This window comes from Clostridium sp. MCC328 (assembly GCF_018785465.1).
Lineage (GTDB): Bacteria > Bacillota > Clostridia > Lachnospirales > Lachnospiraceae > Pilosibacter > Pilosibacter fragilis.
Window position 1 is genome coordinate 115,343 of the sequence record NZ_WQPW01000037.1, and the last position, 56,107, is coordinate 171,449.

At 49.7% G+C, this 56,107-nt stretch carries 53 protein-coding genes (1 of these 53 only partly in view); 47 read left to right on the forward strand and 6 right to left on the reverse strand.

Going from position 1 to position 56,107, the window contains the following annotated elements; translation table 11 throughout:
* The 12 genes from GPK83_RS07130 to GPK83_RS07185 form a co-directional block, all read left to right on the forward strand.
* A protein-coding gene (locus GPK83_RS07130; protein ID WP_215704390.1) for a DUF4405 domain-containing protein crosses the window boundary here: on the forward strand, positions 1-565 show its 3' portion. Its footprint begins 98 nt before the window's first position; the window shows 565 of its 663 coding nt (coding positions 99-663); its start codon lies off the left edge, out of view; the stop codon is at positions 563-565.
* Position 566: 1 nt separating this feature from the next.
* Positions 567-1,256: a flavodoxin gene (locus tag GPK83_RS07135; protein ID WP_215704391.1), complete on the forward strand. Its 690-nt coding sequence runs from the start codon at positions 567-569 to the stop codon at positions 1,254-1,256.
* Positions 1,257-1,517: 261 nt separating this feature from the next.
* On the forward strand, positions 1,518-2,684 hold the full coding sequence (locus GPK83_RS07140; protein ID WP_252196260.1) for an alpha/beta fold hydrolase: 1,167 nt from the start codon (positions 1,518-1,520) through the stop codon (positions 2,682-2,684).
* A 24-nt stretch (positions 2,685-2,708) separates the two neighbouring features.
* Positions 2,709-2,981: a hypothetical protein gene (locus GPK83_RS07145; protein ID WP_215704392.1), complete on the forward strand. Its 273-nt coding sequence runs from the start codon at positions 2,709-2,711 to the stop codon at positions 2,979-2,981.
* A 324-nt stretch (positions 2,982-3,305) separates the two neighbouring features.
* Positions 3,306-4,925: a cobyrinate a,c-diamide synthase gene (locus tag GPK83_RS07150; RefSeq protein WP_252196261.1), complete on the forward strand. Its 1,620-nt coding sequence runs from the start codon at positions 3,306-3,308 to the stop codon at positions 4,923-4,925.
* 239 nt (positions 4,926-5,164) lie between these two features.
* Entirely contained in the window at positions 5,165-6,331 is a 1,167-nt protein-coding gene (locus tag GPK83_RS07155; protein ID WP_215704393.1) for a nicotinate-nucleotide--dimethylbenzimidazole phosphoribosyltransferase, read from the forward strand.
* Positions 6,328-7,083 (forward strand): adenosylcobinamide-GDP ribazoletransferase, encoded by a 756-nt coding sequence (gene cobS / locus GPK83_RS07160; protein ID WP_215704394.1) that lies wholly within the window; start codon positions 6,328-6,330, stop codon positions 7,081-7,083. Before GPK83_RS07155 ends, cobS begins: the two co-directional genes overlap by 4 nt.
* Positions 7,080-7,706 (forward strand): histidine phosphatase family protein, encoded by a 627-nt coding sequence (locus GPK83_RS07165; protein WP_215704395.1) that lies wholly within the window; start codon positions 7,080-7,082, stop codon positions 7,704-7,706. Before cobS ends, GPK83_RS07165 begins: the two co-directional genes overlap by 4 nt.
* A 46-nt stretch (positions 7,707-7,752) precedes the next feature.
* The gene (locus tag GPK83_RS07170) at positions 7,753-8,043 is read left to right on the forward strand and encodes a hypothetical protein (RefSeq protein WP_021904962.1); all 291 of its coding nucleotides are present in this window, start codon (positions 7,753-7,755) and stop codon (positions 8,041-8,043) included.
* Positions 8,044-8,171: 128 nt separating this feature from the next.
* Positions 8,172-9,158 (forward strand): adenosylcobinamide-phosphate synthase CbiB, encoded by a 987-nt coding sequence (gene cbiB, locus GPK83_RS07175; RefSeq protein WP_215704396.1) that lies wholly within the window; start codon positions 8,172-8,174, stop codon positions 9,156-9,158.
* Positions 9,159-9,263: 105 nt separating this feature from the next.
* Positions 9,264-10,820, forward strand: a complete 1,557-nt coding sequence (locus GPK83_RS07180) for a cobyric acid synthase (RefSeq protein WP_215704397.1) — start codon at positions 9,264-9,266, stop codon at positions 10,818-10,820.
* Positions 10,817-11,500: a precorrin-8X methylmutase gene (locus GPK83_RS07185; RefSeq protein WP_252196262.1), complete on the forward strand. Its 684-nt coding sequence runs from the start codon at positions 10,817-10,819 to the stop codon at positions 11,498-11,500. Before GPK83_RS07180 ends, GPK83_RS07185 begins: the two co-directional genes overlap by 4 nt.
* A 93-nt stretch (positions 11,501-11,593) precedes the next feature.
* On the opposite strand, the gene GPK83_RS07190 is transcribed toward GPK83_RS07185, so the two are convergent.
* The 3 genes from GPK83_RS07190 to GPK83_RS07200 all read right to left on the reverse strand — a co-directional run bounded on the left by GPK83_RS07190 (position 11,594) and on the right by GPK83_RS07200 (position 15,012).
* Complete coding sequence (locus tag GPK83_RS07190; protein ID WP_215704398.1) at positions 11,594-13,333, reverse strand: NFACT RNA binding domain-containing protein; 1,740 nt, start codon at positions 13,331-13,333, stop codon at positions 11,594-11,596.
* 149 nt (positions 13,334-13,482) lie between these two features.
* Positions 13,483-14,052, reverse strand: coding sequence for a citrate lyase holo-[acyl-carrier protein] synthase (citX, locus tag GPK83_RS07195; RefSeq protein WP_215704399.1), 570 nt, complete (start codon positions 14,050-14,052; stop codon positions 13,483-13,485).
* Positions 14,053-14,097: 45 nt separating this feature from the next.
* Positions 14,098-15,012, reverse strand: coding sequence for a LysR family transcriptional regulator (locus tag GPK83_RS07200; protein WP_215704400.1), 915 nt, complete (start codon positions 15,010-15,012; stop codon positions 14,098-14,100).
* Positions 15,013-15,363: 351 nt separating this feature from the next.
* Here GPK83_RS07200 and citD point away from each other — a divergent pair, with 351 nt between their 5' ends.
* The 15 genes from citD (at position 15,364) to GPK83_RS07275 (ending at position 27,465) form a co-directional block, all read left to right on the forward strand.
* Entirely contained in the window at positions 15,364-15,663 is a 300-nt protein-coding gene (gene citD, locus GPK83_RS07205) for a citrate lyase acyl carrier protein (RefSeq protein WP_015554593.1), read from the forward strand.
* Positions 15,663-16,562 (forward strand): aldolase/citrate lyase family protein, encoded by a 900-nt coding sequence (locus GPK83_RS07210; protein ID WP_021904969.1) that lies wholly within the window; start codon positions 15,663-15,665, stop codon positions 16,560-16,562. Before citD ends, GPK83_RS07210 begins: the two co-directional genes overlap by 1 nt.
* A 1-nt stretch (position 16,563) precedes the next feature.
* Positions 16,564-18,135: a citrate lyase subunit alpha gene (citF, locus tag GPK83_RS07215; protein WP_215704401.1), complete on the forward strand. Its 1,572-nt coding sequence runs from the start codon at positions 16,564-16,566 to the stop codon at positions 18,133-18,135.
* 127 nt (positions 18,136-18,262) lie between these two features.
* Complete coding sequence (locus GPK83_RS07220) at positions 18,263-19,663, forward strand: citrate:proton symporter (RefSeq protein WP_215704402.1); 1,401 nt, start codon at positions 18,263-18,265, stop codon at positions 19,661-19,663.
* A 230-nt stretch (positions 19,664-19,893) separates the two neighbouring features.
* The gene (locus GPK83_RS07225; protein WP_117553060.1) at positions 19,894-20,772 is read left to right on the forward strand and encodes a YicC/YloC family endoribonuclease; all 879 of its coding nucleotides are present in this window, start codon (positions 19,894-19,896) and stop codon (positions 20,770-20,772) included.
* Between the two features lie 16 nt (positions 20,773-20,788).
* On the forward strand, positions 20,789-21,415 hold the full coding sequence (gene gmk / locus GPK83_RS07230) for a guanylate kinase (RefSeq protein ID WP_117469648.1): 627 nt from the start codon (positions 20,789-20,791) through the stop codon (positions 21,413-21,415).
* Positions 21,416-21,505: 90 nt separating this feature from the next.
* On the forward strand, positions 21,506-21,823 hold the full coding sequence (gene rpoZ, locus GPK83_RS07235) for a DNA-directed RNA polymerase subunit omega (protein ID WP_015554588.1): 318 nt from the start codon (positions 21,506-21,508) through the stop codon (positions 21,821-21,823).
* A 174-nt stretch (positions 21,824-21,997) separates the two neighbouring features.
* Complete coding sequence (gene rimO / locus GPK83_RS07240) at positions 21,998-23,335, forward strand: 30S ribosomal protein S12 methylthiotransferase RimO (protein ID WP_021904974.1); 1,338 nt, start codon at positions 21,998-22,000, stop codon at positions 23,333-23,335.
* Positions 23,319-23,861, forward strand: coding sequence for a CDP-diacylglycerol--glycerol-3-phosphate 3-phosphatidyltransferase (pgsA, locus tag GPK83_RS07245; protein WP_215704403.1), 543 nt, complete (start codon positions 23,319-23,321; stop codon positions 23,859-23,861). The genes rimO and pgsA overlap by 17 nt, the downstream gene beginning before the upstream one ends.
* A complete protein-coding gene (locus tag GPK83_RS07250) occupies positions 23,861-24,598 on the forward strand; it encodes a nicotinamide-nucleotide amidohydrolase family protein (protein ID WP_215704404.1) in 738 nt (245 codons plus the stop codon). The genes pgsA and GPK83_RS07250 overlap by 1 nt, the downstream gene beginning before the upstream one ends.
* Positions 24,599-24,651: 53 nt before the next feature.
* A complete protein-coding gene (locus GPK83_RS07255) occupies positions 24,652-24,972 on the forward strand; it encodes a hypothetical protein (protein WP_215704405.1) in 321 nt (106 codons plus the stop codon).
* The gene (locus GPK83_RS07260) at positions 24,969-26,048 is read left to right on the forward strand and encodes a hypothetical protein (RefSeq protein ID WP_215704406.1); all 1,080 of its coding nucleotides are present in this window, start codon (positions 24,969-24,971) and stop codon (positions 26,046-26,048) included. The genes GPK83_RS07255 and GPK83_RS07260 overlap by 4 nt, the downstream gene beginning before the upstream one ends.
* 11 nt (positions 26,049-26,059) lie before the next feature.
* A complete protein-coding gene (locus tag GPK83_RS07265; RefSeq protein WP_015554583.1) occupies positions 26,060-26,461 on the forward strand; it encodes a GerW family sporulation protein in 402 nt (133 codons plus the stop codon).
* Between the two features lie 262 nt (positions 26,462-26,723).
* Positions 26,724-26,861 (forward strand): hypothetical protein, encoded by a 138-nt coding sequence (locus GPK83_RS07270; RefSeq protein ID WP_021904979.1) that lies wholly within the window; start codon positions 26,724-26,726, stop codon positions 26,859-26,861.
* Positions 26,862-27,207: 346 nt separating this feature from the next.
* Positions 27,208-27,465 (forward strand): hypothetical protein, encoded by a 258-nt coding sequence (locus GPK83_RS07275; RefSeq protein ID WP_215704407.1) that lies wholly within the window; start codon positions 27,208-27,210, stop codon positions 27,463-27,465.
* A gap of 248 nt (positions 27,466-27,713) precedes the next feature.
* On the opposite strand, the gene rpmB is transcribed toward GPK83_RS07275, so the two are convergent.
* Positions 27,714-27,899, reverse strand: a complete 186-nt coding sequence (gene rpmB, locus GPK83_RS07280; RefSeq protein WP_015554580.1) for a 50S ribosomal protein L28 — start codon at positions 27,897-27,899, stop codon at positions 27,714-27,716.
* 304 nt (positions 27,900-28,203) lie between these two features.
* On the opposite strand from rpmB, the gene GPK83_RS07285 reads away from it, so the two are divergent.
* The 18 genes from GPK83_RS07285 to GPK83_RS07370 all read left to right on the forward strand — a co-directional run bounded on the left by GPK83_RS07285 (position 28,204) and on the right by GPK83_RS07370 (position 52,006).
* Positions 28,204-28,560, forward strand: coding sequence for an Asp23/Gls24 family envelope stress response protein (locus tag GPK83_RS07285; protein WP_015554579.1), 357 nt, complete (start codon positions 28,204-28,206; stop codon positions 28,558-28,560).
* Between the two features lie 16 nt (positions 28,561-28,576).
* Positions 28,577-30,286, forward strand: a complete 1,710-nt coding sequence (locus tag GPK83_RS07290; protein WP_015554578.1) for a DAK2 domain-containing protein — start codon at positions 28,577-28,579, stop codon at positions 30,284-30,286.
* Positions 30,287-30,470: 184 nt separating this feature from the next.
* Complete coding sequence (gene recG, locus GPK83_RS07295; protein ID WP_015554577.1) at positions 30,471-32,525, forward strand: ATP-dependent DNA helicase RecG; 2,055 nt, start codon at positions 30,471-30,473, stop codon at positions 32,523-32,525.
* 145 nt (positions 32,526-32,670) lie between these two features.
* Complete coding sequence (locus GPK83_RS07300; RefSeq protein ID WP_215704408.1) at positions 32,671-33,171, forward strand: HD domain-containing protein; 501 nt, start codon at positions 32,671-32,673, stop codon at positions 33,169-33,171.
* 193 nt (positions 33,172-33,364) lie between these two features.
* Positions 33,365-33,931, forward strand: coding sequence for a GNAT family N-acetyltransferase (locus tag GPK83_RS07305; protein WP_120040751.1), 567 nt, complete (start codon positions 33,365-33,367; stop codon positions 33,929-33,931).
* A 232-nt stretch (positions 33,932-34,163) separates the two neighbouring features.
* Positions 34,164-35,111: a DUF4340 domain-containing protein gene (locus GPK83_RS07310; RefSeq protein WP_015554574.1), complete on the forward strand. Its 948-nt coding sequence runs from the start codon at positions 34,164-34,166 to the stop codon at positions 35,109-35,111.
* A gap of 129 nt (positions 35,112-35,240) precedes the next feature.
* Positions 35,241-35,783, forward strand: coding sequence for a chromate transporter (locus GPK83_RS07315; RefSeq protein WP_117470240.1), 543 nt, complete (start codon positions 35,241-35,243; stop codon positions 35,781-35,783).
* Entirely contained in the window at positions 35,783-36,367 is a 585-nt protein-coding gene (locus tag GPK83_RS07320; protein WP_117470314.1) for a chromate transporter, read from the forward strand. Before GPK83_RS07315 ends, GPK83_RS07320 begins: the two co-directional genes overlap by 1 nt.
* Before the next feature lie 235 nt (positions 36,368-36,602).
* Positions 36,603-38,396: an ABC transporter ATP-binding protein gene (locus GPK83_RS07325; protein WP_117503893.1), complete on the forward strand. Its 1,794-nt coding sequence runs from the start codon at positions 36,603-36,605 to the stop codon at positions 38,394-38,396.
* On the forward strand, positions 38,393-40,195 hold the full coding sequence (locus GPK83_RS07330) for an ABC transporter ATP-binding protein (protein WP_117503895.1): 1,803 nt from the start codon (positions 38,393-38,395) through the stop codon (positions 40,193-40,195). The genes GPK83_RS07325 and GPK83_RS07330 overlap by 4 nt, the downstream gene beginning before the upstream one ends.
* 424 nt (positions 40,196-40,619) lie before the next feature.
* Positions 40,620-42,539 carry a DNA gyrase subunit B gene (locus GPK83_RS07335; RefSeq protein ID WP_117553055.1) on the forward strand — a complete coding sequence of 640 codons (1,920 nt, stop codon included), beginning with the start codon at positions 40,620-40,622 and terminating at the stop codon, positions 42,537-42,539.
* 14 nt (positions 42,540-42,553) lie between these two features.
* On the forward strand, positions 42,554-44,800 hold the full coding sequence (locus tag GPK83_RS07340; protein ID WP_215704409.1) for a DNA topoisomerase (ATP-hydrolyzing): 2,247 nt from the start codon (positions 42,554-42,556) through the stop codon (positions 44,798-44,800).
* An 86-nt stretch (positions 44,801-44,886) separates the two neighbouring features.
* The gene (gene deoD / locus GPK83_RS07345) at positions 44,887-45,600 is read left to right on the forward strand and encodes a purine-nucleoside phosphorylase (RefSeq protein WP_215704410.1); all 714 of its coding nucleotides are present in this window, start codon (positions 44,887-44,889) and stop codon (positions 45,598-45,600) included.
* A gap of 167 nt (positions 45,601-45,767) precedes the next feature.
* Positions 45,768-46,853, forward strand: coding sequence for an aspartate-semialdehyde dehydrogenase (gene asd / locus GPK83_RS07350; RefSeq protein ID WP_215704411.1), 1,086 nt, complete (start codon positions 45,768-45,770; stop codon positions 46,851-46,853).
* Between the two features lie 238 nt (positions 46,854-47,091).
* On the forward strand, positions 47,092-48,144 hold the full coding sequence (locus GPK83_RS07355; RefSeq protein ID WP_215704412.1) for an aldose epimerase family protein: 1,053 nt from the start codon (positions 47,092-47,094) through the stop codon (positions 48,142-48,144).
* A gap of 95 nt (positions 48,145-48,239) precedes the next feature.
* Positions 48,240-49,259: a DMT family transporter gene (locus GPK83_RS07360; protein WP_252196263.1), complete on the forward strand. Its 1,020-nt coding sequence runs from the start codon at positions 48,240-48,242 to the stop codon at positions 49,257-49,259.
* Positions 49,162-51,216 carry a DNA topoisomerase gene (locus GPK83_RS07365; RefSeq protein ID WP_215704413.1) on the forward strand — a complete coding sequence of 685 codons (2,055 nt, stop codon included), beginning with the start codon at positions 49,162-49,164 and terminating at the stop codon, positions 51,214-51,216. Before GPK83_RS07360 ends, GPK83_RS07365 begins: the two co-directional genes overlap by 98 nt.
* Positions 51,217-51,328: 112 nt before the next feature.
* The gene (locus GPK83_RS07370; protein WP_215704414.1) at positions 51,329-52,006 is read left to right on the forward strand and encodes a UDP-N-acetylglucosamine pyrophosphorylase; all 678 of its coding nucleotides are present in this window, start codon (positions 51,329-51,331) and stop codon (positions 52,004-52,006) included.
* 173 nt (positions 52,007-52,179) lie between these two features.
* On the opposite strand, the gene upp is transcribed toward GPK83_RS07370, so the two are convergent.
* Together upp and GPK83_RS07380 are read right to left on the reverse strand one after the other, a co-directional pair.
* Positions 52,180-52,809 (reverse strand): uracil phosphoribosyltransferase, encoded by a 630-nt coding sequence (upp, locus tag GPK83_RS07375; protein ID WP_015554563.1) that lies wholly within the window; start codon positions 52,807-52,809, stop codon positions 52,180-52,182.
* 132 nt (positions 52,810-52,941) lie between these two features.
* Positions 52,942-53,805 carry a hypothetical protein gene (locus tag GPK83_RS07380; RefSeq protein ID WP_118298166.1) on the reverse strand — a complete coding sequence of 288 codons (864 nt, stop codon included), beginning with the start codon at positions 53,803-53,805 and terminating at the stop codon, positions 52,942-52,944.
* 305 nt (positions 53,806-54,110) lie between these two features.
* On the opposite strand from GPK83_RS07380, the gene GPK83_RS07385 reads away from it, so the two are divergent.
* Positions 54,111-54,824 carry an IMP cyclohydrolase gene (locus GPK83_RS07385; RefSeq protein ID WP_215704415.1) on the forward strand — a complete coding sequence of 238 codons (714 nt, stop codon included), beginning with the start codon at positions 54,111-54,113 and terminating at the stop codon, positions 54,822-54,824.
* A gap of 26 nt (positions 54,825-54,850) precedes the next feature.
* Positions 54,851-56,047, forward strand: a complete 1,197-nt coding sequence (locus GPK83_RS07390) for a phosphoribosylaminoimidazolecarboxamide formyltransferase (RefSeq protein ID WP_215704416.1) — start codon at positions 54,851-54,853, stop codon at positions 56,045-56,047.
* The last annotated feature ends 60 nt before the right edge of the window (positions 56,048-56,107 follow it).

Below are 56,107 nucleotides of genomic sequence, written 5' to 3' on the forward strand. Positions count from 1 at the left end.
TTTTTTGTTCATTTTGCATCTCATTCTCAACCGTTCCTGGTTTTTGGGACTTGGCAGGGGGAAATATACCCCCTACCGGGTCTTCCAGACCATGATCACGATCCTGATCTTCTCAACCATGATCGGCTCTATGGTCAGCGGGATCCTGATCTCCCAGTATCTTTTTTCTGGATGGACACAGCGGAATGTTTATGAGGCAGCCGCTATGGCTCATCTTTTCTGCGCGTATTGGGGTTTTATATTGATGAGCGCCCATATCGGCCTTCACTGGCGAATGATACAGGGAATCATGAAAAGCAGGATGAGTAAGGAGCTTCCGCCGGTCATTCAATGGATCTTGCGCATTTTTGCGGCGGGGGTCGTGGTTTATGGCGCTTATGCGTTTTTTCATAACAGATATCCATCATACCTGTTTTTAAAGACACATTTTGTCATGTATGACTTTGACGCGACTCTGGGATCGGTCCTTTTTGATGAGATCACGGTCATGGGGCTGTTTTTGTGTCTTGCATACACTGCGGGTGGAGTCCTGCAGAGAATTTGGAAAAGAAAAGGAGAAAAATAAAATGAAATTGAAGAAAATGATTTCCATAATGGCAGTCGGAGCAGCTTCCATGAGCATCCTTGCGGGCTGCCAGGCATCCGGCACTAAAGCAAGTAACAGCACGACTGCAGCGGCACAGACAGAACAGAGCAGCACTGCAGAAGCTTCTTCTGAGGCTGAAAAAACAGCGGATAACACAGAGAATACCGGAAACGGCAGCGGAAAGACACTGGTCGTTTATTATTCCGCAAGCGGAAACACGGAACGTGTCGCAAAGGCTGCCGCAGAAGCGGCGGGAGCAGATCTCTTTGAAATTGTTCCAGTGGAGCCGTACACAAGCGAAGATTTGAACTGGACAAATGACAACAGCCGTGTATCGAGAGAACACAATGATGAGAGCCTCAGAGATGTGGAGCTTACTTCCACGGAAGTGGCGAACTGGGATTCCTATGATACAGTTCTGATCGGATACCCGATCTGGTGGGGAATCGCCGCATGGCCGACAGACGGATTCGTAAAGGCAAATGATTTCACAGGCAAGACCGTAATTCCGTTCTGCACAGCCGCAAGCTCTGGAATCGGACAGAGCGGAAAACTGTTGGCTGACCTTGCGGGAACCGGCGACTGGCAGGAAGGAAAGCGCTTTGCGTCCAGTGCCTCTGATCAGGAGGTTGCGTCCTGGATCGGGGAACTTGGACTCAGCGCAGAATAAACAACACAGCAAATATCCAGCGGGTATGTATGTTTGCTGGATATTTTATCGCTCCATCTGGCCGACTGCCATCAGAAACTGCAGTAGCTCTTTTGACGGAATCTTTGAGTAGATCAGTCCGTATGGCAGAGTGTAATCCCAGTCCACCGGCAGAGTTGTGAGAAGGGGATGGACGTTTTTCCAACATTCCGAGAACAGTAACTAGTCATTTGCCGGCCATTCAGACGGAGTCCTTACTGAAAAACAAAAAGGAGAAGATTTATGAGAAGAAAAAAATGGATGCAGCTTGCGGCACTCGTGGCTGCAGGTACAATGATCATTTCCGGCTGCGGAATCAGCGCGGGAGCTGATTCTGCCACAACACAGGCGGCAGCCCAGACAGAACAGGCGGCGACAAGCGAAACAGCAGAGAGCACAGATGAGACGGCCGCAGCAGATGACGGAGCTTTGGTCATCAAAGAGCAGGGAATATTTTCTGCTGGCGGCACGACGATCACTTCCAACGGTACCTTTGACCCGGAAGACCAGTGGGAAGAGAGCGGAGCCGGACAGACGGCCCATGTGGACCACGCAAATGTACTCTATCAGATCCCGGAGAATGAGACAGAACTTCCGATGGTGTTCTTACACGGTTACGGACAGTCCCGAATGGGCTGGATGACCACACCGGACGGACGAGAGGGATGGTCGGATATGTTCCTCAGAAAAGGACATGGAGTATTCCTGATCGATGAGCCGCGGCGTGGAGAAGCCGGAGCTACCTCTGTCAGCGGAGATATCAGCACAAAGACTCTGGATCAGCGATGGTATACCCAGTTCCGTATCGGACGCTGGGAGAACGGAAAATCCGTTGCAAATGAAGGTACCCAGTTCCCGAACGATGATGCTTCTGTAGATCAGTTCTTCCGTCAGATGACACCGGATACGGGAATGACCTCCGACATGGGAGCTGATTTTGATAACGAGACAGTTGCAAAGGCTGTAGCAGCGACGATCGAGGAGGTATATGCCCGCACAGGAAAAGATTCCATCCTTGTAACACACTCCCAGGGCGGCGGTCCGGGCTGGACAGTTGCAGAGTACACAGACCACATTGCAGCGATCATCGCCATTGAGCCGGGTGGAGCTCCGGGAGCGGATTCCGATGATTTCAAAACTGTTTTGGAGAAAAAGATCCCGGTAACCATGTATTTCGGTGACTATATCGACAACGGTGATCCGGCGATCCAGGCAACCGGAATGTGGCAGGCGATGCGCCAGGCATGCTATGATTTCGAGGAAGCTTACAACGCTCAGGGCGGAAACTGCACCGTTGTGGATCTCCCGAAGGAAGGAATCACCGGAAACGATCATTTTATGTTTCAGGATCTCAATAACGATGTAATCGCGGATCATGTGGAGAACTGGATCAGGGAAAATGTAAAATAGTCATTGCAGTGATCATGGAAAAGTATGAAAGCATTAATTGTTTATTATTCCAGGCGCGGAGAAAATCTTGTTAACGGAGATATTCGGACGCTGCGGGTCGGCAATACGGAGATGGCGGCAATGATCCTGCAGAAGATCACGAGGGCGGAATTGTTTCAAATCGTCCCCGTGCAGGATTATCCGAAAGAATATTGTCACTGCATCGACCTTGCAAGGCAGGATCTGCTGCGCAGGGAACGGCCGGAACTAAAGCCATGCGATATCGGCAATCCATGCATTGGATGGAAATGCCTATAAGCGGCATAAAGATGCTGATGTGAACAGACTGAGATAGAAGAATAGGTGTTTGGATAGACATCCGCCAATTTGTTGTGCAGAGATCATTGCATGAGTTGGCGGGTGTTTTTTAGGAAAACATGTCCGATGGTTTTGAAAATTCGAAACACTGCTTCGGATTTTCTGATCGTTTGGTTAAAAAAGCTAACCATGAACAATTTATGTCAAGGATACTTTTGAAAAAGCACTGCTATATTTTATTATTGAGGCAGTTTAAATAGTGTGATAGAATATACGGTAATTGCTGAATATGAAATTTTGCGGTCATGAGAGGGAGAAAGAGGTATGGATGAGAAGAAAATGAAGTGTATGGATCAGGATTCTCAGGCAGTTTCCGTCCACTTTCCCCGGATCATGATCGCGGCAGAAAAGAGCGGCGGGGGGAAGACGTTATTTACCTGTGCGCTTCTTTCTCTTTTGAAAGAGAAAATTCAGGAGGTTCGCGCGTTTAAGTGCGGGCCGGATTATATCGATCCGATGTTTCATCGGACGGTGCTGGAGATCCCGTCGAGAAATCTGGACAGCTTTTTTGCGGACGGGGATACGCTGAGATATCTGCTCGACAGGGAAGTCCTCGAAATGGAGAAATTCCCGGAAAGCCGAATCGCTGTACTGGAGGGCGTCATGGGCTTTTACGATGGACTTGGCGGTGTCTCGGAGCGCTCCAGTGCCTGGGAGGTGGCGGACCTTACGGATACGCCGGTGATCCTTCTGGTGGATATGAAGGGGCGGAGTCTTTCTGCTTTAGCGTCGATAAAAGGATTTCTTGATTACAAGGAGAAGAGCCATGTGACAGGGGTAGTCTTTAACCGGCTGTCACCGATGCTGTATCCGGGATTAAAGGAGCGGGCAGAGCGGGAGCTTGGAATCCGGGTATTCGGGTATGTGCCGGAATTAAAGGATATGACGCTGGAGTCCCGCCATCTGGGGCTTGTGATGCCAGAGGAGATTTTGGGGATCCGGGAGCGGCTGGATCTGATCAAAGAAAAGGTTCGAGTGGGAATCAATCTGGATGGGATTATTGAGGAGGCTGGGAGAGCGGCAGAGATAGAAGTGAAATTGCCAGAAGCTGTAAGGCAGTTTTGTAATGTGGATTGCGGGAAAGTCTTGAATAATAGTGCCGTACAACATATTGAAAACATTGCAGATGCCAAGAAAATATACGATTCTGGAAACACCCATGAGGTGAAAAGTACGTTATCTGAACGAAGTGTTAAGAAAACAATAGTTGCAGTCGCCAAAGATGAAGCTTTCTGCTTTTATTACGAGGATAATCTGGATCTCCTTAAGAAACTCGGAGCAGAGATACAGTATTTTTCCCCGATCCACGACAGAAACCTTCCGGAGGGAACCTGCGCAGTCTATCTTGGCGGCGGTTATCCGGAGCTTCACGCGAAAGCACTTTCAGAAAATATCAGTATGCGGAATGCGATCCGTCAGGCGGTGATGGAAGAGGTGCCGTGTATCGCGGAGTGCGGCGGATATCTGTACCTGAAGAATTCGATCGTGGATCCAGACGGCGTGGAATGGCCAATGGCAGGTGTGCTGCCGGGCAGCAGCCGTGACACGGGGAAGCTTGGGAGATTTGGGTATATTACTGTTACCTCAAAGAAAGAGGGACTGTTAGGACCTGCGGGAACTGAATTCCGCGCCCATGAGTTCCACCACTGGGATTCGGAGGAGAATGGGACGGATTTCGCAGCAAAAAAGCCGGTGGGAACACGGGGCTGGGACTGCGGATATACGACGGAGAGCTTTTATGCAGGCTTCCCGCACTTGTATTTTTACAGTAATGTGAAAATTGCTGAGAACTTTATTAAATGTGCAGAAACGTGGAAAAAGAAAAATCCAGGTAACTGTTCAGTAGGTCTGCGCACTTGCTGCGCTGACCGTAAGAAAACATAGGCTGGAAGGCAAAAATCCCATCAGCGAAGCTGATCTGGAATGGATTTTTGCACGTAACTATGAAGGTACTGAATAGTTACAAATCCAGAAAAGTATAGCACTTTGAAGGTTCGATAAATTTGAATTTTAGCAAATTTTTTGCATTGACAAAAATTGCAGTAGAAAAAGATTCTTACTGATATGACATAATCAAAAAGATGAATAGTGAAATGAAATATGACAGCAGAATGAAAATAAATATGACAGAAAAAACTTCAGTAGAAAAGACCTGGAAAGCATATCTGAATAAGATTGAACCGGCAGACCGAACTGCCATGGAGCTTGCGAAAAAGCGATGGAATTCTGTGGCAAAACCCATCGGAAGTCTCGGAATTCTGGAGGAGGATATTATAAAGATCGCGGGGATCCGCTGGAACGCATCGGGAATGAAACTGGACCGGTCCGCACTGGCAGTCATGTGCGCGGATCATGGTGTCGTTGCGGAAGGTGTTTCCCAGACAAGTAAAGATGTGACGAGGATCGTTGCGGAAAACTTCACGAAAGGCGAGACATCCACCTCCAAGATGTGCCGGATCTCTGGAACTGACCTCTATCCGGTGGATATGGGAATGGACTGTGAGCCGACCGGGCAGAAAGAGCCTGACATGCACCGGATCCTGGACCGGAAAGTGGCAAGAGGATCCGGAAATATCGCGAGGGAACCGGCGATGAGCAGAACCGGGTGTCTTCAGGCACTTCTTTCCGGCATAGATCTCGCATTCCGGTTGAAAGAGATGGGATACGAAATTCTTGCCGCCGGGGAGATGGGAATCGGAAATACGACTCCTGCTGCCGCCATGAGCGCAGTGCTCACGGGGCTCCCACCTGAAGAGGCGACCGGCCGGGGCGCCGGACTCTCTGACGCGGGACTTGAGAAGAAAAAAAAGGCAGTGGAGATGGCTGTTTCCCGTTTTTACGGGAAATATCCGGAGTACCGGAATGGAACAAAGGAACAGTATGAGAGCGGAGAGCTGTCCGCTGTGACGGTGCTTGCAGAGCTTGGCGGTTTTGATCTCGCTGGAATGACGGGGCTATTCCTCGGAGGAGCGGCGGCAAAGATCCCGGTTTTGACGGATGGATTCCTCTCCACCGTCTCTGGCCTTCTGGCGGTTCTCATCAGGAAAGAGGCGAAGGACTATATGCTCGCGTCCCATATCTCCACAGAACCTGCCGGGGCGGCGATCCTTCAGATGCTGGATCTTCCGGCACCTCTTCACATGGGAATGCATCTCGGCGAGGGAAGCGGGGCGGTTGCCATGATCCCGCTTCTCAGGATGGGGGCGAAAGTGTACGAGGAGATGAGCACATTTTCTGATATCTCTGTGGAACAGTACGTGGACTATCAGGAGAAAGGAGAGCGGCCATGAGGGCGGCAATTATCGCTTTTTCCATGTATTCCAGAATACCGATGCCGATGTTTGAGTGGAAAGAGGAGGACATGAAATATGCCATGTGTTTCTTCCCGGCCATCGGCATGGTGATCGGGGCAGTATTTTACGGGATGTTCCTGCTGCTCTCATGGCTTCTTCCGGGAAGCTTTCTGGCAGCGGGAATCCTTCTCGCAGTTCCGATCTTCATCACAGGCGGAATCCACATGGATGGATTTATGGACACGTGTGATGCAAGGGCGTCCTACGGAGACAGGGAGAAGAAACTCGCGATCTTAAAGGATACCCACACGGGGGCGTTCGCTGTGATCTTCGGCGCGCTGTATCTGATCCTTTATGCGGCGGCATGTATGGAGCTTGACCGGGAGACGGCGGTGCTTGTCGCGATCGGTTTTGTGATTTCAAGATCCTTAAGCGGACTCTCCACGGTGACATTCCCGGAGGCGAGAAAACATGGGATGCTGGCAGATTTTATGAAGGACGCGAAAAAGAAGACGGTGGCGGTCTGGATGGTCATCCTGTTCCTTGCGGCAGCAGTTCTGGAACTTTTTCTGGGTGGCAGGATTGGGGGAATCATTCTATCAGCATCGATCCTGATCTTTTTCTACTACCGGCATATGGCAGTGAAGGAGTTCGGTGGGGTCACGGGAGATCTGGCGGGATTTTTCCTGCAGATCTGTGAGCTTGGGATCCTCCTTGCGGCCGTGATCGGGAAGGCGGTGATCGGATGAAACTTTTCATGATCCGGCATGGGGCAACGGCCGGGAATCTGGAAAAACGGTATGTGGGCCGGACTGATGAGGGACTGACGGAGCAGGCAGTGTTCTTTCTGCAGGAAGAAGCACTGAAGCTTCGGGAGCTTGCAGGAAACGTGGCAGCGATCATCACAAGCCCGATGAAGCGGTGTCTTGAGACAGCAGAAATTCTGTTCCCGGAGAAGCTATATGAACATGTTCCGAGAATCCAGAAAGCCGGACTCTCCGAGTGTGATTTTGGAACCTTTGAGTATAAGAATTATCTGGAACTTTCCGGGGATACGGAGTATCAGCATTTTATCGACACGCTGGGGAGAGAGGGATTTCCCGGCGGGGAGACCACGGACGCGTTTAAAGCCCGGACAGTGGAGGCATTTCAGGAAGTATGGAAGGAAATTTCTTCTCAGGCTGAACCGGGGGCTGACCGGACGCTCGTTTTTGTCGTTCATGGAGGAACGATCATGGCAGTCATGGAGGCGTTTTCGGAGGAAAAGAAAAGTTACTATGACTGGCAGATTGGGAACGGGGAAGGCGTTTTGGGAAAAATGGATGCGTCAGATGGACAGATCCGCAACGCGCGGATCATGAAAGCTAAATGATCGATAACGAAATGTGTAAAGGAAAAGATGAAGGGAGAACAAAAACATGATACTTTTATTATCTGTATGCAGCATCGGATTTCTGATCTACGGAGCACTGGTTGTAAGCGGCATCTACACGCCGATCAGCTCAAAGATCCTTGTGGAGGACGAAGAGCGGGCAAAATGGTGCCACACAGAGGGCGTCACAAAGATGCTCTGGGGGCTGGATCTGGCATTCTTTGTCATGTACCGATGCAGCGTATTTCCGGCAGTTTTATGGCTGGCGGCATTTCTTGTGCTGACGGTGGTTATTATCATTATGGCATATAAGAATAACGGAAAATATTTGAAATAGAGTCCGTAAAGGATTCCTGAATTTTTTGTCTGCGGGGAAAAGGACGACAGGCTCACATGCGTATGGAAACATGGTTTCGTTTGTGCATCTGAAAACAGGAAAATTACGGCAGATAAGGAAGAATTTACATGATAGACAGAATGGAACTTCTGGCGGTGATCGTACTTGGTTTTCTGCTGGATCAGGTCCTCGGCGATCCGCACTGGCTGTATCACCCAGTGCGGCTGATCGGGACATATATCAGTTTTCTGGAAAAAGGAATACGGAAGATCTTCGGAGACGGGGAACGGGCGCTGCTTGCGGGCGGCGTCGTCCTTGTCCTTTTTGTGACGGGAACGACGGCGGTCGTATCCGGCGGCATTCTTTATGCCTGCGGGCGGATCTCCCCAGGGCTTAAATTTCTGGTCTCGGTGATCCTCTGCTATCAGCTATTTGCGGTGAGATCCTTAAAAGATGAGAGCATGAAGGTCTACCGGGAATTGAAAAAAGATGATCTACCGGCAGCCCGGTACGCAGTCTCCATGATCGTGGGCCGTGATACGGAACGTCTCGACATGACGGGAGTCACGAAAGCGGCGGTGGAAACTGTAGCGGAAAATACTTCGGACGGTGTCGCAGCCCCGCTTTTTTATATGACTCTCGGCGGCCCGGTCCTCGGCTGGGTATATAAGGCAGTTAACACCATGGATTCCATGGTGGGATACAAGAACGACAAGTATCTTTATCTTGGAAGGGCGGCGGCAAAGCTTGACGATCTCCTGAACTTCATACCGGCGAGACTCTGCGCCTGGGTCATGATTTTCGCCTCCTATCTGCCATCAAAAGATCATGAATTTGACGGTTCCCATGCGAAGGAGATCTTTTTAAGGGACCGTTTCAACCACGCGAGCCCAAATTCCGCCCAGACGGAATCAGTCTGCGCCGGATCACTCAGGATCCGCCTTGCGGGAGATGCCTGGTATTTCGGAAAACTTGTGAAGAAGAAATACATTGGGGATGATCTGCGGCCGGTAGAGATCGAGGATATTCCGCGGGCGAATAAGCTTCTTTACCGGACATCATGGATCCTTATGGGACTCTGTGCGGCGGTGGAAACGGTTCTCAATTTATTGTAAAGATGGTTTAGAGGCATAAAAACAGGATATGGCAGCAGTCGTAATGCAGAGTATATACGATTATAAATTGTGTTAAAACGGCTGCAGCACAACGGAGGAATCAAATTGGCAAAAGTAATCATGATCCAGGGAACGATGTCGAATGCTGGGAAAAGCTTTCTCGCGGCGGGGCTCTGCCGGATCTTTAAACAGGACGGGCTCAAGACCGCCCCGTTCAAATCCCAGAATATGGCATTAAATTCCTACATCACAAAGGACGGTCTTGAGATGGGCCGTGCTCAGGTCATGCAGGCGGAGGCGGCGGGAATCGAACCGGAGGCGGCGATGAATCCGATCCTCTTAAAGCCCACCTCCAACATGGGTTCCCAGCTCATCGTAAACGGAGAGGTTCGTGGAAATTATCCGGCGGCGGAATATTTTAAGATGAAAAAGAGTCTGATCCCGGACATCATGGATGCCTACAATTCCCTTGCATCCCGGTACGACGTGATCGTCGTGGAGGGTGCCGGAAGTCCGGCTGAGATCAATCTCCGGGGAAATGATATCGTGAACATGGGACTGGCAGAGATGCTCGACGCCCCGGTCCTTCTTGCGGGAGATATCGACCGGGGCGGGGTCTTCGCCCAGCTTTACGGAACCGCGGCACTTTTGACAGAGGAGGAGAGAAGACGGATCCGGGCCTTTGTGATCAACAAATTCCGCGGCGATAAGGAGATCTTAAAACCGGGTCTTGCCATGCTCTATGAGCGGATCCGGATCCCGTTCGCGGGTGTGATCCCATATATGGATGTGGATGTGGACGATGAGGACAGTCTCTCGGAGCGCCTGACCGGAAAACACGGTTCAGGGCCGCTGCTCGACCGATCCGGACATGAGGCGTTTGCAAAGGTCACGGTGGTAAGACTTCCGCGGATCTCAAACTTCACGGACTTCAATTCCCTTGAGCGCCTTCCGGGAATCGCTCTTTCCTATGTGAGCCGGCCCGAAGAACTGACAGGATCCGATCTCATTATCATACCCGGAACAAAGAATACGATGGGGGATCTCAAATGGCTCCGCCAGAACGGGCTGGAGGCAGTGATCACACGGATGGCAGGAAAGGGAACTCCTGTTATCGGTGTGTGTGGTGGATTCCAGATGCTCGGAACGAGTCTCGACGATCCTCATGGGGTCGAGGAGGGCGGGACCATGCGGGGAATGGAGCTCTTACCGATCCGGACGATCTTCGCGGAGAAGAAAACGAGAACGAGAGTAACCGGCACGGCGAGATTTTCGGAGGACGGCGAACCGGTTAAAATCTCCGGCTACGAGATCCATATGGGTGAGACGATCCGGGATGGTGGAAGGAATTTCTCGGAAATCTGTTGCAGTGATGGAACTGGCGGACACACAGCCGATACAAAAGAGGACGGCTGTGTATACAAAAATATATTCGGAACCTACGTCCATGGCGTTTTCGATACGGAGGAGATGCAGATGGCGGTTCGTAACTTCCTTGCAAAACAGAAAGGTGTCCGTCCGGAAGAATATGAGAGCGGAGCGACCTTTTCCATGGCGAAATACAAAGAGGAACAGTACGATAAAATGGCAAAAATCATCCGGGAAAATCTCGATATGGATATGATCTACCGGATCTTAGAGCGAAAGGATGTGAGAGGATGAGCGGACTCGGCTGGACAGAAGAATTAAAAAAGCGGACGGGCATCGATTTTCTGACGACCCGCCCGATGGAGATCGAAAAGAAGAGCTTTGAGATCATAAAGGGAGAGCTGGGGGACGAGTTCGTTTCCTCCTATCCGGCGGAGGCGCTCCCGGTTCTCTGCAGGGTGATCCACACGACGGCGGATTTTTCCTACAGGGACACTCTGACGATCACCGACGGAGCTGTCGAAAAGGCAAAGGAAGCAATCCGACTCGGACTTCCGATCATCACGGACACCACGATGGCTGCATCCGGGATCAATAAAACGGCGGCAGGAAAATTTGGGATCGAGGTGCACTGTTTTATCGGAGATGAGGATGTGAAGGTAAAAGCGAAGGAGAGCGGCATGACGAGATCGGCGGTCAGTGTCGAAAAAGCTGCAGAATGTTATCCGGAATGCATCTACGCGGTGGGCAACGCACCGACAGCCCTGATGCGCCTTTATGAGCTGATCGAAGAGAAAAAGATCCGCCCGGCGCTCATTATCGGAGTCCCGGTGGGATTTGTAAATGTGGTGGAAGCAAAAGAGTTGATCTTAAGGACAGATGTTCCGGCCATCGTCGCAAGAGGACGGAAAGGCGGCAGTAATATCGCGGCGGCGATCTGCAATGCGTTATTATATGAAGCTGGTGGAAGATAAAAGAATATACGATGGAATACAGATATAGAAAAATGCCTCAGAGCTTTGCACATTCGGTGCTGCTCTGGGGCATTTTCTATTTGTACGATAAAATTATACTTCCTGCACCGTGATCCCCGGTACAGCCATCAGGGAGTAGTTCGTGTGATACACAACGAAACCGGGAGCAGCGCCGGGAACTTTTTTCAGATTCTTTCTCTGGATATAATCGACCTCCACCTTCTCGTTCCCCCGTCCCTTGGAGTAATAGGCAGCCAGCGCTCCGGCTTCCTCAAAGACGCGGTCCGGCAGCTCCTTTCCCTCGGTCTTTACGATCACGTGGGAACCCGGGATCCCCTTTGCGTGAAACCACCAGTCGCCGCCGTTGGCAAACTTGAAGTCGAGTTCTTCATTCTGGTAGTTGTTTTTTCCGACATAGATATGGAATCCGTCGCTGGAAAGGTAGTGGAACGGGCGGCTTGTGATCTTTACCTTTTTTCCTCCGGTATAATGGCGTTTGATATAGCCGTATTCCGTAAGCTCTTCCTTGATCTGTACCAGATCCTCCTCCAGCCTTGCGATATCCATGGAGGTACTGATGGATTCCAGATGGTCGATCTCCGCCTTTGTCTGCGCGAGCTGTTCCGTGACGGCCTCGTAGGTCCGTTTCTGTTTATTGTACTTATCGAAATACCGCTTCGCGTTCTCCTGTGCCGTCATCGTCGGATCCAGAGGGATCGTAATTTCCGCATTGTCGTAATAATTTAAACATTTGAAACTTTTTTCACCGCCGGAGAGACCATATCCGTAGGTATTCAAAAGTTCTCCGTAGATCCGGTATTTTTCCCGTTTTTCAGTATCCTTGAGCTGCTTTGTCTGAAGATCCAGCTTTCTCACACTGCGCTCCAGTGCATTGGAGATGATCTTTCTAAGATCCGTGGACTTCTGGTGGATCCGTGATACCGTATTCTTTTCCGCGTAGTACCGCTCGAGGAGCTCACTGATGGAATCAAACTTCACAGTCCTGTAATTTCCGCCTTCCATCATCGTCAGCGGGACAGCGGCAAATTCGATGGGTTTTTCTCCATCGTAGATAATATTCGGGGTGAAATTGCCCTCGCGGATATCGTCCATGATCCAGTTGAACGCGTGGAAGAGGTGGGTGAGTTCCGCGTCGGAAAATTCTTTTGCGGAGATATCACCGTCTAAGGATGCCAGATGGCAGATCTCAGCGGCAACCACGGGACTTAAGCCGGTAAGATCCATGTAGAGCGCTTTGGAAAGATTCTGCGGTGTGCTGTGCAGAAGCTCTTTAAATTCCGTTTCCGTGATCGTAAGCGGATTCTTCTTCTCACCGGAGTGGGGAATAAAATAATCTCTTCCCGGGAGGACTTCCCGGACAGAGCTTACCTGAGCCGAGATATGTTTGATGCTGTCTAAGATCACGTTATTCTCATCGCAGAAGATGATATTGCTGTGTTTTCCCATGAGCTCGATCACGATGAACTTTCTTCTGAGGTCGCCCATCTCATCCAGATGCTCCACCTCGATCCGGACGATCCGCTCCAGCCCTGGCTGGGTGACAGAGATGATCCTGCCATTTGCGATATGCTTTCTTAAAAGCATACAGAAGTTCGGGGCCGTCATCGGGCTCGGTTTATTGTTTGCCGTAAAATAGAGAAGCGGGAGACTGGCGTTGGCTGAGACGAGCAGCCGCACGTTCTCCCGGTTTCCTTTTATCGTAAAAAGTAATTCGTCCTTTTCCGGCTGGGCGATCTTTGAGACCCTGCCGGAGACGATCTTATCGTTCAGATCGCGGACCAGATTCGCGATCACAATTCCGTCAAATGCCATTGTTGTGGTGGTTCCTTTCTGACAACAGCTCCGTCTGAAATGTCAAAAACCGTGACTGTGGAATCTGCTGTCTCTATATAGATTTTGTACAAGATATGGAATGCCGGACAAGGAAGGAGATAAGGCCTTAACCGATTTCCGGTGGAACATTATCCGGCAAAGTTTTCCTTAAAAATCTTCTCGATCGCGGATGTCAGTTCCGCCACGGAATGTGTCCGGCTTCTGGAACACTCCCTCGCAGGGCGTCCGCAGAGCAGACAGGTCCGTCCCGGTTTTCCGATATCACTTCGGGAGATCTTTTTCCCATCCCGTCCGATGATGTCGATATCGTAAAGACGTCCAAGCTTTGACACGTCCTCCAACGGTACCAGCAGACGCTTTACATCAAGGGCATCCGCGTCCACGCATAAGAAGGCCTCCGGACCTGTCCGATCCAGGATCAGACTGCGCTTTAAGACCGGGATACCGGAATCGGATAACGCCTGAAGGATCTCCTTCAACGCAAGCTCAAAGGTCTCCGGCACATAGGGCAGGACCTTCACAGGACCCGGAATATTCAGGGTGAAGGAGACGAGAACTCCAGAATATTCCGCGAGAAGTTTCTCCTGTACCCAGACACGCCGCTCTCTGGCATTCAGCATATCCGGCAGTTCGGCATCCGCACCGATAAACTGTTTTAATTCTTCTTTTTCTGTATCACTCAATAAAAAATGTTCCATAAAAACCTCAAATTCTGAAAATACGGAGACTCCGTGCAGGATCCGTTAAGTGTTTTTTGCCGGATTGCGGAGCGCATGCAGGATCTCAAGAAATCCCTTCATATATTTTGTCAGATACATGTCCTTCCGGTAGCAGGCATAAAAGTGCCGCGGGTTCTCTACACCGAGGATCGGATAGGAAAAGTAAGGGGATTCCGCTGAGTTAGAGGTATCCACATAGGCGTCCGGACACGCCATAACAACGGGACTCGACGCTACTACATGTTTTCCAATTTCAATGCTGATCGTCTCAAGATCGATCTTCGGCTTCATATCTCTTGTGATAAAGAGAGCGTCCTGAATCGACCGGACGGAGTGTCCGGGGCGGCTGGAGACAAAGGTCTCATCCTTTGCCTCTAAAATATCGATAGGCGTTCCGGGCCGGATCCGTTTTGCGAGTGCGCAGTCTCTGTTCACGATGAGAACGAGCTCTTCCTCCTGGATCAGATCATAATATAGATCCGCATGCTTCGGAAACGTGGTCAGGAGTGCGATTCCGACCTCCCCCTCCAGAACACTTTTTTCCATCGTCGCAGACCCCTGCTCGTGAAGCTCGATCTCCACATGGGGGAATCGTTTTTTAAAACGCGGATATAATTCCGGTAAAAGCTCCATGCCGCGCTGGACGGAGATACCAAGACGGATCTTTCCGAATTCCTCATTACTGAGTTCTTCCACCTGCTTCTTCAGGTTTGTGGAGATCGTCGTCACCTGTCTCGCGGCTTCCACATAGAGCTGTCCCGCGGGAGTCAGTGTGATGGGCTCCGTGGAACGGTTAAAGATCGGAGCACCGAGATTGCTTTCCGCCGTCTTTATGATCTGGCTCAAAGAGGGCTGGGAGACATAGAGTTTCTTTGCCGCGCTCGTAAAGCTGCCTTCCTTTAAGACGGTCAGAACGTACTGCATGTGTTTTTCATTCATGTGGGGCACTCCTTTCCAGAACCGGAACGATACGGGATCGTTTGCGTCCCTATATTTTAACATATCTTCCTTAAAAATTCAACGCACGGAAAAAGACACGTATCTCCCCATAAGAATTCTCCTATATTCCCCATAGACGGATATGTATTGGATTAAAAAAAATACAAGTGATATAGTAAAGCCATTGAAAGTTATAGAACTAAGGCAGGAAACGAAAATGATTTTGTGCATCCTGCATAAAAAGAAAAACGGAAGGTCCGGCAGCGGGATATACATAGGAATGACAACAGCGGACCATGCGGCCGCCTGAAAAATGGCTGCCGACCGTGAATGATCACAGGAGGGGATTAAATGGAAATCAAGAAGACAGCCATGGCCGGCACACTGGAATCCAGCGATGCCCAGGTCACTGTTGAACCGGGCGATGGAACGATCGAGCTCACCATCGAGAGCAGCGTGATCCATCAGTACGGCAGACAGATCAGAAAAGTCACATTAGAGACGCTGGACCGTCTCGGTGTTGACAACGCGAAGGTCACGATCTTCGATAAGGGAGCTCTCGACTGTACCTTAAAGGCGAGAGTTGAGTGTGCGGTCTACCGTTCCAACGGCATCACCGAAAATCTTCCGTGGGGAGGTGTCATCAAATAATGCATCCGAATAAAAAACGCTTAAGAAGATCCATGATGTTTTTAAACTGCCAGAAACCGGGTCTCATCAAGGATCCGTACATCTATAAACCGGACTCCATCATGTTGGACCTTGAGGACGCAGTTGCCGAGAACCAGAAGGACGCAGCGAGATATTCCTTATATCATGCACTTCAGGAGATCGATTACCGCGGTGTTGAGAGAGTCGTAAGAATCAATGGTCTTGATACCCCGCACTGGAAAGAGGATATCCGTGTCTGTGTTGCCGGAGGTGCTGATACGATCCGTATCGCAAAGACCGAGACAGCACAGGATGTTAAGACTGTTGAGGAACATGTCCTTGCGGCAGAGAAAGAGTTTGGACGCCCGGAGGGAAGCACGCTCTTAATGGCAGCCTTAGAGTCCTGCAAAGGTGTTTTAAATGCCTTGGAGGTATGTCAGTCTTCTGACAGACTTATCGGAATCGCTTTATCTGGCGGAGATTACACAAAGGATCTCCAGACAACGATCACAGGAACCGGAGTGGAACTCATGGGAGCGAGACAGCACATGATCATGGCGGCGAGAGCGGCAGGTGTCCAGTGCTGGGATACAGTGTTCACAAACCTTGACGACATGGAAGGCTTCGAGAATGAGACAAGAATGATCAAGATGATGGGCTTCGACGGAAAGTCTCTCGTAAACCCGAGACAGATCGCCATCGTCCATAAGGTCTTCACACCGTCGGAAAAAGAGATCATCTTCGCGGAGAAGGTTGTCCGCGAGATTGATGACAAGAAGGCAAAGGGAATCGGAGTCTTCACCGTTGACGGAAAGATGATCGACATCGCATTCTACGACGGAGCAAAGAGAACACTCGCCATGGCGAAAGCAGCAGGCGTTTATAAGGGGGATTTATAAGATGATCAATGCAGTTGGAAGAGAAATTCCCGAAGAGGTCTTAAAAGCAACAGGCAAGGAGCCGTTCAAGGGCGTCTATGCCTATGATAATTACGAATATACAAAGGCGGCTCCGACCGTCCGTACATTAAACGATCCGACAAGAAGCAAGCTTGTCGAGAACATCCATGATGCCCTCGTAAAATGCGGCATTAAGGACGGCATGGTCCTTTCCTTCCATCATCATTTCCGCGAGGGTGACTATGTGGTAAACATGGTCATGGAAGAGGTTCATAAGATGGGCATCAAGGACATCACGATCTGTGCAAGCTCCTTAGGAAAAGCTCACGATCCGATCGTTCCGTACATCGAGGATGGCACCATCACAGGAATCCAGTCCTCCGGTGTCCGCGGAAAGATCGGTGAGGCGATCTCCACAGGACGGTTAAAAAACCTTGCGATCATGCGCTCCCACGGCGGACGTGTCCGCGCCATCGAGTCCGGCGAAGTCCATATCGATATCGCCTTCATCGGTGCTCCGACATGTGATGAGTATGGAAACATGCGCGCAAACGGCGGAAAGAGCGACTGCGGCGTATTATCCTACGCGATGGTCGATGCCCAGTATGCAGATAAGGTTGTTGCCGTGACAGACTGTCTCGTTCCGTTCCCGAACATTCCGGCAAGCATCTCCATGGTAGATGTGGATTACGTTTGTATCGTAGATGAGATCGGAAATCCGGCAAAGATCGCGACAGGTGCTGCAAAACCGACGACGGATGTCAGAAAGATCATGATGGCGGATTACTGCACAAAGTTTGTTGTCAACACCCCATATTTTAAGGAAGGTTTCTCCTACCAGACAGGTGTCGGCGGAGCTTCCATCGCCTCCACGATCTCCCTCGGAAAGATCATGGAAGAGAGAGGCATCCATATGGGACTTGGCCTCGGCGGAATCACAACTCCGATGTGTGAGCTGTTGGCGAAAGGCCTCGTAAACAAGCTCGTTGATACCCAGGATTTCGATCAGGGTGCCATCGAGTCCATCAAGACAAATCCGAACCACTTCGAGATCTCTGCGTCCGAGTACGCGAACCCGTTCAACAAGGGCGCTTATGTCAATAAGCTGGATTTCGTGATCCTTGCGTCTCTTGAGGTTGATGTAAACTTTAACTGTAACGTCGTTGTCGGTTCCGATGGCATGATCACAGGTGCCCAGGGCGGACATCCGGATACGGCAGCGGGAGCGAAGTGCACGATCGTCATTGCTCCGCTGCTTCAGGGAAGAATCCCGGCAATCTGTACAAATGTTATAACGGTAACGACCCCTGGTGAGTCCGTTGACGTTGTTATCACAGACTACGGAATTGCCATCAACCCGAGAAGACAGGATCTCATCGAGTGCATGAAGGATGTTGATCTTCCGTTCTGTACGATCGAGGAGCTTCGTGATAAGGCATATGCCATGGTCGGAACACCGGATCCGGTACAGTTTGATGACCGCATTGTCGGTGTCATCGAGGCCCGTGACGGCACCATCATTGATGTAGTCAGAAAGATTAAGGATTATGAGTTTACAACTGATGTAGAGTGACTCAGAGAGCGATCTGTCAGCTTGCTCTGACTGGAAAGCGTGGGGGAACACTTTGCAGCCTGTGGAACATCGGCCGGAAGCTTCAAATTCCGGCCGGACAAATAATAAAGTATAGGGGATCACACATATGTCAGAATTAACAGTAGGTATTTTAGGGTTTGTCTGTATCGTTGCGATCGTTATAACCCTTTTTAAGAGCAAGACCATGCCAAGTATGGCATTTATCATTTTCCCGTCGATCCTTGGTCTCATTCTTGTCCTTGGTGGATATTATACCATCGGAGAGATCGGAGATCTGATCAAAGGCGGATTTAAAAGCACAGGCCCGACCGCAGCACTGTTTGTGTTCTCTGTCCTGTTCTTCGGAATCATGACAGATGCCGGTATGTTTGATGTAATTATCGACAAGCTTATGAAGTTCGTCGGTGACAATGTGATCGGTGTGACAGTCATGACAGCGGTTATTGCCCTGATCGGTCATCTTGACGGCGGCGGAGCATCCACATTCCTGATCGTTGTCCCGTCCATGCTTCCGGTCTACAAAAAGATGCACATGAGACCGACAACACTCCTTCGCGTAGCCGTTCTTGCAATGGGTGTATTAAACCTGATGCCATGGGCCGGTCCGACCATGCGTGCAGCATCCGTACTCGGTATGGAAGCAGGACAGCTCTGGGGCGGTCTGATCCCGATCCAGATCTTTGGAATCATTCTCTGCCTGGCACATGCGGTGTTTGCAGGTATTCAGGAGAAAAAGAGAGGCGCAGGTCTGAACGGAAAGCTTGCAATGGAAGCAGCTTCTGAGGACGCTGCAGAAGAAGTACAGCATCAGAAGGACGAGAATGAGTACGCAAGACCGAAACTTTTCGCTTTCAATATCTGCCTGACCATCGCAGTTATCGCTATGCTTGTATGGGATCAGTTCCCAAGCTATTTCCCGTTCATGCTCGGTGTGGCGGCAGCTCTTCTTGTAAACTATACACCGATCAAGCTTCAGAAGAAGATGATCAACCGTCATGCAGGTCCGGCACTCATGATGTGCTCCACTCTGATGGGTGCTGCAGTCCTTATGGGTATCCTTGTATACGGCTTTAACGCAAGTGGTGCCGCTGCGATCGCAAAGCCGGGCGTAGAGATGATGAAGACCTCTGTTGTATCCAACATGGCCAGCATCATTTCCATGATCCTCCCAGCAGCACTTGGACAGCACTTACCGCTTGTGATCGGTATCCTTTCCGTTCCGCTTGCACTTTGCTTTGATACCGATTCCTATTTCTATGGAATGCTTCCGGTCATGATCGCAATCGGTGCTTCCTTCGGAGTTGAGGCATTCCCGATCGCCGTTGCAATGGTTGTTTGCCGTAACTGCGCAACCTTCATCAGCCCGATGGTACCGGCAACTCTGCTTGGTATCGGACTTGCCGATGTGGACATCAAGGATCACATCAAGTCCACCTTCGGTTATGTATGGATCTTCTCGATCCTTTGCATGCTGTTTGCAGTACTGATCGGAATCCTTCCGTTATAAACGACATTTTTCTTGAATTCAGATAGAATTGAGCGGCCGCTCTTCTTACCCCACAGACGGCTGCAAACTACCCTCTTTTCAAACACCCCGGAGCTTCGATCGGATCTCCGGGGTGTTTTCCTGTTCATAAGGTTCCCGTTCATAAATCTTTTGATTTACAGAATCTGGTTGACTGTATTTTTTATTTGCCGTATAATAAAAGTTATCTATGGGAAAGCGAGGCATGTCTGATGATTAAGAGCATGACCGGATTCGGCCGCCACGAGATGGTGACGGACGAGTGTAAGATTTCAGTAGAGATAAAGGCGGTAAACCACCGGTATCTGGATCTGGGAATTAAGATGCCGAAGAAATTCAATTACTTCGAGGCATCCATGCGTACCCTCTTAAAGGATCATATCCAGAGGGGAAAAGTAGATATATTTGTAACCTACGAGGATTATACCGATGCGAAGGTATTCCTCAAATATAACAGATCCCTTGCACAGGAATATATGGACAGCTTTAAAAAGATGTCCGATGATTTCGGCATCGACAACGACGTAAAAGTGTCTATGCTGGCAAGGTGTCCGGAGGTCCTCACGATGGAGGAGGTTCCGGAGGACGAAGAGCATATGTGGGAGCTCTTAAAGGACGCTTTACTTAAGGCCTGCGAGGGCTTTGTGGAGTCCAGGATCCGTGAGGGAGAGAATTTAAAGAACGACCTGATCGGAAAGCTTGACTATATGCTGGAATTAGTTGATTTTATCGAGGAACGTTCCCCAAAGGTGATCGCGGAGTACCGCCAGAAGTTAGAGGACAAGGTGAAAGAACTTCTCGCTTCCGCCTCTGTGGACGATTCCAGGATCGCGACGGAGGTTACGATTTTTGCCGATAAGATCTGTGTGGATGAGGAGACCGTCCGTTTGAGAAGCCACATCGAGGGAATGAAGAAGGAACTTTTGGCCGGCGGCAGTGTCGGAAGAAAGCTCGATTTTATCGCCCAGGAGATGAACCGGGAGGCAAATACGATCCTCTCGAAATCTACGGATCTTGAGATCTCTGACCGCGCGATCCTCTTAAAGACTGAGGTCGAAAAGGTAAGAGAGCAGATCCAGAATATTGAATGATCAGGGGGCATTTGTAATGCAGACAAAAGGAGTCCTTGTTGTAGTTTCTGGGTTCTCAGGAGCCGGAAAAGGAACCGTGATGAAGGCGCTTTTAGAAAAATATGATAACTACGCGCTTTCCGTATCGGCCACAACAAGAAGCCCGAGACCGGGTGAGGAAAACGGAAGAGAGTATTTCTTCCTCACAGAATCCCAGTTTGAGGATATGATCAGAAACGATGAGCTGATCGAGCACGCGCGCTATGTGGACCATTATTATGGAACACCCAGAAAATATGTGGAAGATAAGATGGCTGCGGGAAAAGACGTGATCCTTGAGATCGAGATTCAGGGAGCGTTGAATATCAAGAAGAAGTTCCCGGACGCCCTTCTCGTATTTATCGTTCCTCCGACCGCAAAAGACTTAAAAAAACGTCTGATCGGACGCGGAACGGAAAGTGCAGAAGTAATCGAGAAACGTCTCCGCCGTGCCGCGGAGGAGTCCGATGGAATGGATTCCTACGACTATATCGTTGTCAACGATGATGTGGACACCTGTGTGGAAGACCTTCACAGCCTGATCCGTTCCAGCCACTTTAAAGAGTCTGCGAACACAGACCTCGTGGCGAGAATGAAGCAGGAGCTGCACGATATGACAAAATAAAGAATGTATCCGAAAAATACCATGTGTAAAACCGGATACTTCAGATATTTAAGAACTTTTTAATTTCATGATCTGAAAGGGGCATATTTTATGTTACATCCGTCTTATACAGACTTAATTGAAGCCGTAAACAGCGACGTTGAGCCGGGCGAGCAGCCGGTAGTTCAGAGCCGTTATTCCATCGTTATCGCAGCATCCAAGCGTGCGAGACAGCTCATCGCAGGTGACGAGCCGTTAGTTGCAGGTGCAGCAGGAAAGAAACCGCTCTCCACCGCTGTTCAGGAGCTTTATGAGCAGAAGGTAAAGATCCTCACAGAGGATGAGGAGCCGGAGATCGAGACAGATTTCGAAGTAAAAGATAGAACTCCGGAAGAGATCAAAAAAGAAGAAGAGTACGCTGAGGAATAAACAGGTTCCCGGTTGTGGTCCGGCTTTCAGTCCGGCCATGGCCGGAAATATGAAAGAAAAGGAGGAAAACGGCTGAATCAGGCTTAAGTTTCCTCTTTTTTTCGCTGGCAGGCCGGAGTTTATGAGCCGGTCTGTTCTGGCGGCAGTTACGCACAGAAAGGAAATACGAACAGAATGAATTTACTTTTCATATCACTGGGCTGTGATAAAAACCTTGTGGATACGGAAAAAATGCTGGGAATTCTCGGAAAAGAGGGATATTCCTTTGTCGATGACGAGAATGAGGCAGATATTGTTGTTGTAAACACCTGCTGCTTTATCGGAGATGCAAAAGAGGAGAGCATCAACACGATCCTTCAGATGGCGGAATTAAAGAAAAACGGTCGTTTAAAGGCACTGATCGTCACAGGCTGTCTCGCGCAGCGCTACAAGCAGGAGATCATCGATGAGATCCCGGAGGTAGACGCGATACTCGGAACGACATCCTATGAGGCTGTAGGAGCAGCGATCAGGGAGGTGATGGACGGTGAGACGCCGGAAATCTTTGAAAGCATCGATGCACCGGTGAGCACGGCTACGGAGCGCCTTATCACAACAGGTGGGCACTATGCGTTCTTAAAGATCGCGGAGGGCTGTGACAAACGCTGTACCTACTGTATTATCCCGTATCTCCGCGGAAAATACCGCAGTGTTCCGATGGAACAGCTTGTAAGAGAGGCGGAAGAACTCGCGGAGAAAGGTGTGAAAGAGCTGATCCTTGTTGCGCAGGAGACCACCCTTTACGGAAAAGACCTTTACGGTGAGAAGAAACTTCCGGAGCTTTTAAGACGTCTGGCAGCCGTGTCCGGTATCCAGTGGATCCGCCTCCAGTACTGCTACCCGGAGGAGATCACCGATGAGCTGATCGAGACGATCAAAACTGAAGAAAAAGTCTGTAACTATCTGGACATCCCGATCCAGCACGCAAGCGATGCCGTGTTAAAACGGATGGGAAGAAGAACCAACAATAAAGAGATCCGCGGGCTGATTGCGAAACTCAGAAAAGAGATTCCGGACATCGCGCTCCGCACCACTCTGATCTCCGGATTTCCGGGTGAGACGGAGGAAGACCACGAGATCCTGATGCAGTTTGTCGATGATATGGAATTTGACCGTCTCGGCGTATTCGCATATTCCCCGGAGGAAGATACCCCGGCATTCAGCTTTGAAAATCAGGTTCCGGAGGAGGTAAAGCAGGAACGCCGCGATGAGATCATGGAACTCCAGCAGGAAATTGCTTTTGAGAAGTCCGAGGCGATGAAGGGACGTACTCTGGAAGTGATGATCGAGGGCAAGGTTGCTGATGAAAATGCCTACGTTGGACGTACCTATATGGACAGTCCGAATGTAGACGGGCTTATCTTTGTAAACACCGGACTTTCCCTGATGTCCGGAGATTTCCTTAAGGTACGCGTCACAGGCGCGTCCGAATACGATCTGATAGGGGAGGCAGAGGATGAATTTACCGAATAAACTGACAATATTACGAGTGATCATGATCCCGTTTTTCGTAGCCGCGCTTCTTTATGACGGCGGCGCAAACCAGAACATGCGTTATGTGGCGGCGGCGCTCTTTATCATTGCGAGCCTGACCGATATGCTGGATGGAAAGATTGCGAGAAAGTATAATCTGGTAACAAATTTTGGAAAATTTATGGATCCGTTGGCGGATAAACTGCTTGTCTGCTCCGCACTGATCTGTATGATCGAGCTTCGTGAGCTTCCGGCCTGGATGGTCATCATCATTATCAGCCGTGAGTTCATTATCAGCGGCTTCCGTCTGGTGGCATCCGACAACGGTGTTGTCATTGCAGCGAGCTACTGGGGAAAATTTAAGACCACATTCCAGATGATCGGAGTGGTTCTTCTGATCTTTAATATTCCGGCGTTGTCAACTTTGACGACGATCATTGTCTGGATCGCTCTTGCATTGACAGTAATTTCACTTGTTGACTACATTGTGAAGAACGTCGGCGTTCTTACGGAAGGAAAAATGTGATGATTCGAACAGAACAGGGTTATGCCCAGATATTTAAAATTTACGGAAAAAGCGAGACGGAAGTAAAGGAAAAGCTTCAGGACCTCTTAAAGTGCGGCGGCGCTGTCGTGATCTACACGAGACGCCGCGGAAAAGATGTCCATGTTCTCGCGGAGACACAGGCAGAGGATGAGGAGTCCGCCAAGGCGGCGTTAAAACCGGTTGCCAAGGAGATCAAAAAGGCACTGGGCGACATGTATTATTCCACGAAAGAGAATGAGACGATGGAAGAGACCGTTGTGCGCCTCCTCACAAAGTACGGACTCACAGTGACAACGGCGGAGTCCTGCACCGGCGGCATGGTGGCTGCAAAGATCATCAACGTGCCAGGTGCGTCTGACGTATTTGATCAAGGTTATATCACATATTCGAACAAATCAAAGAGAAAGATCCTCGATGTCAGCAAGGCAACTTTAAAAAAATACGGGGCAGTCAGTGAGCAGACTGCAAGGGAGATGGCACTCGGCGGTGTTCTCGCGGCTGATGCGGATGCCTGTGTTGCTGTAACGGGGCTTGCTGGTCCGGACGGTGGAACAGAGGAGAAGCCGGTGGGACTCGTATACGTTTCCTGCTGCATGAGGGACGAAGTGATTGTGGAGGAATGCCACTTCAACGGTACAAGACAGGAGATCCGGGAACATGCCGCGGTCACGGCGCTGGACCTTTTGAGAAGAATGATCATCAGATCCAGACAGTAGACCGGGTCCAGGCGGGACCTGGCCATAAATATTAAGGGATGAGCAGGTGAATCATGCGCTGGTATGAAAAACTGTATGTCGGGGAACAAGCGAAAAAGCACAGATACGAAACGATCCAAGCGGTCCGAAATGGAAGACCAATGGGCTTTTATGTCCTGACTCCGGCGGCTGGGGAGCGGAACCTTTTAGATATCTATCCGGCGCTGACATTAAAGCTTCCTTACTATGAAAAGCAGGATCTTCTGATCGTAGGGATCGCTGCGGATTTTGAGGATGCGGCGGCGCTTGCGGGGCGGATCATCTGTGAGGCCTACAAAAAGACCGGCGGGTATGATGTGAACTCCTTTCTTTTCGGAAAGGGGTGCTGCGAGTGATCCATATCTTGCTGATGATCTTAAAGGTCATCGGAGTCATCCTGTTAGTGATCCTTGGACTGATCCTCGCTGCGGTATTGCTGATCCTGTTCGTTCCGGTGCGGTACCGGGCGGATGTCTCCATCGAAGGAAAACCGGACGGGGAGGCGGCGGTGAGCTGGCTTCTACATCTCGTGCGGATCCGGGTGAGTTATCACGAACACGCGGATATATCCGGGCGGGTGTTATGGTTTAAGCTGTTTGATGTGAGATTGTGGCCGCCGGAGGATGAGGAGACGGAAGGATTGGATTTTGAGCCGGAAAGCGCAAAAACTGAGGTGACTGCCCAGAAGCCGGTTTTCACTGAAACAGTGAACCAGGACGATGTGCCGGAACCTGTCGTGGTGGCTAAGCCGGAACCAGAACGGACTGCTGAAGCGAATGTACCAACGGTTCGGACAGATTCCAAAGATGATGAGGAGCTTACTGTACATGCGACGGAGCTTTCCTCGAAATTTGATGAGCCGCAGAAAAATGAAACGGAAGACTTTTTGAGTGATGAAAACACGGATAAGATCCGTTTCAGCGTAAAAATAAAAGAAAAGCTGTCTGGGATTATTAAAAAACTTTGCACATTCTTTGACAAACTTCGGGGGCTGCCTGGAAAGTTCCAGAAGCTGGTTGATGGAATATCAAAAAAGAAAATCTCCTTGGAAAAGACGTGGAACAGCATTTCGATGTTCTGGCATGACGAGCAGAACCAGAAAGCGTTCCGTCTTGTCTGGAAGCGCACAAAAAAGCTTGTCCGCTATATACTGCCTAGAAAACTTCGGGGCCGGATCCATTTCGGATTTGACGATCCATATGATACCGGTCAGGTCCTCGCGGCAGTCAGCCCATTCTACGGCATGTACGCCAGAACACTGACCCTGGAACCGGATTTCACCGGAACGGCCCTCGACGGAGAACTCCATTTTAAAGGCCGGATCGCATTATGGTGTCCGCTTTGGACAGCGGCAAGACTATTTATCAGTAAGGATTTCAGGCGCCTTCTCAAATTTTTCAGGAAAAGAGAGCGCAATACAAAGAACATTTAGGAGGAATCGGTATGGCAGAAAATCAGTTTCCATCTACCGTGGACGCACTGTTTAAGGGGATGGATCATTTCATTACATCAAAAACCGTTGTGGGCGAGCCTGTGAAGGTGGATGAGAACACGACGATCATCCCGCTTGTGGATGTGACCTGCGGCATGGCAGCCGGTTCCTTTGCACAGTCCGCAAAGACAAATGGCGGCGGCGGTATGAGCGCGAAGATGAGCCCCAGCGCCATCCTCGTGATCCAGAACGGCATGACAAAGCTCGTCAATATCAAACATCAGGATGCAGTCACCAAAGTCCTCGACATGGTCCCGGATATCGTAAACCGCTTCACCGGCGGCAATGATATTACTCCGGACGCGGCGGCAAAAGCGGAGAAGATGGCAGCTGAGATGGAGAAAGAGAAATAAATACGATAAAGCAAAGGGCGCAGACCGAAAGGCACTGTTTCAAGCGGTATGGGATGATGACAGTGAACTTCTGACGCGTGAGATGAGTACGCTGCTCAGAATAACTATCAGCTATCACGATTACAAAGTATAAGAAACGCTGTCTGGTAAAGAAAAGGGAATAGTGAAATTTCTGACGATGGTAAAGATACAGAATGGTTACGAATCATTATCTATGAGACCGCATAATCTGTCATAGACATTCCTTTTTGGGAGAATGGATATGAAGCGATTATGCGGTCTCATGCTATTCTGCGTGGGTTTCGGCATGACCTGGGCCTTGATATTGCCGACAACCTTTTTTCTTGTGATTACGGCGGCAGCGCTTATGATCGTGGGATATAATCTGTTTTGCGGGTAAAACAGGACAGATGAGTGATGCCGGATCTGCAATTCTGATTTTTCGGGCAAAGGAGTCGAAAAACGGCACACCGCATTCTTGTTGCTTTCGTGATGAGCAGGTGTGCCAAAATTTTTTATCAAGACGCAGAGCAGACGTTTGATATATAGGAATGTTTTTGATATAATGTAAACACGGAGTAACTGTTCAGTAGGTCTGCGCACTTGCTGCGCTGACCGTAAGAAAACATAGGCTGGAGGGCAAAAATCCCATCAGCGAAGCTGATCTGGAATGGATTTTTGCGTGTAACTATGAAGGTACTGAATAGTTACAACACGGAAGCATAAAGATGGAGAGGAGGACTTTTATGGGACCAATTTTTGAGGGCGATGGATGGTTTTGCGTGATAGCGATCATTGTTTCGGAGCTTTTAGCGGATATTCCCTGGCTGTCGGATCAACTGAGACTCCCGGTAATCGTGATGATCTCACTGATTTTTGCCCTGTTTTACGGGCCGGAACCAAAGCGGATCTCGAAAAAAATTTTCGTGGGAGGAGTAGTGGGGCTTACGGCTGCTTCGCTGCTTGGAGAACTGGTCGGAAATTTTATTGGAAAAGGTATCTGAATCATTCTTTTGGAAAATCAGATTTGAATGAAAAAATATGCGGGCACATAAAAAAGAATGTGCCTTGGCACATTCTCGCGCCTCGCGCGGTCGCTTGCGACAGTCTACACCTTCGCGCGAGTGCGCATCTTTGGCACGTCAGTGCCTTTTCATGTAACAGGAAATTCCGAGGCATTTCCTGTTACATGAAAAAGGCACCCTCACATGAGGATGCCTTCATTTCATTTCCCTATCTTGTAAAAGGAGGATTAAGCTCTCTCAACGAGACCGGATCTTAAGCAGGAAGTGCATACATACATCTTGCGGGAGCCGCCGTTAACCTTAACCTTTACAGATTTTACATTCGCGTTCCAGATTTTATTGGATCTTCTATGGGAATGGCTTACTCCATTACCAAAGTGAGCCGCCTTTTCGCAAATAGCACATTTAGCCATGATTCCACCTCCTTAATCATTCATACGGTTGGATGCAAAAATCCATAACATGGATATCATAGCAGAAGATTAAATATTTTGCAAGCAAAATTTTTAGAAATTTCACATTTTTTTGAAAAATAAGTGGAATCCCATGGACAGAGAAAACTTGATATGGTATATTAGGGTTATTAAAGTTCAATTATAAAGGAACTTTTGCGCGAATGATCCGGGTGGTCTGTGTTATGATCCGGCTGGATCGTTGGCGTTTGCGCCTTTTATCAGGATACGGCGCTTATAATCAGTAGGAATGGAGGCTTAGCGTATGAAGGGATGTATTAACAATAAAATGGGACAGATCCAGATCGACACCGATGTTATCGCTCTTTATGCCGGCACGACAGCGGTAGAATGCTTTGGAATCGTGGGAATGGCTGCAGTAAGTATGAAAGACGGTCTGGTAAAGCTATTAAAGAGAGAAAGCCTGACTCACGGAATCAATGTTACGATCAATGATAATGCAATTGAAATCGACTTCCACGTAATCGTATCCTATGGCGTCAGCATCTCGACCGTAGCGGATAACCTGATCGAGAGTGTGAAATACAAAGTAGAAGAGTTCACGGGAATGCCGGTTGAAAAGATCAATATCTTTGTTGAAGGCGTTCGAGTGATAGATTAAGGAGGAAGTAAAATCCATGGAATTAAAGTCCGTAGATGCCGCTCTCTTACAGAAAGCGGTTCTGGCCGCAGCGAAAGGCCTTGAGGCAAAAAAAGAATGGATTAACGAATTAAACGTATTCCCGGTTCCGGACGGTGATACGGGTACGAATATGACCATGACGATCATGGCCGCAGCAAGAGAGGTGGCTGCGATCGAGAATCCGACAATGGAGTCCATCGCGAAGGCTCTCTCATCCGGTTCCTTAAGAGGTGCCCGCGGTAACTCCGGCGTTATCTTATCCCAGTTATTCCGCGGTTTCACAAAAGAGATCAAGGAATCCAATGAAATTACAGTGACAAGCCTGGCGAATGCCTTTACCCGCGCAACTGAGACTGCCTACAAGGCTGTTATGAAGCCGAAGGAAGGTACGATCCTCACTGTGGCAAAAGGAATGGCTGAGAAGGCCGTTGATCTTGCGACACAGACAGATGATGTGATCGAATTTTTAACACAGGTGATCGAGGAAGGCGACTATGTATTAAGCCAGACTCCGGAGATGCTTCCGGTATTAAAGCAGGCTGGTGTTGTCGATTCCGGCGGACAGGGACTTATGCAGGTCATGAAGGGTGGTCTCGACGGCCTTTTAGGAAAAGGGATCCCGTTTGATACCGCTGCGCCGGCAGCCGCAAACACAGAGTCCGCAAAACCGAAGGTGGCTGCAGGAAGTGATGAGCTTTCTACTTCCGATATTAAGTACGGCTACTGCACCGAGTTTATCGTAAACGTGGAGAAAACCTACGATATGGATGAGGAGCAGAAATTTAAAGGATATTTGGAGTCCATCGGTGACTGCGTCGTTGTAGTTTCTGATGACGATATCATTAAAGTCCATGTCCATACGAACCATCCGGGGCTTGCCTTCGAGAAAGGTCTGACTTACGGTTCCCTTTCCAGAATGAAGATCGACAATATGCGCGAGGAGCACCACGAGCGTCTGATCCAGAACGCTTCCAATGTTGCCCAGACTCCGGAAACTCCGGCTGAGGCAAAAAAAGAGGAAGCTCCGGCATCCAACGAGCCGAGAAAACCGTACGGCTTCATCGCTGTCTCCATCGGTAAAGGTCTCGGTGAGATCTTCAAGGGAATTGGCGCTGACTACCTGATCGAGGGCGGACAGACGATGAACCCGAGTACCGAGGATATGCTAAATGCCATCGAGAAGGTAAATGCGGACGTGATCTACATCCTTCCAAACAACAAGAATATCATTCTTGCCGCTGAACAGGCTAAGAGTCTTGTGGAAGATAAGAAGATCTTCGTTGTTCCGTCCAGGACCGTACCGCAGGGTATCGCGGCTCTCATCAACTTTCTCCCGGATCTTTCACCGGAGGAAAACCTTGAGAACATGACATCCGAGATGGGACGGATCCACACAGGCCAGATCACCTACGCGGTCCGCAACACAAATATCGACGGAATGGAGATCCATGAGGGTGATATCATGGGAATCGGTGATTCTGGCATGCTCGCCGTAGGCCAGAATGTAAATGAGACCGTTCTTGAGACTTTAAAGCACCTGGTGGATGACGAGTCCGAGCTGATCAGCGTTTACTCCGGTGAGGACGTGACGGAGGAAGATGCGGCAGCACTTGTAGAAAAAGTGCAGGCGGCATTCCCGAACTGTGAAGTTGAATTAAACGACGGCGGTCAGCCGATCTATTATTACCTGCTTTCCGTAGAGTAAGCGGGGAGATGCCAGAGGCGCCTGGCGCCCCGGCGAATGCATAACGACAGAAAAAGCTGCTCCCTTTGGTCAGAAGACCCGATGAGGCAGCTTTTTCCATGAGACAAAAAGCGGAAAGTTTCCGGTATGTTCTCAGTGGGCTGCAGACTGCGCCGCAGGATAAGACAAAAGGAGCGTGAAAACGATGGCAAACGACCAATCCATAGAGACCTTAAAAGGAATCGGAGAAAAAACGGCAAAGCTTTTTGAAAAAGTCGGGATCCGCACCATCGACGATCTGCTCCACTACTATCCGAGGGGCTATGATACCTACGGGGAGCCGAAAGCCATCGGGGAGCTTTCTGAGGATGAGACTGGGACCGTGGAGGGCTTTTTAAAGAGCGGGGCCACAGGAGTCCACGTAAACGGTCTTTCCATCGTCCAGGCGACCATCAGCGATATGACCGGAAAACTTCGTCTCGTCTGGTATCACATGCCGTATTTAAAGAACACTCTGCGGCCGGACAGTCATTTTATCTTCCGGGGCCGTGTGATCCGCAAAAAGAACGGACTCACGATGGAACAGCCCCAGATGTTTAAGCCGGAGGCCTACGAGGAACTTTTATCCAGCATGCGCCCGGTCTATGCCCAGACGAAGGGTCTGGGAAATAAGATGATCACTTCCGCAGTCGAGCAGGCACTTGCGTTCCGGACGTTGGAGAGGGATTATCTCCCGGCAGGTCTCAGGATCGCAAACGAGCTTGCGGAGTACAACTTTGCTATCGAGCACATCCATTTTCCGTCGAATGAGGAAGAACTGAAGTTTGCGAGGAAGCGCCTCGTGTACGATGAATTTTTCTTCTTCCTTCTGGCAGTGCGTCATTTAAAGGAGAAACGTCAGAATGTGCAGAGCCCATTCCATATGGAAAAACAGGATGAATGCCGGAAGCTTCTGGCGGATCTGCCTTACAGGCTCACGAACGCCCAGCTGAGGACGCTGGAGGAAGTCCTGAGGGACCTCAAGAGCGGTTCTGTCATGAACCGGCTGATCCAGGGTGATGTTGGCTCCGGTAAGACGATCATCGCCGTTCTGGCGCTCCTGGCAGCCTGCGAGAACGGATACCAGGGCGCTCTCATGGTGCCGACAGAAGTTCTCGCGAGACAGCACTTCGAGTCTGTGACGGAACTCTTTGAGAAGCATGGTGTGGACAAAAAGGTGATCCTGCTCACTGGTTCCATGACGGCAAAGGAAAAGCGGATCGCCTACGAGAAAGTTGCCTCCCATGAAGCGGATATCATCATCGGAACCCACGCCCTGATCCAGGAGAAGATAGTCTATGATAACCTTGCCCTCGTCATCACCGACGAGCAGCACCGGTTCGGTGTCGCCCAGAGGGAGATGTTTGGAAACAAGGGACAGATGCCTCATGTGCTGGTCATGAGCGCCACCCCAATCCCGAGGACTCTGGCGATCATCCTTTACGGGGACCTCGATATTTCCGTCATCGACGAGCTCCCGGCAAACCGTCTTCCCATCAAGAACTGCGTGGTGGACAAGAGCTACCGCCCGCGGGCTTACCGTTTTATCGAAAACGAGGTAAAAAATGGCCGCCAGGCCTATGTGATCTGCCCGATGGTGGAGGAGAGCGAGATGATCGATGCAGAAAACGTCCTGGACTACACGAAGATCTTAAGGCAGAATCTGCCGGGGATCCGGGTGGAGTACCTTCACGGGAAGATGAAGGGAAAAGAGAAAAATAAGATCATGGAAGAATTTGCCGCCGGGGAGATCCAGGTGCTTGTCTCCACCACGGTCATCGAGGTTGGGGTCAACGTGCCGAACGCTACGGTGATGATGATCGAGAATGCCGAACGGTTCGGCCTTGCGCAGCTCCATCAGCTTCGGGGCCGCGTTGGACGGGGGGACAAGCAGTCCTACTGCATCATGGTGAATGCCTCCGGAAATAAGGAGAAAAACAGGCGTCTGGACGTCTTGAATAAGTCCAACGACGGCTTTTATATCGCTTCCGAGGATCTGAAGCTCCGGGGTCCCGGTGATATCTTCGGGATCCGTCAGAGCGGAGACCTGGAGTTCCAGCTTGCGGATATCTATACAGATGCGGTGACGCTTAAGAAGGTCTCCGAGGACGTGAACCGGCTTTTGGAGCAGGATGAAAACCTGGAACAGGAAGAAAACCAGGAATTAAAGAAGCGCCTCGACAGGTTTCTGGAAGAAAAATATGAGAAGCTGAACCTGTAATAAAAAGAATTATTGAACCTGCCGGTATATGACCAACCATCAAAGCTGAAACATTGAGAATACCGGAAAGTGCAGCAAACTCGCAGATCTGCTGAACAGTTACGGAAAAGCCACAAATTGATTATAAAAGAGGAGAATGACACACATGACGAGACTTGATGAACTCTTATATGAAATGACACGCTACGACGACAAGGATGTAAAACGGATCCAGCACTTTTTGAAGGTCCATGAATTCGCGAGACTGATCGGCCTTGCGGAGAATCTCGATCCGTACACCCAGGAGGTTCTGGAGGCAGCGGCCATCGTTCATGACATCGGAATTCACAAAGCAGAAGAAAAGTATGGAAGAAACACTGGAAAATACCAGGAGATGGAGGGACCGGGCGAGGCGCGGACCATGCTGACAGCCCTTTCCTGGCCCCAGGAGGTCATCGAACGTGTCTGCTATCTGGTAGGACATCACCACACATACGATAATATCGATGGAATGGACTACCAGATCCTTGTGGAGGCGGATTTCCTCGTCAATCTCTTCGAGGATGGATCCACACCGGATACCCAGAAGAGTGTATTTGAGAGAATATTCCGAACGGAAGGCGGAAAACGTCTGTTCCGTCTGATGTTTGAGAGCGGAGAGGAATAAACAGGTGAAAACACTTCTGGGAGGGACAAATATATCGTTGCCTGGGCACTGGGACATCTTGTGACTCTGGCGGACCTGGTGAACAACGTGTCCGCGATTGCACTTGCTGGGATAAAACTGGATAATAAGTGATCACAGATACGCGGTAGGGACGATATTGCAGGTATATCAGATAAGTGAGAAGGAATAAAGTATGTCAGTTAAATTAAAACAGGTATTTTCAGGGAAACGCCTTGATGAGATCCATGCCCTCTATGAGACCGCATTTCCCGCCAGCGAGAAGAAACCTTTCTCCATGATCGTTTCCGGGCAGGGGACAGGGCTGGTGGAGATCCTTTCCCTGGAAGAGAATAATAGGTTTCTTGGTCTTGCCATCATGGCGAAGGCGGGAGACCGGGTGCTTCTTGACTATTTTGCCATCGCGGATGAAGTGCGGGGGCATGGAGCCGGCTCTGCGGCACTTCAGGCGCTCCGTGAGAGATATCAAGGCATGAGGATCATCATTGAGATCGAGAGCACGAAATGTGAGGATGAAGAGGAACTGGCTCTCCGCACACGCCGGAAAAAGTTCTATCTGCGGAATGGGTTTACGATGCTGCCGTACTACATCGATCTCTGGGGGACGGAGATGGAGATGCTTTCAAATGGTCAGCCATGCCCGTATGAGGAATATCTCGATATCTATACAACGGCATTTGGAACAAAAGTATCCGATAAGATCCATTTTTTAGGGGACGCACCGGCGGCAGATGAGATCTGATGGCAGCCTGGGAGCAATTTCCGAAGAAATAAGAATCAAATTCACAAAAAGTACACAGGGGTATGATATAGTGAGCGATAAGTGAGTCAGGAGCAGGCTTGCATGATTCTGACGAACGGCGAACTGGACCAAAATAGCTGCGTTAGCAGCGGTCAGCACCATAGGTACGAATTGTGGTATAGTAAGCGTGCTTTCGCCAACAAATCAATTAACAATGAGAGGATTACCAGATATGAAAAAACATGTATTATTAGGAGCGCTGCTCCTGACAGCAGCACTTTCGGCAGGACTTACCGGCTGTTCTTCTTCCGGCACAAAGGAATCAGGATCCCCGAAGGTGGAGATCTCCGAGATCAGAGATGACGTTGTAGAACCGGATTTCTCCGGTGCGGACATTGAAGTTTATGCATTAAATGCACCGATCGATTTTGACTACTCCAGCTCCGACACCGATATGATCTTTAAGAAAAAAGACGGTGTATGGCTGGATGCCATGGATTCCGCAATCCCGTTAAACCAGGAAAAATTTGAGGCGATGGCACAGAATTTCCTAAATCTTCATGCGATCTCTGAAATTGACAGTGCTGATACCGCATCTGACTATGGTATGGGAAATCCGGTATACACTGTGACGATCACCGACAGCGAAAAAGGTGAGATCACTCTGAGCATCGGAAACAAGGATGCAGACGGAAATTACTATCTCTCCGATGAGAAAAATATCTATCTCGTAAAAGCATCCACAGTAGACTCCCTGGTATTCGACTATGATACCCTGGTTGTCCGCGAGGGACTGGATATTCAGGTCACAGCAGCTGATCTTCAGAACGTGTCCATCACCATGGATGGTAAGACAACGTCCTACAAGAACTCTGATACAGAGGCCATGACGACCATCGCAGATGGAATCAGCAATCTCAAACCGTTCGACTATGCAAGCTACCATGTTTTAAATCAGGAACTTGCTAATGCTGACCTGACAACAGATACCCGCATTACATTCCAGGCGGAGCTCACTGTAAATGGTGAGAAGAAGTCTCTCACGATTTATGTCGGAACATACGCAAATCCGGATCAGACATACCGCTATGTGCAGCTTGATGGATCCAACATGATCATGGTCGTTGACAACAACATCGTATTAAACCTCTTAAACGGTCTGACACCGGATGAGGAATAAGTGCAAAGAAAATGCATAAACATGCATGATAAGGCAAGAAAAAGGCAATTCTTACACCCCTTTTTCTTGCCTTTTTTTTGTCTTTGAGATATGATAGAACAAGACTTTGGAATAAAGGAGAGAAAACACATGAATCAGTTACTTGATCTCTTCCTTACGTTTGCCAGAATCGGTGGTCTTACCTTTGGCGGTGGATACGCGATGCTTCCGATCCTCCAGAGAGAGGTTGTTGAGAAGAGACACTGGGCAACAGAAGAGGAACTTATGGACTATTACGCGATCGGCCAGTGTACCCCGGGCATTATCGCGGTAAATACGGCGACCTTTGTCGGACAGGGACTTGCCGGCTCCATTGGCGGTATCGTCGCGACTCTGGGCGTTGTATTCCCGTCCCTGATCATTATCACGGTCATCGCGGCATTTATCCAGAACTTTGCGCATCTCGCGATCGTACAGAACGCCTTTGCGGGTATCCGTGTCTGCGTCTGTGTCCTGATCTTCAACGCGGTGGTCAAACTCTGGAAAAAGGCAGTTGTGGATAAGCCGACATTAGTGATCTGCCTGCTTGTGATCCTCGGCTCCACACTTACGGAGTTTTCCCCGATCGTGTTCGTTATCCTTGCGGCTGCTGCAGGAATTATCTTAAAGAATAAGGAGGCTGCTTCCAAATGATGATCTTTGTCAGACTTTTCTTTGAGTTTTTTAAAGCTGGTCTCTTTGCAATCGGCGGCGGGATGGCGACACTCCCGTTCCTCTACAATATCTCCGATAAGACAGGCTGGTTCACCTACGGACAGCTTGCGGACATGGTGGCGATCTCCGAGTCCACACCAGGTCCGATGGGCGTCAACATGGCAACTTACGTTGGATTTACAACAGCCGGTCCTGCTGGTGCAGTAATTGCTACACTCGGTCTGATCACACCATCCATTATCGTGATCCTGATCATTGCCGGATTCTTAAAGGCGTTCAAGACAAACAAGTATGTCCAGAACGCTTTCTACGGACTCCGCCCGGCATCAACAGGTCTGATCGCGGCAGCAGGACTTTCCGTTCTGTCCTTGGTTCTTCTTCACAAGGACGCTTTTGCGGCAAGCGGAAAGATCACAGACCTGATCAGCATCCGCAGTATCGTTCTTCTTGCAGTACTTTATTATTTCACGGCAGTCTGCAAAAAGACGAAAGGACTCCATCCGGTTGCGTTTATTGCGGCATCTGCGGTGATCGGAGTTGTGCTTCGGTTCGGAGGAGTTTAAAATTTAAGTAAATATGTGCCTGTGGGAGAGCGATCCCGCAGGCTTTTTTCTTCCGAAAAACCGTTTGAAAAAGCATGGTGGGACTGCGGGGATATTATATATTCATTTTGTAAAATGTATGCTCTTGACAAAAAGGTGGATCAATTATTGCCGTTATCTGCTAAAAATGGATTGATGAATATTGTGTACGATTCTGGAACATTTATTCGTAATCAAAATATAAAGGGGTGTGATTATGATTAAACGGGGTAAGAGGTATTCGATTTTGAGTGCGGTCGGACTGTGCGTTCGATGCAGCGCTGGTGTCTCGGTAGCAGTGATGTTACTGTATTTGTTCCAAGGGCTTACGCCAGCTCTGCTCACACTGGCGACAGGGGCCTTCATTGATGCGGCGATAGGGCTTTTGCGGTCCGGGGAGTATGCCGACGTTGGGAGAGCGCTGACTGCGGTGTCTCTACTAGTGAGCTTCGATTGGATTTCCAACCAACTTCTCGATCTTCTGGTGGGGCGGCTACGGATCGATGTGCGAGAGAGGTTCGGAACGGAGATGGTGGAGAAGGTCGCTGATCTTCGATATCGATATGTGGAGAATCCGGAGAGTTGGGATCTGATCACGAAGATTTCCACTGATACGGATGAGAGTATCTTGAATGCGTTTCAGGCGTTGCTGGCGTTTTTGGCGCTGGTATGGAAAGCGCTGGGTTTATTTCTGGTGATGTTTCGATATGTGCCAGCAGCGGCTCTGGCTGTGACGGCCTGTGCGGTGCCTTTGGTAATGCTGTCTTTGGCCGGAGGGCGAGCCAGTTATGCCGGAATCAGCGAGACCCAGGGGCTAAAGCGGCGGTATGAGTATATTTCCAGGCTTTTGACCGGAAGGGATGCGGCGGAAGAGAGGACTTTGTTTGGCTGGGCCGGATATTTCAATGGTGAGTGGGAGAGTGCCTATAAGAAATGGCTCGGAGTAAACGCGAGGGTGAATCTGAAATCTTTTGCGAAGGCGAAACTTGGCAGCATCTCCTTGGTGTTGATCGCGATCGTGGTGATGACTGCGCTGCTTCCTGGCGTCGTGGCAGGAGAGATTACGATTGGTATATTTATGGCTTTGGTTTCGAATATATTCTCACTGGTCCAACTCATGTCCTGGAGTCTGCTCCACAGCGTCAGCGAGATCGCGAAATATAACGAGTTTTTTCATGATGTTGAAACCTTTACCAAAATGGATTTTAGGGAGGCGGAGAGCGTGAGCTGTGAATTGCCGGAGTTCTCTTCGCTGGAGTTTCGCGATGTTACTTTTGCCTATCCGGGGACTAAGCGAAAGGTGCTTGACCATCTCTCGTTTCAGATTTCAGCCGGGAAAAGCTATTCATTTGTCGGCGCAAACGGGTGTGGGAAGACTACGATTACGAAGCTGATCGCTGGGCTATATGATGATTATGAGGGACAAATTCTGATTAACGGAACGGATATTCGGGAGTGGGGCCCCGGACGGATCGCAGGTTTTTTCTCTATTGTCTATCAGGATTTTGCCAGATATGGACTTTCGCTCTATGAGAATATTGCCATCGGGGATGTGGAAAAACTGTGCGGAGACGAAATCAATCTGGTTCGTTTTCAAGATGTTGTCGATATGATGGAGTTAGGCGAGATCGTGTCTGACTTAAAGCATGGGATGGAGACGAAACTGGGGAAGATCGTGAGGGACTCGGAAGACCTGTCCGGCGGGCAGTGGCAACGGGTGGCAATCGCCCGGTGTCTTGTGAGCGACCGCCCTGTGAAGATTTTAGATGAACCGACGGCGGCGTTGGATCCTGCTGCAGAGAGTGCGCTGTACGAAAAATTCCGTATCATTAACCAGAAATATACCTCTGTTACGATCAGTCATCGGCTGGCAAGCGCGAGACAGACAGACGTTATCTTTGTGATCGAGAACGGGAGAGTTTCCGGTTCAGGAAGCCATGAGACGCTGTACAGAGAAAACAGGTTGTACAGGGAGATGTACGACAGTCAAAGGAGCTGGTATCAGGGATGAAGAGACAAAAAGAATGTTTTATCGGGGTCTCCGCAGTAGTTCACTTATTTCTAAAGATCGCCGGAGCCATGCCTGTTGTGTTTCTGCTGTTTCTTGTCGTGAATGTTCTACACGGTACGGCGTGGGCGTTAGAAACACTGGCAAGGCAGGTGTTTTTTGACGGATTACAGAGCGCTGTGGAGAGAAACTCACTCCAGGCCGCTTATTCTGGAGCTCTGTGGGTAGGAGCGGCCGCGGTCTATGTGCAGGTACTGAATGGAGCTGGCAATTTTATTGGGCAGCATATTTTCAATCCTAGGGCAGTGAACACGCTGACAAGAGAGTTTCACACACAGACGGCGCAGTTGCCGCTGTATGAGTTCGAGAAGGAGACGACTCTGGAAACGATTGAGAAAGCCCGGCAAGGAATCAACGGGACCGTGCAGCTTCTCAGAGCCGTGATTTCGATTGCCATGTTCAATCTGCCGTATGTGGCGTTCATGGGGGTGTATTTGTACCGCCTGGATCCGATCCTGGTTCTTTCGTTGCTGTTTATCTTTAGTCCTATGGTGTGTGCCCAGGTGATAAAAAGAAAGGCGTATCGGCGGCTGACCGATGAGACGGCAGCTCTCGAGAGGGAGTACCGGCATTATTCGGACTGCATGATTGATAAGAGGTATTGGAAGGAGACTCGGACGCTGGGAGCTGTCGGCTTTTTCATGGAACGATTTCGGGCGGTGCTTGCAAAGTATGATAAGAAGCTATGGGAGACAGATTCCAGGTTGTATCGAACAGAGCTTTTGATGCGTGTTTTGACTCTTCTGGGATATCTCGGAGTGCTCTTTCTTCTGGTGCGGTCGTTGCTTTCCGGGAACATCTCGGCTGGGGCGTTTGCGGCGGTGTTCACTTCCATTGATTCCATTTTCCGGTTCATGGAGAACATCGTGGCGAGAAGCGCCGGAAATATTTCACGACACATGGCGTCGGTAGGGAATTATCTTGAGTTTTGCCGGCAGAATGGGTTTGCGGCCGACGATGGCCAGGTCAGAGGAGCTTCTGACGGCTGCTGTATTGCAGAGGAAAGTGAAAGCGGCAGGGAAAGCTGTGCCGTCATTGTGGAAGACGTTTCTTTTGCCTATCCCAATGCCGACCGACCGTCTCTCGATAGAATATCGGTTCGGATTCGGAAGGGGGAGACGGTTGCGGTCGTTGGTGAAAACGGAGCTGGAAAAACTACCTTCGTAAAGCTTGTTCTGGGACTGTATGAGCCTTCCTCTGGGTGGATTTTGCGGGAACGGGACAGTTTTGTCTCTCAGTCTGCAGTCTTCCAGAATTTCCAGAAATACCGGATGCGACTGGATGACAATATTTGTTTGAAGGAGCTAGAATGTCGGGATGCGGAGGAGATGGAACGGGCTGCGTCTCTTGCTGGAGTGGAGTACGGGAACTCCGATCTGTATCCGGAGAAATTCGGGACGCTTCTCGGCCGGGAGTTTGGTGGTGCCGAACTTTCGGGTGGCCAGTGGCAACGGATCGCCATTGCCAGGGGACTCTATAAGGAGCATGACATGATTGTGCTGGACGAGCCGACGGCCAGTATCGACCCGCTGGAGGAAACCCGTTTGTACCGCATGTTTGCAAGGATGGCGGAGGGGAAGACGGCGTTTATCGTAACCCACCGAATTGGCTCGGCCCAACTTGCCGATCGGATTCTTGTGTTTGACAAGGGAAAGATCGTCGAGCAGGGAACGCATGAAGAACTGATAAAGTCTGGTGGGAAGTATGCGTTTTTGTATCGTGAACAGGGAAAGTGGTATTAGATGAGGGCTGCGGATCGTTCTTTGCCAAAGTGGGACAACTGACTGGACATGTCAGTTGAAAACTTTATTTCATATGTAAAGATGATGGTTTTGAAAGTACGATTCAGATAGATCTGTCTTATAAGGTTCTGATAAAAATGCATTTTGCGCTACTCAGAGGACGCCGGCGTATTTGCCGATGACCATATTGCGTTGCCATCAGACGGGCAGAAAGACACTATCCAGTCTGCTTTCAATGCAAAATCACGCTTCGAATATATGTTCGATAGAAAATGCTTGCAAATCTGGAAGTTTTAAGTGTATAATAGGAAAAGCTGACTAAGAAACGTGGCTGCGGTCTATGCGCAGCAGTATGAAAAATAAAACAAAGCTGCGGCGGAGAAGTTTCCTGCCGCAGTTTATGACTTGTATTGGAGGTCTTTGCATGGCGAAAGCACAGTATAATGCTGACAGTATTACCGTACTGGAAGGACTGGAGGCAGTCCGCAAGCGTCCCGGAATGTACATCGGAGGCGTTGGAACAAAGGGCTTAAACCATTTGATATATGAAATCGTTGACAACGCGGTGGACGAGCACCTGGCAGGATTCTGTACGGAGATCACGGTGACGTTAGAGGCGGATGGGTCCTGTACCGTAAAGGATAACGGACGGGGAATCCCGGTGGAGATGCACAAAAAAGGCGTGTCCGCAGAACGTGTGGTTCTATCCACGCTTCACGCTGGCGGAAAATTCGATAATAATTCCTATAAGACCAGCGGCGGACTTCATGGTGTCGGTTCTTCGGTCGTAAACGCCCTGTCTGACCGGATGAAGGTAAAAATTTCCAGGGATGGAAAGGTCTATTATGATGAGTATGAGAAGGGACATCCGGTGATCGAATTGAAGGATGGACTTCTTCCAGTGATCGGAAAATCAAGGGAGACAGGAACGGAGATCAACTTCCTGCCGGATCCGACAATTTTCGAGAAGACGAAATTTAAGGCGGAGTGGTTAAAAAGCCGTCTTCATGAGTCTGCCTATTTAAACCCGAACCTGGCGCTCCACTATGTGAACAAACGCGCCGGTGAGGAGGAGATGATCACCTACCACGAGCCGGACGGAATCATTGCCTATGTCCGTGAATTAAACAATGGAAAAGATCCTGTTCATGAGCCGGTGTACTTTAAGGGCAGTGTGGATCGGATCGAGGTGGAGGTGGCGTTCCAGTTTGTTGATGCCTTCGAGGAGAATATTCTCGGATTCTGCAACAATATCTTCACCCAGGAGGGCGGAACCCATCTGGTGGGATTCAAGACAAAATTTACCCAGCTGATCAACTCCTACGCGAGGGAGCTTGGCATTTTAAAAGAGAAAGACAGCAACTTTACCGGAGCGGATACGAGAAATGGCATGACGGCCGTTGTGGCGGTGAAACACCCGGATCCTATCTTTGAGGGACAGACGAAGACGAAGCTTGCCAGCGCCGACGCGACAAAAGCCGTGTTCACCATGACCGGAGATGAGCTGGAGCGGTTCTTTGACCGAAATCTCGATACGTTAAAGGCAATCATCGCCTGTGCGGAGAAATCCGCAAAGATCCGCAAAGCCGAGGAGAAGGCGAAGACAAACATGCTCTCCAAGTCGAAGTTCTCCTTCGACAGCAACGGAAAGCTGGCGAACTGTGAGAGCCGCGATCCGTCAAAGTGTGAGATCTTTATCGTTGAGGGAGATTCCGCCGGCGGCTCCGCGAAGATGGGACGAAACCGCCAGTTCCAGGCGATCCTTCCGATCCGCGGAAAGATCTTAAATGTGGAGAAAGCATCCATGGATAAGGTCCTGGCAAACGCAGAGATCAAGACCATGATCAACGCCTTCGGCTGCGGATTTTCCGAGGGCTACGGAAATGACTTTGATATCACGAAATTGAAATATGATAAGATCGTCCTGATGACCGATGCCGATGTGGACGGAAGCCATATTGATACGTTGCTTTTAACGTTCCTCTACCGTTTCATGCCTGAATTGATCTACGATGGACATGTTTATATTGCGATGCCGCCGCTCTACAAGGTGGTTCCGAAGCGTGGGGAAGAGAGGTATCTCTACGATGATAAAGCTCTGGAAGAGTATAAAAAGAACCACGCCGGGGACTTTACGCTGCAGCGATACAAAGGTCTCGGTGAGATGGATGCGGACCAGCTCTGGGAGACGACACTGAATCCGGAGAACCGTGTCTTAAAACGGGTGGAGATCGAGGATGCCCGGATGGCAAGTGAAGTGACGGAGCTTCTGATGGGAAGCGATGTTCCGCCGAGAAAGAAATTTATCTATGATCATGCCGATGAGGCGGAGATCGACGCATAGAAGGAGAGTTTACCATGTCTGAAAAAATATTGCGAACTGAATATTCGGAGGAAATGCAGAAGAGCTATCTGGACTACTCCATGAGCGTCATCACCTCCCGTGCGATCCCGGATGCCAGAGATGGTTTAAAGCCGGTACAGCGCCGTGTCCTCTATGATATGAGTGAGCTTCACTTAGATCACGATAAGCCCCACAGAAAGTCGGCACGTATCGTTGGCGATACCATGGGTAAATACCACCCGCACGGCGACAGTTCTATCTACGAGACTCTGGTTGTCCTGTCCCAAGACTTTAAAAAGGGAATGGCACTGGTGGACGGACACGGAAATTTTGGCTCCATCGAGGGCGACGGAGCCGCTGCCATGCGATACACCGAGGCGCGCTTAAAGAAATTTGCGGAGGAAGTCTACTTAAAAGACCTCGATAAGACGGTGGATTTCGTCTCCAACTACGATGAGACGGAGAAGGAGCCGGAGGTCCTTCCGGTCCGCGTGCCGAACCTTCTCGTAAACGGTGCCGAGGGAATCGCTGTCGGCATGAGCACCAGCATTCCACCCCACAATTTAGGGGAAGTTATCGACGCGGTAAAGGCCTATATCGATAACCGGCTTCTCACCGTAGAAGAGTTGATGCAGTATATGCCGGGACCGGATTTCCCCACCGGTGGGATTATCGCAAATAAGGGCGATCTTTTACAGATCTATGAGACCGGTGCCGGAAAGATCAGGCTCCGCGGAAGAATCGAGGTTGAGCTCGGAAGAAGAAAGGCAGACCGTGACAAACTGGTGATCACGGAGATCCCATACACGATGATCGGTGCGGGAATCAACAAGTTCCTCATGGATGTGGCAGATCTCGTTGAGACGAGAAAGCTCACCGACGTGGTTGATATCTCAAACCAGTCCAGCAAAGAAGGGATCCGCATCGTCCTGGAATTAAAGAAGGACGCGGATGTCAATAGGATCAAGGCAATCCTCTATAAGAAGACAAAGCTTGAGGACACCTACGGCGTCAACATGCTGGCTATCGACGAGGGACGCCCGGAGACCATGAACCTCAAACAGATCTTAAATACGTTCCTGGAGTTCCAGTACCGGAACATGACGAAGAAGTACAATGTTCTTCTCCAGAAGGAAATGGAAAAGAAGGAAGTGCAGGAAGGCCTTATCGAGGCGTGCGATGTGATCGACCTCATTATTGCCGTTCTCCGGGGATCAAAGAACATGAAGGACGCGAAGGAATGCCTGATGACCGGAAATACGGAGAAGATCAAGTTCCGTGTGCCGGGCTTTGAGGCGGATGCGAAGAATCTTCACTTTACTGAGCGCCAGGCGACGGCGATCCTGGAGATGCGTCTCTACAAGCTCATCGGTCTTGAAATCCTTGCGCTCCAGAAAGCATACAAGGAGACATTGCGGAAGATCCGTGAATATAAGCATATTCTTTCCAACCAGAAGAATATGGATGTGGTGATCAAGGAAGACCTTGACTCCATCAAGGCAGAGTTCGCAGAACCGAGAAGGACACTCATTGAGGACGGCGAAGAGATGGTTTACGTGGAGGCGAAGGAAGAGGCGAAGGAAGTGATTTTCGTCATGGACCGTTTCGGCTATTGCAAGACCATGGACCGCTCCATCTACGAGAGGAACCAGGAGACCGTGGACAGCGAGAATGTCTGGGTACTTCCGGTGATGACGGACGATAAGCTCTGCATGTTCTCAGATACCGGAAACATGTACCAGGTGAAGGTTGCGGAGTTTCCGACACTGAAGATGAAAGACAAGGGAATCCCCATCGAGAACGTCAGCAAATTTGATGGGAAGACGGAGACGATCCTCTTTATGCTTCCGGCATCCGGATTTACCGGTAAGAAATTCCTGTTCGCGACGGCCCAGGCGGCGGTGAAGATCGTTCCGGGAGAGGAATTTGTAACAGCGAACAGGACTGTTGTGGCAACAAAGCTGGCAGAAGGGGATAAACTTACGGAGATCCGCGAGATCGGCACAGAGATCGACGGAACCCGCGACGTAGTCCTGCAGACCGTTGGCGGAATGTTCTTAAAGTTCCAGATGGAGGAAATCCCGGAGCTCAAAAAGAACAGCCGCGGTGTTTGCGGAATCCGGCTGGAAAAGGAAGATACGCTGGAACATGTATATCTGCCGGATATGGACGGAACCGCGGATTATAAAGGAAAAGAAGTTGCCCTCAACCGGCTGAAAGCAGCAAAGAGGGCTGGAAAAGGAACGAAAGTTAGGTTATAATAGAGATAGCTGAAAGATGCTCGTGACATAATGGAACTTAAGACTATGACCCGGACAGATCCTGTCCGATGAAAAGGAGAAATCATATGAATACACCTACACCTCATATTGCCGCAAAACAAGGCGAGATTGCGCCGTCTATTTTACTTCCTGGTGATCCGCTCCGCGCAAAATTTATAGCTGAAAATTTCCTTGCCGGTGCGAAACAGTTCAATGCTACAAGAAATATGTTCGGCTACACCGGATTTTACCGCGACAAACCTGTTTCTGTCATGGGAACAGGAATGGGCTGTCCGTCTATCGGAATTTATTCTCATGAATTGATCGAAGGATACGGTGTTAAGACGCTGATCCGTGTAGGCACGACCGGAGCAATTTCTGAAGATGTCCATATCCGTGATCTTGTATTCGCGATGGGTGCCTGCACACAGACAAACTATGTAAGAGAATTCGGTCTTCCGGGCGATTTCGCACCGATCGCGGACTTTGGCCTTCTGATCAAGGCTGTCTTCCATGCAGAACAGGAAAACCTCCCGTATCACGTCGGAAACGTGCTGACCTCCGATCTTTTCTACGAGCCGGAGAAGAAAAAACACGAGGGACTCCAGTTTGCCGATATGGGTGTCCTTGCAGTGGAGATGGAGACAGCAGCTCTCTACGCGAATGCGGCACTGTCAAAGGCTCGTGCACTTTCCATTCTGACCGTATCTGACTCTATGGTGACAGGCGAGAAGACTACTGCAGAAGAAAGAGAAACATCTTTTGCGGATATGATCCACGTAGCTCTTGAGATTCTTTAATCGTTACAGTTCTGCAATGGCATTTAACACTTGCATTTTTTGTCGTTTTGAGTTAGGATAGACAACAACACAAGTGTTGCGCATAGAGACATATGTCCGCGACGGGTGGAAAATGGCAGGCTGGCAGCTGATACCGGCTGACGGGCTGAGATGAGGAGATATGTGTGATGGAAAAGAAACTTAGAGTTGGTATCCTTGGAGCAACAGGTATGGTAGGACAGAGATTTATCTCTCTCCTTGAGAATCATCCATGGTTCGAAGTGACGACCGTGGCAGCCAGCCCGCGTTCTGCAGGAAAAACATATGAGGAGGCAGTTGGAGGACGCTGGAAAATGACGACTCCGATGCCGGAAAAAGTTAAAAATTTAGTTGTTATGAATGTAAATGACGTGGATGCGGTATCCAAGACCGTTGATTTCGTATTCAGCGCCGTTGATATGACAAAGGAAGAGATCCTCGCTATCGAGGAAGCTTACGCGAAGACAGAGACTCCGGTGGTTTCCAACAACAGCGCGCACCGCTGGACACCGGATGTTCCGATGGTAATTCCGGAGATCAACCCGGATCACTTTGAGGTGATCAAGTTCCAGAAGCAGAGACTCGGCACGACCCGCGGATTTATCGCAGTAAAGCCGAACTGCTCGATCCAGAGCTACACTCCGGCACTCAGTGCGTGGAGAGAGTTCGAGCCGTACGAGGTAGTCGCTACTACATATCAGGCTATTTCCGGAGCAGGAAAGACCTTTAAGGACTGGCCGGAAATGGTAGAGAATGTGATCCCGTACATCGGCGGCGAGGAAGAGAAGAGTGAGCAGGAGCCGCTTAGGATCTGGGGTCACTTAGAAGGCGGCGTGATCGTAAAGGCAAAAGAGCCGGTGATCACATGCCAGTGCGTCCGGGTACCGGTATTAAACGGCCACACAGCTGCTGTATTCGTAAAATTCAGAAAGAAAGCTTCCAAGGAACAGCTCATTGAAAAGCTTGTAAACTTCAAGGGACTTCCGCAGAAGTTAGAGCTTCCGAGCGCACCGAAGCAGTTCATCCAGTATATGGAAGAGGACAACCGTCCGCAGGTTAAGCTGGACGTTGATTTTGAGAAGGGAATGGGCGTATCCATCGGCCGCTTAAGAGAAGACACCGTCTATGACTGGAAGTTTATCGGTCTGTCCCACAACACCGTCCGCGGTGCTGCAGGCGGAGCCGTTCTCTGCGCAGAGCTTCTCACAAAGCAGGGATATATTTCTGCAAAATAATATCGACGGATATCCGTTATCATCTGTCGATCAGAACGTAATTCATGGGCCCGCTATTTTTGCGGGTCCTTTTTACGCGGACAGCGAATCAGTACATATGCCTGTATATGACCTGATGCTGTTTCGTAACGTACCAAAGATGCGCACTTGCGCGAAGATGCAGCCTGTCGCAAGTGACCGCGCGAATGTGTCAAGGCACATTCTGTTTTATAAGGATCGAAACCGAGGAGGTAATTTTATGTCAGTGAAGAAAGAGCATTTTGGGGAAATGCCGGATGGAAGAGAGGTAAGCCTCTACACCATAACAAACAAGAATGGTCTTGAGGCATCCGTCACAGATCTCGGCGCTGTCTGGGTCCGCATGGTCGTTCCGGATAAAAATGGGGTTATGGACGATGTGATGCTGGGATTTGACGACGCAGTTGGTTATTTAAACAATGGTCCGCATTTCGGATCCGTTGTGGGCAGGATCGCAAACCGCACCGCGAAGGGAAAGTTCTCCCTGAACGGAAAAGAGTATACCCTGGCGGTGAACAATGGACCGAACAACCTGCACAGCGGTCTGGATTACTATGACGCGCGTCTCTGGAACGCGAAGGAAGAGGCGGAAAACGCTGTCACCTTCACACTTCTGAGCCCGGACGGAGATCAGGGATATCCGGGAAACGCCATCGTATCCGTCACATATACGCTGACAGACGAGGATATGCTGACGCTGACATACCGTGTCCTTTCCGATGCGGACACACCGGTGAACCTGACAAACCATGGATATTTCAACCTCCTCGGCAATAACGGAGGTTCCATCCTTGACCACAAAGCTCGAATTCTTGCAGATTTTTACACCCCGTCCGATGAGACATCGATCCCAACTGGAGAGATCCGCCCGGTAAAGGGAACTCCGATGGATTTCACGGATTTCCATGTGATCGGGGATCGGATCGATGAGAATTTCGACCAGCTTGTCATGGGACGTGGATACGACCATAACTGGTGTCTCTCCCATGTCCGCGGCGACTTCGGACTTGCCGCGCAGATCTTCTCCGAGGAGAGCGGCAGAGCGATGGATGTCTATACAGACCAGCCGGGCGTGCAGTTCTATACTGCTAACTGGCTTGAGCAGGAGAAAGGAAAGAAAGGTGCGTTCTACCATGCAAGGACCGCATTCTGCTTTGAAACCCAGAACTTCCCGGATGCTGTCAACAAACCGCACTTCCCATCACCGATCGTGAAGGCAGGGAAAGAGTGGACGTCTGCGACAGGATATCGTTTTTATATTTATGAAAAATAATGACAACCCTTCATGGTTACAAGCAAAAATCCATTCCAGATCGGCTGCGCCGATGAGATTTTTGCTTTGCATAAAACTACTAAGGAATTATTGATATGAATAATTTAAGTGAACGCAGCATCAAAATCCTGGCATCCATGGGACTGATCCTTACGACGATGATCTGGGGATTTGCCTTCGTGGTTATGAAAAATTCTGTGGATGTGATCCCGCCGACATACCTTCTGGCGGTCCGCTTTTCCATGTCCGCGGTACTGCTCGCCCTGTTGTTCCATAAAAATATGATGAAAGCAGACCGGGAGACGGTCCTCTGCGGCGTGATCTTAGGCGCTTTTCTCTGCCTGTCCTATCAGTTCCAAACCTACGGTCTGAAGCACACGACAGCAAGCAAGAATGCTTTTATCACAACGCTGTATGTCATCATCGTGCCGTTCCTCTACTGGGTCGTCAGTAAAAAGAGACCTACAGGCCGGAATATCGCCGCCGCGTTTCTCGCGGTCATCGGTCTTGCGCTTTTGTCATTGCAGGGAGATCTCTCGATCAATTACGGAGATTTTCTGACGCTGGTCTGCGGTCTGATGTTTGCGGTTCACATGGTATTTATCGACAAGTTTACAGAATGCCACGACCCGATCGCCCTGACGGTGATCCAGATCCTTGTAGCAGCTATTTTCAACTGGATCTGCGCACCGTTTCTTGACGGATCCTTTGATTTCACGGTTCTGATGGATAAGTCTCTGATCGGGGGACTGCTATACCTGGCAGTCTTCTCCACCACAGTGGCTTATCTCTTACAGAACAGCGGACAGAAATATCTGAGCGCATCTACATCGGCGATCCTTCTTTCCATGGAGTCGGTGTTCGGAACTCTGTTTTCCGTGATCTTTTTAAAGGATGTACTGACAGGAAAGATGTTGGCCGGATGTGCGCTGATGTTCGCGGCAGTTCTTTTATCGGAGCTCCCGCAGAAGAAAAAAATAGCAGCTATGAAGTCAATAAAAACAGGAAAGAGGTTTCATGGGAAAAGCACTATTTATCGCCGAGAAGCCCAGCGTCGCACAGGAATTTGCAAAGGCGCTAAAGGTTTCCGGGAGAAAAGGAGACGGATATATTGAGTCCGACCAGGCTATCGTGACCTGGTGTGTGGGTCATCTGGTGACCATGAGTTACCCGGATGCCTACGATCCGGCCCTGAAACGCTGGAGCATGGAAACCCTGCCGTTTCTCCCGAAGACATTCAAATACCAGGTGATCGACGATGTAAAAAAACAATTTAAGATCGTGAGCGGGCTCTTAAACCGGTCGGACGTGGACACGATCTATGTCTGCACTGACTCCGGGCGTGAAGGAGAGTACATCTACCGCCTGGTGGAGCAGATGGCCGGGGTAAAGGGAAAGAACCGCCGCCGTGTCTGGATCGACTCCCAGACCGAGGATGAGATACTCCGGGGCGTCCGGGAGGCGAAGGACCTTGCGGAGTACGACAACCTTGCAGCCTCCGCATATCTTAGAGCAAAAGAAGATTACCTGATGGGTATCAATTTTTCCAGGGTGCTCACCTTAAGATACGGCCCATCGGTGGCGTCCTACCTGAGGGAAAAGCGGGCGGTGCTGTCCGTCGGCCGTGTGATGACCTGTGTCCTCGGTATGGTGGTCCGCAGGGAGCGGGAGATCCGGGAATTCGTGAAGACCCCGTTCTACCGCGTCATCGGTTCCTTCGATGTCCCGGATCATGAGACCGCGGTCATCGAGGCGGAATGGAGAGCGGTGGAAGGCTCCAGATACTTCGGCACACCGGCGCTTTATAAGGAAAACGGATTTAAAGAGCATAGGACAGCGGAGGAGCTGATCCGCTTTTTAAGCGCCGACCCGATGGAAGGAACGCTCATCGCCCTGGATAAGAAAAAAGAGACGAAAAATCCGCCGCTTTTATATAACCTTGCGGAGATCCAGAACGACTGTTCGAAGATGTTCAAGATCAGCCCGGATGAGACCTTAAAGATCATCCAGGAGCTCTATGAGAAAAAGCTGGTGACTTACCCTCGAACAGACGCCAGAGTTCTCTCCACTGCGGTGGCGAAGGAGATCTATAAAAATATCGGCGGACTCCGGAATTTCGGGCTTCTCGCGGACTTTGCCGCGAAGGCGCTGGACAGCGGAACCTGGAAGCTGATCGCTCGGACAAAGTATGTGAACGATAAGCAGATCACCGACCACTACGCCATCATCCCGACGGGGCAGGGATTTGGAGCACTGAGAAGTCTCAACCCGCTGGCTGCAAAGGTGTATGAGCTGATCGGACGGCGTTTTTTAAGCATTTTTTATCCACCTGCAGTCTACCAGAAGTTTTCCCTGCGGATTGAAAAGCAGGGAGAACAGTTCTTCGCGGCATATAAGGTCCTTGCGGAGGCGGGATACCTGGAGGTTGCGAACGTCCCGTCCAAGAAAAAAATGGAAAATTCTGGAAACAGCCGGGGTGAAAATTCCGGCGCAGGACAGGAAAACCAGGCGGAAGAACTGGATCCAGGTCATGATGAGAAGGCAAAGAATCTTCTTGCCATGCTGTCCGGCCTGAAAAAAGGACAGAAATTAAAGCTTTTAAAATTTGATATCAAGGAAGGCGAGACATCTCCGCCGAAGCGCTACACCTCCGGTTCCATGATCCTTGCCATGGAGAACGCGGGCCAGCTCATCGATGATGAGGACCTGCGGGCCCAGATCAAGGGAAGCGGCATCGGAACGAGCGCCACCCGGGCGGAGATCTTAAAAAAGCTGTTCAACATCAAGTATCTGGCACTGGCGAAGAAGACCCAGGTCATCACGCCGACACTTCTCGGGGAGATTGTCTTCGATGTCTGCCAGGCGTCCATGCGGCAGCTCCTGAATCCGGAACTCACGGCAAGCTGGGAAAAAGGCCTCACTTACGTGGCGGAGGGAACCATCACGCCGGATGAGTACATGGAAAAGCTGGAGCGTTTTGTGACGCTCAGGACAAACGGTGTCAAGCAGACGAACAACGCCTATATGCTGCGGCCATATTTTGACGCTGCGGCTCAGTTCTATAAAAAATAGCAACAGGTCTGTTTCAATGCTGCAGCCGTTTGCAAAAGCTTATCGAAAATGCTTTCGGCGGTCCAGCCGTAAATAAATGCTGTCTGGCAAGATGGCAGATTGGAGAATCATTATGAAAAAAGAAGAGACTAAGATCGTCGATCTTTATGACCTTTCCCACACCCAGGCTGCGGATTTCCTCCGCCAGTTTACCTACCCGTGGGAGGCACTTGCCCATATCAAGGAGTTTATCCTCGAACTTGGAAAGACACTCCCGGAGGATGAGTACGAGAAGCGCGGGGAGACTGTATGGGTCCATAAGACCGCAAAGGTGATGCCGAGTGCGTACCTCGGTGAGAATATCATTATCGGAAAGGACGCAGAGGTCCGCCACTGCGCGTTCCTCCGGGGAAATGCTTTAGTCGGCGAGGGTGCTGTTGTTGGAAACTCCACGGAGTTAAAAAACGTGATCCTGTTCGATAAGGTCCAGGTTCCGCACTACAACTATGTGGGAGATTCCATCTTAGGCTACCGCGCCCACATGGGAGCCGGTTCCATCACCTCAAACGTGAAATCCGACAAGCTTCTCGTGAAGGTTCATGCCGAGGACGGCGATATCGAGACAGGGATCAAGAAATTTGGTGCGATGCTCGGTGACTGCGTGGAAATCGGATGCGGTTCTGTTCTGAATCCAGGAACTGTTATTGGAAGGAACTGCAATATCTACCCGTTATCCAGCGTCCGTGGATGTGTGGATGAGAATTCCATCTATAAGAAGCAGGGCGAGATTGCCAAGAAAGTGCAGGAGTAATTGATAACTGCAAAAGGAACGAGGCAGTGAAAGAACGATCCATGCGATGATTTTTCTGCAATATGAGATGCAATAATAAAAAAAAGAACCACGATATTTATCTATAAACTCATATGTTGAGTTTTAACAAATATCGTGGTTTTATTTTTAGTATGGGAACCTATACTCTTAAATCACTTCGTGCCAAAAATACGGTCTCCGGCATCTCCGAGACCCGGACAGATGTACGCGTTCTCGTTTAATTCACGGTCAAGGTGTCCGACATAGATCTGTACATCCGGATGTGCCTCGTGGAGTCTCTTTACACCTTCCGGGGCAGCGATGATGCACATAAATTTGATATGCTTTCCGCCGTGCTGCTTGATGAAATCAATAGCTGCAACTGCGGAACCGCCGGTAGCGAGCATCGGGTCTGTGACAACGATGGTTCTCTGCTCGATCGGATTCGGAAGCTTGCAGAAATACTCATGAGGCTCATGGGTCTCCTCGTCGCGGTAGAGACCGATATGACCGATCTTCGCGGACGGAACGAGGGAAAGGACACCGTTTACCATTCCGAGACCTGCGCGCAGGATCGGAACGATGGCTAATTTCTTGCCTGCAAGCATCGGGGTCATACATGTCTCGATTGGAGTCTCGACCTCAACGTCCTCCAGAGGGAGATCGCGGAGTGCCTCATATCCCATCAGAGTTGCGATCTCCTCAACAAGAGTACGGAACTCATTTGTTCCTGTGGTCTTCTTTCTTAACATGGAGATCTTGTGCTGAACCAGCGGGTGGTCAATATACGTTACATTTTCCATTAATAGATACCAGCCTTTCTGTGATCTGCCAAAGCCTATAGACCGATCCGGCAGATCATGTTTTTTCCTTCCCTCTATCATACCAAAACGCAGGATAGAAATCAACCGGATCGTTTCTCAGATCATCTATTGTTATTTTGTTTCCGGTGAATATTTTACAAGGGCATAATCACCCGCCGCATGGCTCACCGGAACGATCAGGTAGATATCTCCGTCTTTTTCGTAGGAAAACGCCTGTGGGAATGTCCCGTCCTTTACGGAAGTAAAATCACATTCTGCAAAAACCGTCTGCCAGAGTTCTTTTCCACTGGACTTGATGGAATCCTTTACTTCAGCTGCTGTGTCCGCCGGTTCTACCACCACAACGTTATCGGAAGAAAGATATTCCGCGATGGAATCCGCATCTGCATACGCAGTCAGACCGATTGGTGATCCTGTATTTAAGTTCACAGAGACGGCATAGCGCACATTTGACGGATGGGCTGTTTCTGCAACGTTTACCATTCCGTGGAATGTAAATACCGCCTTGTTTTTATCGAGGGATACCAGATCACAGTTGATGGAAACCTCATCCTTTTCGGTGTCCAGTTCCCAGGCAGTGATGATCGAGGTCGCCTCTTTCTTTAAAAGCTCATTGACGGCCTGGGTCATGGATGCATCACGGAGATTGGAGAGGATCGGGTATTCGATGGAGACCTTTCCGGTCTTTTCGGTCGCGATCTTCGATTTCACGCTTAACGCGTCGGAGGCGTTGGAATCCTTTTGCGTCTCGACCTCAGAAGATCCGGCTTTTGAAGCATCAGTTTTTGAGGAGTCACTTTTTGAATTGTCTGCTGCCGGATCAGCCTTTGTTTCATTGGAAGTAGTTTCCGCCATGGTCTCCGCAGCGGACGTATGAATTCCAGAGATGTCCACAGCCTCGTGTTTTTTGCATGCGGTGATGGATAATGCGGCAAACATTGTCAAAGCGGCAAATTTATAAAGATTTTTTCTCATAAGAAGATCAGCTCCTTTTATCGTATTTTAATGCGGCACCGGAATAGGCGAATGGAAGAAAGCCTGTCCGGTACCAGGTTTATCTTTCTAAGACAGTTATATTATATCATGAAGACCTGCCTCTTGTACATGAACGCCACATTACGATTTTTTTAAATAAATGAAAGCATTTCATAAGAAAACGCCGGGATCGTTGATAAGTAATTTTAAATACTCAATCTGCAGGAAGTATGTTATCATAAAATTAAAACCCGTCGCCGGTACAAATTCCGGTGATCTTATACGAAAACAGGAGGAGTACTTCCATGAAGTTATTATCACTTTCAGAGGAGTTAAAAAACAATTCTTATCCGGGAAGAGGAATCGTGATCGGAAAATCAGCCGATGGAAAGACAGCCGTGACCGCATATTTTATTATGGGAAGAAGCAGCAACAGCCGCAACCGTGTCTTTGTAGAGGATGGTGAAGGAATCCGTACTCAGGCGTTTGATCCGTCAAAATTAGAGGACCCGAGCCTTATCATCTACGCCCCGGTGCGCGTTCTCGGAAATAAGACCATCGTGACAAACGGCGACCAGACAGATACGATCTACGACGGAATGGACCGCCAGCAGACCTTCGAGCAGTCCCTGCGCTGCCGCGAGTTTGAGCCGGACGGCCCGAACTACACTCCGCGAATCTCCGGAATCATGCACATTGAGAACGGGAACTACAACTTTGCGATGTCCATCTTAAAGAGCAGTGATGGAAACCCGGATAGCTGCAGCCGCTTTACATACGCATATGAGAAGCCATTAAGCGGTGAGGGACGTTTCATCCACACCTACATGAACGACGGAAATCCGCTTCCGAGCTTTGAGGGTGAGCCGAAGCGCATTGCCATTGAGGGCGATATCGACAGCTTCACAAAGAATGTATGGGAGAGCCTGAATGAGGACAACAAGGTTTCCCTCTTTGTCAGATTCATCGATATCGAGACCGGAAAGTATGAGACAAGAATTGTAAATAAAAATCACTAGTCGTATCAAAAGGAGAAAAACAAATCATGAATGAAATGGAATTAAAATACGGATGCAACCCGAACCAGAAACCATCTCGTGTATACATGGAAGACGGAAGTGATCTTCCGATCACAGTCTTAAACGGAAAGCCGGGCTACATCAACCTTCTCGACGCGTTGAACGGCTGGCAGCTCGTCAAGGAATTAAAGGAAGCGACAGGTCTTCCGGCAGCTACTTCCTTCAAGCATGTTTCCCCGGCAGGTGCCGCAGTAGGTCTTCCGATGGATGAAGTTTTAAGAAAGATCTACTGGGTGGACGATCTCGGTGAGCTTTCCCCGCTTGCAAGTGCTTACGCGAGAGCAAGAGGCGCAGACCGTATGTCTTCCTTCGGCGATTTTATTTCCCTTTCCGATGTCTGCGATGTTGACACCGCAAAGCTTATCAAACGCGAGGTATCCGACGGCGTGATCGCTCCGGGATATGAACCGGAAGCTCTTGAGATCTTAAAACAGAAAAAGAATGGAAAATACAATGTGATCCAGATCGATCCGTCCTACGTTCCGGCACCGATCGAGCACAAACAGGTATTTGGCGTGACCTTCGAGCAGGGAAGAAACAACTTAAAGATCGATAAGGAGCTCTTATCGAACGTTGTGACGGAGAACAAGGAAATCCCGGATTCCGCAAAGATCGACCTTATGATCTCACTGATCACCTTAAAGTACACACAGTCCAACTCCGTATGCTATGTGAAGGGAGGACAGGCCATCGGTATCGGCGCAGGTCAGCAGTCCCGTGTCCACTGTACACGTCTTGCGGGTCAGAAGGCAGACAACTGGTTTCTCCGTCAGGCTCCGCAGGTATTAAACCTTCCGTTTATCGACAAGATCAAACGTGCGGACCGCGACAACGCCATTGACGTTTATATCGGGGACGAGTATATGGATGTTCTCGCTGAGGGTGAGTGGCAGAAGGTCTTCACTGAGAAGCCGCCGGTATTCACAAAGGAGGAGAAGCGCGCATGGCTCGACAAGATGCAGGATGTGGCTCTCGGTTCCGACGCCTTCTTCCCGTTCGGTGATAATATTGAGCGTGCCCACAAGAGCGGCGTGAAGTATATCGCACAGCCGGGTGGCTCTGTCCGTGACGACAACGTGATCGATGTGTGCAACAAATACGGAATGGCGATGGCATTCACCGGTATTCGTCTGTTCCACCACTCACGAAAAACGCATGAGTAAATAAATTGTGAACATGCCCCTTTTCTGGTAAAATTAAAAGAAAAGGGGCGTTGGTATATG

Excerpts from the sequence above, each read along its gene's own strand:
- pgsA (WP_215704403.1), top strand. The coding sequence starts at position 23,319 with ATGAATTTACCGAATAAACTGACAATATTACGAGTGATCATGATCCCG.
- GPK83_RS07290 (WP_015554578.1), top strand. The coding sequence starts at position 28,577 with ATGGAATTAAAGTCCGTAGATGCCGCTCTCTTACAGAAAGCGGTTCTG.
- citX (WP_215704399.1), bottom strand. The coding sequence starts at position 14,052 with ATGGAACATTTTTTATTGAGTGATACAGAAAAAGAAGAATTAAAACAG.
- GPK83_RS07255 (WP_215704405.1), top strand. The coding sequence starts at position 24,652 with ATGCGCTGGTATGAAAAACTGTATGTCGGGGAACAAGCGAAAAAGCAC.
- GPK83_RS07185 (WP_252196262.1), top strand. The coding sequence starts at position 10,817 with ATGAGCGGACTCGGCTGGACAGAAGAATTAAAAAAGCGGACGGGCATC.
- GPK83_RS07200 (WP_215704400.1), bottom strand. The coding sequence starts at position 15,012 with ATGAATGAAAAACACATGCAGTACGTTCTGACCGTCTTAAAGGAAGGC.
- recG (WP_015554577.1), top strand. The coding sequence starts at position 30,471 with ATGGCAAACGACCAATCCATAGAGACCTTAAAAGGAATCGGAGAAAAA.
- GPK83_RS07330 (WP_117503895.1), top strand. The coding sequence starts at position 38,393 with ATGAAGAGACAAAAAGAATGTTTTATCGGGGTCTCCGCAGTAGTTCAC.
- GPK83_RS07250 (WP_215704404.1), top strand. The coding sequence starts at position 23,861 with ATGATTCGAACAGAACAGGGTTATGCCCAGATATTTAAAATTTACGGA.
- GPK83_RS07360 (WP_252196263.1), top strand. The coding sequence starts at position 48,240 with ATGAATAATTTAAGTGAACGCAGCATCAAAATCCTGGCATCCATGGGA.
- GPK83_RS07140 (WP_252196260.1), top strand. The coding sequence starts at position 1,518 with ATGAGAAGAAAAAAATGGATGCAGCTTGCGGCACTCGTGGCTGCAGGT.
- GPK83_RS07170 (WP_021904962.1), top strand. The coding sequence starts at position 7,753 with ATGATACTTTTATTATCTGTATGCAGCATCGGATTTCTGATCTACGGA.
- GPK83_RS07305 (WP_120040751.1), top strand. The coding sequence starts at position 33,365 with ATGTCAGTTAAATTAAAACAGGTATTTTCAGGGAAACGCCTTGATGAG.
- upp (WP_015554563.1), bottom strand. The coding sequence starts at position 52,809 with ATGGAAAATGTAACGTATATTGACCACCCGCTGGTTCAGCACAAGATC.
- GPK83_RS07190 (WP_215704398.1), bottom strand. The coding sequence starts at position 13,333 with ATGGCATTTGACGGAATTGTGATCGCGAATCTGGTCCGCGATCTGAAC.
- citF (WP_215704401.1), top strand. The coding sequence starts at position 16,564 with ATGATCAATGCAGTTGGAAGAGAAATTCCCGAAGAGGTCTTAAAAGCA.
- GPK83_RS07390 (WP_215704416.1), top strand. The coding sequence starts at position 54,851 with ATGAATGAAATGGAATTAAAATACGGATGCAACCCGAACCAGAAACCA.
- GPK83_RS07275 (WP_215704407.1), top strand. The coding sequence starts at position 27,208 with ATGGGACCAATTTTTGAGGGCGATGGATGGTTTTGCGTGATAGCGATC.
- rpoZ (WP_015554588.1), top strand. The coding sequence starts at position 21,506 with ATGTTACATCCGTCTTATACAGACTTAATTGAAGCCGTAAACAGCGAC.
- cbiB (WP_215704396.1), top strand. The coding sequence starts at position 8,172 with ATGATAGACAGAATGGAACTTCTGGCGGTGATCGTACTTGGTTTTCTG.
- GPK83_RS07340 (WP_215704409.1), top strand. The coding sequence starts at position 42,554 with ATGTCTGAAAAAATATTGCGAACTGAATATTCGGAGGAAATGCAGAAG.
- GPK83_RS07335 (WP_117553055.1), top strand. The coding sequence starts at position 40,620 with ATGGCGAAAGCACAGTATAATGCTGACAGTATTACCGTACTGGAAGGA.
- cobS (WP_215704394.1), top strand. The coding sequence starts at position 6,328 with ATGAGGGCGGCAATTATCGCTTTTTCCATGTATTCCAGAATACCGATG.
- GPK83_RS07370 (WP_215704414.1), top strand. The coding sequence starts at position 51,329 with ATGAAAAAAGAAGAGACTAAGATCGTCGATCTTTATGACCTTTCCCAC.
- GPK83_RS07380 (WP_118298166.1), bottom strand. The coding sequence starts at position 53,805 with ATGAGAAAAAATCTTTATAAATTTGCCGCTTTGACAATGTTTGCCGCA.
- citD (WP_015554593.1), top strand. The coding sequence starts at position 15,364 with ATGGAAATCAAGAAGACAGCCATGGCCGGCACACTGGAATCCAGCGAT.
- GPK83_RS07220 (WP_215704402.1), top strand. The coding sequence starts at position 18,263 with ATGTCAGAATTAACAGTAGGTATTTTAGGGTTTGTCTGTATCGTTGCG.
- GPK83_RS07225 (WP_117553060.1), top strand. The coding sequence starts at position 19,894 with ATGATTAAGAGCATGACCGGATTCGGCCGCCACGAGATGGTGACGGAC.
- GPK83_RS07325 (WP_117503893.1), top strand. The coding sequence starts at position 36,603 with ATGATTAAACGGGGTAAGAGGTATTCGATTTTGAGTGCGGTCGGACTG.
- GPK83_RS07365 (WP_215704413.1), top strand. The coding sequence starts at position 49,162 with ATGGGAAAAGCACTATTTATCGCCGAGAAGCCCAGCGTCGCACAGGAA.
- GPK83_RS07285 (WP_015554579.1), top strand. The coding sequence starts at position 28,204 with ATGAAGGGATGTATTAACAATAAAATGGGACAGATCCAGATCGACACC.
- GPK83_RS07320 (WP_117470314.1), top strand. The coding sequence starts at position 35,783 with ATGATCTTTGTCAGACTTTTCTTTGAGTTTTTTAAAGCTGGTCTCTTT.
- GPK83_RS07135 (WP_215704391.1), top strand. The coding sequence starts at position 567 with ATGAAATTGAAGAAAATGATTTCCATAATGGCAGTCGGAGCAGCTTCC.
- GPK83_RS07310 (WP_015554574.1), top strand. The coding sequence starts at position 34,164 with ATGAAAAAACATGTATTATTAGGAGCGCTGCTCCTGACAGCAGCACTT.
- deoD (WP_215704410.1), top strand. The coding sequence starts at position 44,887 with ATGAATACACCTACACCTCATATTGCCGCAAAACAAGGCGAGATTGCG.
- GPK83_RS07265 (WP_015554583.1), top strand. The coding sequence starts at position 26,060 with ATGGCAGAAAATCAGTTTCCATCTACCGTGGACGCACTGTTTAAGGGG.
- rimO (WP_021904974.1), top strand. The coding sequence starts at position 21,998 with ATGAATTTACTTTTCATATCACTGGGCTGTGATAAAAACCTTGTGGAT.
- rpmB (WP_015554580.1), bottom strand. The coding sequence starts at position 27,899 with ATGGCTAAATGTGCTATTTGCGAAAAGGCGGCTCACTTTGGTAATGGA.
- gmk (WP_117469648.1), top strand. The coding sequence starts at position 20,789 with ATGCAGACAAAAGGAGTCCTTGTTGTAGTTTCTGGGTTCTCAGGAGCC.
- GPK83_RS07300 (WP_215704408.1), top strand. The coding sequence starts at position 32,671 with ATGACGAGACTTGATGAACTCTTATATGAAATGACACGCTACGACGAC.
- GPK83_RS07165 (WP_215704395.1), top strand. The coding sequence starts at position 7,080 with ATGAAACTTTTCATGATCCGGCATGGGGCAACGGCCGGGAATCTGGAA.
- asd (WP_215704411.1), top strand. The coding sequence starts at position 45,768 with ATGGAAAAGAAACTTAGAGTTGGTATCCTTGGAGCAACAGGTATGGTA.
- GPK83_RS07155 (WP_215704393.1), top strand. The coding sequence starts at position 5,165 with ATGACAGAAAAAACTTCAGTAGAAAAGACCTGGAAAGCATATCTGAAT.
- GPK83_RS07385 (WP_215704415.1), top strand. The coding sequence starts at position 54,111 with ATGAAGTTATTATCACTTTCAGAGGAGTTAAAAAACAATTCTTATCCG.
- GPK83_RS07270 (WP_021904979.1), top strand. The coding sequence starts at position 26,724 with ATGAAGCGATTATGCGGTCTCATGCTATTCTGCGTGGGTTTCGGCATG.
- GPK83_RS07150 (WP_252196261.1), top strand. The coding sequence starts at position 3,306 with ATGGATGAGAAGAAAATGAAGTGTATGGATCAGGATTCTCAGGCAGTT.
- GPK83_RS07315 (WP_117470240.1), top strand. The coding sequence starts at position 35,241 with ATGAATCAGTTACTTGATCTCTTCCTTACGTTTGCCAGAATCGGTGGT.
- GPK83_RS07355 (WP_215704412.1), top strand. The coding sequence starts at position 47,092 with ATGTCAGTGAAGAAAGAGCATTTTGGGGAAATGCCGGATGGAAGAGAG.
- GPK83_RS07210 (WP_021904969.1), top strand. The coding sequence starts at position 15,663 with ATGCATCCGAATAAAAAACGCTTAAGAAGATCCATGATGTTTTTAAAC.
- GPK83_RS07145 (WP_215704392.1), top strand. The coding sequence starts at position 2,709 with ATGAAAGCATTAATTGTTTATTATTCCAGGCGCGGAGAAAATCTTGTT.